The following is a 42,060-nucleotide window of genomic DNA, read 5'->3' on the forward strand; positions in this document are numbered from 1 at the left end:
CTGGAGGACGGATCGCCGCTGGCATCACGCTTGAGCTGGGCAAACATGTTGCCGTTCCAGGCCTGGCCGCTCTGGTTGTCGATCAGGTAGCTGACATTCAGGTCGTACTCACCGCGCTTGAAGCTGAAACGCTTGATGTAGTTGACACCGTTGTCACTGAACTTCAGGTCTACCACCAGTTGTTCCTGGCCATCGGCCAGCTGGTAGCTCTTCTGTTCGGCGGCATACAGGGGACGGCCGCTGGCGCGGGCATCCGGGCCGTCGGTACCGGTCAGACCGCTTTGTGCCAGGTAAACACGCTCACCACCGTTGTCGAACAACTGGAATGGAATGTTCGGGTGGTCTTGACGGCGTGGGTACTTCGGCAGGTTCAGCTGGACGATGTCACCACCGACCGGATCGATAGCCAGTTCCAGAACGTCGGTCTTGACTCGGATCAGGTCCTTGCTGAGTGCGACCGGTGCCAGTTCGGCAGGGCTCGATTCGGCGTTGGCGCTCGGTACATCGGCGCTGGCACCGTTGTTACCGGCCGGCACGCCATCGGGCAAGCCCGGAGCAACAGTGCTGGCAGCAGTATTCTGAGTCGGCAGGGCAGCCTGGCCGTAGTCATCGTTCCACTTCAGGACCATGACGTAGGACACGACTGCCAGCGCGGCGATCAGGATCGTGCGTTTAATATCCATGATTACTCGGCTATCGAAGAAGTTCGGGAGGAAGGAGCGGGTGGAACGGGGTCGTAACCGCCGTCATTCCACGGATGACAACGCCCCAGGCGACGAACGGCCAGCCACCCACCACGCCAGATGCCATGGTTTTCGATGGCTTCATACGCGTAACAGGAGCAACTGGGGAAAAACCGACAGTGATTGGCCATCAGAGGACTAATGGCATAACGGTAAAACTGGATCGGAACGAGTGCCAGTTTACGCATCTTGGCTGTCTACCCCTGCGGAATTGGCGGTGACTGCTGGTGTCGGCCGGCTGCGCGCCAGGCGTTTCCAGAGCTTGCCAAAATGTTGGTGCAATTCCGGGTTTTCTATCTCACCCAATCCCTTGCGCGCGACGATCACGATGTCCAGACCGGCAAGCAATTGCTGGTTCAGACGAAAGGAATCGCGCATCAAGCGCTTGAGGCGGTTGCGTTGAACGGCGAGCTTGACACTCTTCTTGCCGATTACCAAGCCAAGGCGTGGGTGATCGAGGCCGTTCTCGCGAGCAAGGATCAGCAGGTTTTTCCCTGGAACCTTGCCGGTTGGGGAGTCGAAGACCGCTTTGAAATGCCGGGGTGTAAGCAGTCGCTTTTCCCGACTGAAGTCCTGACTCACCACCTGTGCCGAAAAATCAAATGGCCAGACGCTTACGGCCTTTGGCACGACGACGCGACAGAACAGCACGGCCGTTCTTGGTAGCCATACGGGCACGGAAACCGTGGGTGCGGGCGCGCTTGATGGTGCTTGGTTGGAAAGTACGTTTCATGGCGTGTTACCTGGTTTGTCGACGACGGGCCGGGATGGCCCCCTTTTTAAGAGACCGGCGATTCTAGAGAAAGCAAGCCCATAGGTCAATTTCCAACCAGTCTTTCCATATAGAGCATGTGATGGACGGTGCCTGTTGATCAGTGCCCAAGGGGTGCTTGATCGGACACACGGATCGGGGACAACATGAAAAAAAAGAAGAGACATATAAAAAGCTTTTTTGAAGAACTTATAACTCTTAAGTGGATAACCTTCTGTGGATAACCTGCGCTGGCCCATGAATTACGGGGTGTACAGAGTTTTACAACTTTGTTCTGATCCCGTGCTGCGCTTGTTCCAATCGTGAGCGAAAGCTGTGGATGAAAACACCTGTTATCCACAGCGGAGTTATCAACAGGCTAAGGGGTGGGGTTGTGCATAGCCCTCATGGTCGTTTATCCACAGGGCTTATTCACAGAGGCGAAAAGCCGTTTTGGTCGATAAATGGCTGTTTTGTCGTGGTTCCTAACGTGTCCACATGTGGATAACTGAACGCTCGACCGGTACAATGGCGGTTTGTTTTTGCCTCATCCGGCTTTCAAACTCAGGGGATATCCGTGTCAGTGGAACTTTGGCAGCAGTGCGTGGAGCTTCTGCGCGATGAACTGCCTGCCCAGCAATTCAACACCTGGATCCGTCCGCTACAGGTCGAAGCCGAAGGCGACGAGTTGCGCGTCTATGCGCCTAACCGTTTCGTTCTCGATTGGGTCAATGAAAAGTACCTGGGTCGCTTGCTCGAGCTGTTGGGTGAGAACGGTAGCGGCATTGCACCAGCCCTTTCCTTATTAATAGGTAGCCGTCGCAGCTCGGCCCCAAGGGCTGCGCCCAACGCGCCGGTCAGCGCTGCCGTTGCGGCTTCGCTGGCGCAGACTCAGGCACACAAGACGGCCCCGGCAGCAGCGGTTGAACCCGTTGCCGTGGCTGCAGCCGAGCCTGTACTGGTCGAGACGTCTTCGCGTGACAGCTTTGATGCCATGGCCGAGCCCGCTGCGGCGCCGCCCAGTGGTGGTGGCCGGGCTGAACAACGCACCGTGCAGGTTGAAGGTGCGCTCAAGCACACCAGTTACCTGAACCGGACCTTTACCTTTGACACCTTCGTCGAAGGTAAGTCGAACCAGCTCGCCCGCGCGGCTGCCTGGCAGGTTGCGGACAACCCTAAGCATGGCTACAACCCACTGTTCCTTTATGGTGGTGTGGGTTTGGGTAAAACCCACCTTATGCATGCTGTGGGTAACCATCTGCTGAAGAAAAATCCGAACGCCAAGGTGGTGTACCTGCATTCGGAGCGTTTCGTCGCGGACATGGTCAAAGCGCTGCAACTCAATGCCATCAACGAATTCAAGCGCTTCTACCGCTCGGTGGATGCTTTGCTGATCGACGATATCCAGTTCTTCGCTCGCAAAGAGCGCTCGCAAGAAGAGTTTTTCCACACCTTCAACGCCTTGCTCGAGGGTGGCCAGCAGGTAATCCTTACCTCTGACCGCTATCCCAAGGAAATCGAAGGCCTGGAAGAGCGTCTGAAGTCGCGCTTTGGTTGGGGCCTGACGGTGGCTGTCGAGCCACCAGAGCTAGAGACCCGCGTAGCGATCCTGATGAAGAAGGCCGACCAGGCCAAAGTCGAGCTCCCGCATGACGCAGCCTTTTTCATCGCTCAGCGCATCCGGTCCAACGTCCGTGAGCTGGAAGGTGCACTGAAGCGGGTTATCGCTCACTCGCACTTCATGGGGCGTGACATCACCATCGAGCTGATTCGTGAATCGCTCAAGGATCTGTTGGCGCTGCAAGACAAACTGGTCAGTGTGGATAACATTCAGCGTACCGTCGCTGAGTACTACAAGATCAAGATCTCCGATCTGTTGTCCAAGCGTCGTTCGCGTTCTGTCGCGCGCCCGCGTCAGGTAGCCATGGCCCTGTCCAAGGAGTTGACCAACCACAGTCTGCCGGAAATCGGCGACATGTTCGGTGGTCGCGACCATACGACCGTGCTGCACGCCTGCCGCAAAATCAATGAACTGAAGGAATCCGACGCGGACATCCGCGAGGACTACAAGAACCTGCTGCGGACGCTGACGACCTGATGGCCGTCTGCGCAGCTAATTGAAGGCAAGGGACTAGACCATGCATTTCACCATTCAACGCGAAGCCCTGTTGAAACCCCTGCAACTGGTCGCCGGTGTCGTCGAGCGCCGTCAGACCTTGCCGGTCCTGTCCAACGTATTGCTGGTCGTACAAGGCCAGCAACTGTCGTTGACCGGTACCGACCTGGAAGTCGAGCTGGTAGGCCGCGTGCAACTGGAAGAGCCGGCCGAGCCTGGCGAGATCACTGTTCCTGCGCGCAAGCTGATGGACATCTGCAAAAGCCTGCCTAACGACGCCCTGATCGATATCAAGGTCGATGAGCAGAAATTGTTGGTAAAGGCCGGCCGCAGCCGCTTCACCCTGTCGACCCTGCCTGCCAATGACTTCCCGACTGTGGAAGAAGGCCCGGGTTCGCTGACCTGCAACCTGGAGCAGAGCAAGCTGCGCCGCCTGATCGAGCGAACCAGCTTCGCCATGGCCCAGCAGGATGTGCGCTATTACCTCAACGGCATGCTGCTTGAGGTTTCCCGCAACACGTTGCGCGCTGTATCCACCGACGGTCACCGCCTGGCGCTTTGCTCGATGAGCGCGCCGATCGAGCAGGAGGATCGACACCAGGTCATCGTGCCGCGTAAAGGTATCCTGGAGTTGGCGCGCCTGCTGACCGATCCTGAAGGTATGGTCAGCATCGTGCTGGGCCAGCATCACATCCGCGCCACTACTGGTGAGTTCACCTTTACCTCCAAGCTGGTGGACGGCAAATTCCCGGACTACGAGCGCGTACTGCCCAAAGGCGGTGACAAGCTGGTCGTCGGAGACCGCCAGGCGCTGCGTGAAGCCTTCAGCCGTACAGCGATTCTTTCCAACGAAAAGTACCGCGGTATTCGCCTGCAGCTGGCAGCCGGTCAACTGAAGATCCAGGCTAACAACCCCGAGCAGGAAGAAGCCGAAGAAGAAATCAGCGTGGACTACGAAGGTAGCTCGCTGGAGATTGGTTTCAACGTCAGCTACTTGCTGGACGTGCTGGGCGTGATGACTACTGAGCAAGTTCGTCTGATCTTGTCCGATTCAAACAGCAGTGCGCTGCTGCAGGAAGCTGGCAATGACGATTCTTCCTACGTTGTCATGCCGATGCGCCTGTAACCTGTAGCAGGCGAAATGTCCCTTCGACGTATCATGGTCACCGCGGTGCGCAACTTGCACCCGGTGACACTCTTACCCTCCCCCCGCATCAACATCCTTTACGGCGCCAACGGCAGCGGCAAGACCAGCGTGCTTGAAGCCGTGCATTTGCTCGGGCTGGCCCGTTCATTTCGCAGCACCCGCCTGAATCCGGTTATTCAGTACGAACAGGCTGCCTGTACTGTGTTCGGCGAGGTTCAGCTGACGGAGGGTGGTACGAGTAACCTGGGTGTGTCCCGTGAGCGACAAGGGGAGTTTACTATCCGCATCGATGGGCAAAATGCGCGCAGCGCCGCGCAATTGGCTGAGTTACTGCCGCTTCAGCTCATCAACCCAGACAGTTTCCGGCTGCTGGAAGGTGCCCCCAAAATACGCCGCCAGTTTCTGGACTGGGGGGTGTTCCACGTGGAACCTCGTTTTCTGCCAGCCTGGCAACGCCTTCAGAAGGCGCTGCGGCAGCGGAACTCATGGTTGCGTCATGGTACACTTGACCCAGCTTCGCAAGCCGCCTGGGACCGGGAATTGTGCCTGGCTAGCGCGGAAATAGATGAATACCGTCGCAACTACATCAAGGCCTTGAAGCCCGTCTTCGAGCGAACCCTGAGCGAACTGGTCGAGCTGGACGGGTTGACCCTGAGCTACTACCGAGGCTGGGACAAGGACCGGGAACTGCAAGAAGTGCTCGCCTCCTCCCTCCTTCGCGATCAGCAGATGGGCCATACCCAAGCCGGTCCGCAGCGTGCTGATCTGCGTTTGCGGTTGGCTGGCAACAACGCAGCCGACATCCTGTCGCGTGGTCAGCAAAAGTTGGTGGTATGCGCATTGCGCATTGCCCAAGGCCACCTCGTTAGTCAGGCTCGCCGCGGTCACTGTATTTATCTCGTGGATGACTTGCCGTCCGAACTGGATGACCAGCATCGCCGCGCACTGTGCCGCTTGCTTGAAGAATTACGCTGCCAGGTGTTCATCACCTGTGTAGATCACGAATTACTGAGGGAAGGCTGGCAGACGGAAACGCCAGTTGCTTTGTTCCACGTGGAACAAGGCCGTATCACCCAGACCCACGACCATCGGGAGTGAAGGCATGAGCGAAAATCAAACGTACGACTCCTCCAGCATCAAGGTGCTGAAAGGTTTGGATGCCGTACGCAAGCGTCCCGGCATGTACATTGGCGACACCGATGATGGTAGTGGCCTGCACCACATGGTCTTCGAGGTGGTCGACAACTCGATCGACGAAGCCCTCGCCGGTCACTGCGATGACATTACCGTCATCATCCACCCGGACGAATCTATCAGTGTGCGCGACAACGGTCGCGGCATTCCGGTCGATGTGCATAAGGAAGAAGGCGTTTCCGCAGCCGAGGTCATCATGACTGTGCTGCACGCCGGCGGTAAGTTTGACGACAACTCCTACAAAGTATCCGGCGGTCTGCACGGTGTAGGTGTGTCGGTTGTGAACGCCCTGTCCGAGAAGCTGGTTTTGACTGTTCGCCGTAGCGGCAAGATCTGGGAACAGACTTACGTTCACGGTGTTCCACAAGCGCCCATGGCGGTTGTCGGTGACAGTGAAACCACGGGTACCCACATCCACTTCAAGCCATCGGCTGAAACCTTCAAGAACATTCACTTCAGCTGGGACATCCTGGCCAAGCGCATCCGCGAGCTGTCGTTCCTCAACTCGGGCGTTGGCATTCTGCTGAAGGATGAGCGCAGCGGTAAGGAAGAGTTCTTCAAGTACGAAGGCGGTCTGCGTGCGTTCGTCGAGTACTTGAACACCAACAAGACGCCGGTCAACTCCCAGGTGTTCCACTTCAACGTTCAGCGTGACGATGGCGTGGGTGTTGAAGTCGCCCTGCAATGGAACGACAGCTTCAACGAAAACCTGCTGTGCTTTACCAACAATATTCCGCAGCGTGATGGCGGTACCCACCTGGTGGGTTTCCGTTCCTCGCTGACCCGTAGCCTTAACAGCTACATCGAGCAGGAAGGCCTGGCCAAGAAGAACAAGGTGGCAACCACTGGCGACGACGCCCGTGAAGGCCTGACCGCGATCATCTCGGTGAAGGTACCGGACCCGAAGTTCAGCTCGCAGACCAAGGACAAGCTGGTCTCCTCGGAGGTTAAAACCGCCGTGGAACAGGAGATGAACAAGTACTTCGCCGATTTCCTCCTGGAAAACCCGAACGAGGCGAAGGCCGTCGTTGGCAAGATGATCGACGCCGCTCGCGCCCGTGAAGCCGCCCGTAAAGCCCGTGAGATGACCCGCCGTAAAGGTGCGCTGGATATCGCGGGTCTGCCGGGCAAGCTGGCCGACTGCCAAGAGAAGGATCCTGCTCTCTCCGAACTGTACCTGGTGGAGGGTGACTCCGCGGGTGGCTCGGCCAAGCAAGGCCGCAACCGTCGTACCCAGGCGATCTTGCCGCTGAAGGGTAAAATCCTCAACGTCGAGAAAGCGCGCTTCGACAAGATGATTTCGTCCCAGGAAGTGGGCACGCTGATCACTGCGCTGGGCTGTGGCATCGGCCGCGAAGAGTACAACATCGACAAACTGCGTTATCACAACATCATCATCATGACCGATGCTGACGTTGACGGTTCGCACATCCGTACGCTGCTGCTGACCTTCTTCTTCCGTCAGCTGCCGGAGCTGGTCGAGCGTGGCTACATCTATATTGCCCAGCCGCCGCTGTACAAGGTGAAACGAGGCAAGCAGGAGCAGTACATCAAGGACGATGAGGCCATGGAAGAGTACATGACCCAGTCGGCTCTGGAAGATGCCAGCCTGCACCTGGACGAATCGGCGCCAGCAGTTTCCGGCGTGCAGCTGGAAGCGCTGGTGAATGAGTTCCGTAGTGTCATGAAGACTCTCAAGCGCCTGTCGCGCTTGTACCCGGAAGAGCTGACCGAGCACTTCGTCTACCTGCCTGAGGTGACCCTGGAGCAGTTGGGTGACCACGCAGTGATGCAGGCCTGGCTGGCCCAGTTCCAGGCGCGTCTGAACTCCAGCCAGAAGTCTGGCCTGGCTTACAACGCCAGCCTGCGTGAAGACAAAGAGCGCAACGTATGGCTGCCTGAAGTGGAAATTACCTCTCACGGTCTGGCCAGCTACATCACCTTCAACCGCGATTTCTTCGGCAGCAATGACTACCGTACCGTAGTCAACATTGGTGCCAAGCTTTCGAGCCTGTTGGGTGAAGGTGCGTACGTGCAGCGCGGTGAACGCCGCAAGGCAATCGTCGAGTTCAAAGAGGGCCTGGATTGGCTGATGAACGAGACCACCAAGCGCCATACGATTCAGCGATACAAAGGGCTGGGTGAGATGAACCCGGATCAACTGTGGGAAACCACCATGGACCCGACCGTTCGCCGTATGCTCAAGGTCACGATCGAAGATGCTATCGCCGCTGACCAGATCTTCAACACCCTGATGGGTGATGCGGTCGAGCCGCGTCGTGACTTCATCGAAAGTAACGCGCTGTCGGTGTCGAACCTGGACTTCTGATCAGGTGTAATTCGCCAGACACTAAAAAGCCCGCTGCTGCGGGCTTTTTAGTGCCTGCAAACAATCAGTAGCCGGTGAGAATGTTCACGATCACACCGCTGGCAATGGCCACCAGAACATAGTCGCCATTCACATACAGCCAACGATGATCACGAGGTGGCGCATACAGGTGGCGCGCTTTCCAGTCAGTTACCCAGTAACGGTCCCCACGGTAATGAGGATCAACGGCATGACCACGCTGCCACTGCTTATGAGGTATCGGCATGCCTTGTTGTGGGCGGAAGTTTGGATCACGGTAAGCAGGTCCGCGGCCATTGTCATGTCGGCCCTGGTGCTGTGGTTGACCATGTGGCGGGTTGCCTTGGTGCGATGGGCCGCCATCATGCCGATCAGGCGGGCCCGGTTGCGCGAAGCTTGCCAGCGGTGTGCTGAGCATGAGCGCGGCGCAGATCACGGTTAGGGCTTTCTTCATTTTGATGCGGTCCTCTGCCTGTTAATCGCCTGGCAAGTATTGATTGCCAGGTTCGGTTAACTGATCAGACCACGATTTTTCCCTTTCAATGTCAGGGCGCAGGTAAAGGTCCGGTAAAGTCTGGCGTTCTTTCAGTTCAGCCCGAGCGCTTTCAAGCGGCGATACAGCGTGCGTTCACTCATGCCAAGATGACTGGCCAGTTCACTGCGCGAGCCTTTGAACTGCTCCAGCGCCTGCGCCAGCTCACCCAAGTCATTGCGACGGCCGCTTCCTTTAGCCGCGCCAGTCAGCCCGGTGTCTTCCGGTAAATGCTCTGGCCTGATCACACCGTCATCGGCAAACAAACGCGCGCGTTCCAGAATGTTGCGCAGCTCGCGGATATTGCCCGGAAACGGATGCAATGCAAGTTGCTGCAAGGCATCTTCACTCAGCCTGGGCGTCGGCTGGCCGGCCATGCGCTGCAGCAGGCTCTGTGCGAGTAGCGGCAAATCTTCCACCCGTTCGCGCAATGCAGGCAGACGAATCGGGAAGCCGCTGATGCGGTAATACAGGTCTTCACGGAAGGAGCCATCCGCGACCATTTGTTTAAGTGGTTTATGGGTGGCCGATATCAGGCGGAAATCCGAATGGACAGTGCGCAGGCTACCCACAGGACGGAAACTGCCGGACTCTATCAGGCGCAGCAGCTTCACCTGCATCGCCAGCGGCACTTCACCGATTTCGTCGAGGAACAGGGTGCCGCCATGGGCTGCCTCGGCCAAGCCGATCTTGCGCTGATTCGCCCCGGTGAACGCACCCTTCTCATAGCCGAACAGTTCACTCTCGAACAACGACTCGGTCAGGCCGGTGCAGTCGACCACCACCAGTGGGCCGTTGGCCCTGGGGCTGCCCATGTGCACTGCACGGGCGAACAGCTCCTTGCCGGTCCCCGACTCCCCCTGCAGCAACACCGGGATCTGCGCCGGTGCCGCACGCTGCAGGCTGGCCAGCGCGGCCTTGAAGGTTGGCGCGCGGCCGACCAACCCTTGCTCCTGAGGCTGCGCCGAGGCGAGGGTGATGGTGGTGAGGCGTTCGACAAAGGCCACTACCTTGCCCTGCTCATCCAGGATCGGCCGCAACTCCACATCCACATGCTCCGGGCCGCGTGGTGTGTGATGAATGTGCAATACCCGCTCCGGTACCTTGCTGTCCCACGCCTTGCGCATCGGGCAATGTTCGCCAGCCTGGTCGCACGGCACCGCGTAGTGGTGCGAAACCCTGTGGCACTTCTCGCCCAGTGGGGCCTGATCATGCCGGCCAAACTGACGGCGATAGGCCGCATTGGCGGCGAGGATGTTGTAGTCGGTGTCCAACACGATGGTCGGGAGGGCATCGTGCTCGAGGTAGGAAACCAGAGCTAGGATGAGAGGATGGGCTTCAGGCATGTCGGCACCGTATGGATGACCGACGCAGGGTAACAAGGACTGCCAAACACTGCCATTGGCTGTCAGTCGACTGCCACCTGGGCTGCCAGTTTTGCCCGCAGCTGTCTGCAACTGGCCGGTTTTACTGGCCAGTGAGTGGCAAAAAGCCTGGCATGCATCTTGATAAAGCTCCTGTCACTGCCTACGCCTGTACAAGGCGGGGCGGATAAATTGGAGAACGTGATGATCATCGGCAACAACCTTCACGTGGACGCCTTCTACGACGAGGCGACCTCGACCATCAGCTACCTGGTCATGGACCGTGAAACCCGACAATGCGCATTGATCGACAGCGTGCTGGATTATGACCCCAAGTCCGGGCGCACCTGCAGCGCTTCGGCTGATCGCCTGATCGAGCGTGTGAACGAGCTGAATGCCAGTGTGCGGTGGGTGCTGGAAACTCATGTACACGCCGACCACCTTTCAGCCGCTGCCTATTTGAAGGAAAAGCTGGGCGGCCATACCGCAATTGGCGCGCACATTACCCAGGTGCAGAAAGTGTTTGGCGCCTTGTTCAACGCAGAGCCCGGCTTCGCCCGTGATGGCAGCCAGTTCGATGTGCTGCTCGAAGACGAGGAAGGTTTCCGGATTGGCAACCTGCAGGCCCGTGCGTTGCACACGCCTGGGCACACACCCGCGTGCATGAGTTTCATGATCGAAGATGCCGGCGAGATCGCGGTGTTCGTTGGAGACACCTTGTTCATGCCCGACTATGGCACCGCCCGCTGCGACTTCCCCGGGGCCGATGCCCGCACCTTGTACCGCTCAATCCGTCGCCTGCTGGCTTTCCCCGATCAGACGCGGTTGTTCATGTGCCACGACTACCTGCCAGGTGGCCGCGACATGCAGTACGTCACAACTGTCGCCGAGCAGCGCGCCCACAACATTCACATCCATCAGGGTATCGATGAGGACAGCTTCGTTGCTATGCGCGAAGCGCGCGACAAGACGCTCGAAATGCCTGTGCTGATCCTGCCTTCAGTGCAGGTGAACATGCGTAGCGGCCAACTGCCCCCACCGGAGGCGAACGGTGTGAGCTATCTGAAGATCCCGCTGAACAAGCTGTAAGCGCCCTGCCCCCATAATCAGATTTCCAGGATTTACCGCCATGCCTGCCTTGTTGTCCCCTGCCAATACCGACCACCACAAGGTGGTCATCGTCGGTGCCGGTGCCGCCGGAATCGCCACTGCTTCCAGCCTGATCAGCCGCGACCCATCGTTGGACGTCGCCTTGATCGACCCTGCCGAAGTGCACTACTACCAACCCGGCTGGACCATGGTCGGTGCCGGTGTGTTCAAGGCACCAAGCACTGCCCGCACCATGGCGTCGACCATTCCTCGCGGTGTGCGCTGGGTCAAGGCGTGGGTAAAGGGATTCGACCCATTGGCCCAGTTGGTCATCCTCGATGATGGTCGCGCCATCAGCTATGAACAGCTGATCGTCTGCCCCGGCCTCAAGCTGGACTGGGCGGCCATTGATGGGCTCAGCGAGACCCTGGGCCGCAACGGTGTCACCTCCAACTATCGCTACGACCTGGCACCCTATACCTGGGAGCTGGTGCAAAAGCTCAAGCAAGGACGCGCGTTGTTCAGCCAGCCGCCCATGCCGATCAAGTGCGCCGGTGCACCACAGAAGGCGCTGTATCTGTCTTGCGACCACTGGCTGCGCCATGGCCATTTGGGGGCGGTGAAAGCCAGCTTCTACAATGCGGGTGCCGTACTGTTCGGTGTCGCCGACTATGTGCCCGCGCTGATGAAGTACATCGAGAAATACGCCGTCGACCTCAACTTCTCCCACAGGTTGGTAGCAGTAGACGGCCCGGGAAAGCGCGCTACATTCTTGCGTACCCTGCCCGACGGCAGCAGCGAAACGCGCATCGAGGCCTTCGACATGCTGCACGTGGTACCGCCACAGATGGCGCCAGACTTCATTCGCGAAAGCCCCTTGGCTGATAGCGCCGGCTGGGTTGACGTCGATCCGCATACCCTGCGCCATCGCAAATACACCAACGTTCATGCCCTGGGTGACGTGGCTAACACCAGCAATGCCAAGACCGCCGCTGCGGCCCGCAAGCAGGCACCGGTGGTCGCCAATAATGTGCTGGTGGCGCTGGGCAGGCTGGCGACCTTGGCCCAGTACGACGGCTATGGCTCGTGCCCGCTTACCGTCGAGCGCGGCAAGATCGTCCTGGCCGAGTTCACCTATGGCGGCAAGCTGGCCCCGAGCTTCCCCAACTGGTTACTGGATGGCCGCAAGCCGACCCGTCTGGCCTGGCTGCTCAAGGCACAGGCGCTGCCACCGCTGTACTGGCAAGGCATGCTCAAGGGGCGCGAGTGGTTGGCACGCCCGCAGCTGGTAGCCGAGGGTGGGCAGTGATCGAGCATCAACTGTTAGGGGCGGGTCTGGGCGCAATCATCGGCGCGGTGCTGGCGCTGACCGGCGCAGGCGGTGGCATTCTCGCAGTACCCTTGCTGGTGTTCGGCCTGGGGCTATCGATGGTCGAAGCGGCACCGGTGGGCCTGTTGGCTGTAGGTTTGGCATCAGCGGTTGGTGCGGTGCTGGGCTTGCGCCAAGGGCTGGTGCGTTATCGGGCTGCGCTGTTCATCGCGTTGGTTGGTGTTGCAGCAGCGCCGTTCGGGCTGATGCTGGCGCACCGCCTGCCGAATGCACCGTTGCAGGTGGTATTCGCCGGCGTGCTGGTTTATGCCTGCCTGCGCATCTGGCGCAAGGCGGCCAAAGAACTGTGTGGCGAAGCCAATGGCGCTCATCGCTTTATCGAGCCGTGTGTGCTGAACCCGCTGCAGGGTCGTTTGCGCTGGACCCTGCCCTGCGCGCGCGCACTGGCATTCACGGGTGCCTTGTCCGGGTTGTTGTCCGGCTTGCTGGGCGTGGGTGGGGGGTTCGTCATCATCCCTGCCCTGAACCGCTACACCAACCTGCGCATGGCCAGCATCGTCTCCACCTCGCTGGCGGTGATTGCCCTGGTCTCTACCGGCAGTGTGGTCAGCGCCAGCCTTGCGGGCGTCATGCACTGGCAGGTTGGCGCCCCGTTTGCCGTCGGCGCAGTGCTCGGTCTGCTGCTGGCGCGGCCTTTGGCAGCCAGGTTGGCCGGGCCGCGTCTGCAGCAGATGTTTGCCGTGGCAGGTTGGGCCGCTGCCCTGTTGTTGGCCGGCAAGGCTCTACTCGGCTAGCAACTCGCTTTGTTCGGCCGCGCACAACGCCAGCAGGTAGTCCCACACCACCCGCAGGCGCACAGACTTGTGCAGCTCGCGGCGGGTGCAGATCCAGTAGCTGCGCTGGATGGTTTCTCCCGGCAGCACGCGCACCAGTGTCGGGTCGTGGCGGGCCATGTAGTTGGGCAGCACGGCGATGCCCAGCCCGGCGCGGGCGGCGGCTTGCTGGGCGATCACGCTGGTGCTTCGAAACACCACGTTGGGTACTCGGCAGAAACTGTTGAGAAACAGCAGTTCCTGGCTGAACAGCAAATCGTCAACGTAGCCGATCCAGCTGTGCCGGGCCAGGTCTTCGCGGTGGCGCAGTGGCGGCGCGCGGTCCAGGTAGGCCTGGCTGGCGTATAGCGCCAGGCGGTAGTCGGTGAGTTTGCGGGTGATCAGCAGATCGGCGTTGGGCCGCTCCAGATGGATGCTGATTTCTGCCTCGCGGTTGAGGATGCTGACGAAGCGCGGCACCGCTACCAATTCCACCTCCAGGCCGGGGTAGCGCTCGAACAACGCGTTCATGCGTGGGGTGAAGAACATGATGCCGATGCCTTCGGTTACCCCCAGGCGAATCTTGCCCAGCGGGGTGATGGACTGGGTGATTTCCTCCTGTGCCAGCAAGGCGACGTTCTCCATGGCTTCGGCATGCTTGAGCAGGGCTTGGCCCGAGGGGGTCAGCTCGTAGCCCTGGGCATGCTGCACGAACAGCGCGGTCCCCAGGCTCTGCTCGATGCTCTCGATATGCCGGGCCACGGTGCTGTGGGTAGTGTTCAGGCGCTTGGCGGCGGTCAGCAGGCGGCCGCTGCGCTGCAACTCGAGGAAAAACCGCAGATCATTCCAGTCGAACATGCTTGTCCTTTTTGGCAGTTCGTTCCGGCCTATTCGCGGGCATGTCCGCTCCCACAGGTGCGGTGAACACCCTGAAGGTAACGGGATCCCTGAGATGCGGGCGAGCCCGCGAAGAGGTCGGTACAGGCTTGCCACTGTGCTAAAACGCACAGCGGCTGCGCGAAATTTCGTGTTTCATCCACGAAATTACTCACTAAGATGGATCGGGACAAGAATAAAAAACAGGCGCGAGGTTGCACATGCCATCAGCCGATTCTGTCTTCGACTACGTGGTCGTAGGGGCCGGTCCTGCCGGATGCCTGCTGGCCAATCGTTTGTCCGCCGACCCTTCCTGCCGCGTGCTGCTGCTGGAGGCGGGTGGCCGTGACAATTATCCCTGGATCCACATCCCCGTCGGTTACCTCTACTGCATCGGCAATCCGCGCACAGACTGGTGCTTCAAGACCGAGGCACAGCCTGGGCTCGGCGGTCGCGCTTTGGGTTATCCAAGGGGCAAGGTGCTAGGTGGCTGTTCGTCGATCAACGGCATGATCTACATGCGAGGCCAAGCCGCGGACTATGACCATTGGGCCGCGCAAGGCAACGACGGCTGGGCGTGGAAAGATGTGTTACCCCTGTTCAAGGCCAGCGAAAACCACTTTGCCGGCGCCAGCGAGCACCATGGCGCGGACGGCGAATGGCGGGTCGAGCGCCAACGCTACAGCTGGCCGATCCTTGATGCTTTCCGTGATGCCGCCGAGCAGAGTGGTATTGGCAAGGTCGACGAGTTCAACACCGGCGACAACCAAGGTTGTGGATATTTTCAGGTCAACCAGCGCAGCGGGGTGCGCTGGAACGCTTCCAAAGCTTTCCTGCGGCCGATCAAGGATCGCGCCAACCTCACTGTGCTGACCGGCGTGCAGGTTGACCAGGTACTGCTCGACAACACCCGCGCAAGGGCGGTGAAGGCGCTCTGGCAAGGGGCCTGGCATGAGTTTGCGGCGCGCCGCGAGATCATCCTCTGTGCTGGGGCGGTAGGTTCACCGGGCATTCTCCAGCGCTCCGGCATTGGCCCGCGTCAGTTGCTGGAAAGGTTGGGTATTGGTGTTCGACACGATATGCCAGGCGTTGGTGGCAACTTGCAGGACCACCTCCAACTGCGCCTGATCTACCAGATCCGCAACAGCCGTACCTTGAACCAGATGGCCAACAGCCTGTGGGGCAAGATGGGCATGGGCCTGCGTTACCTCTACGACCGTAGCGGGCCGCTGGCCATGGCGCCGAGCCAGTTAGGCGCGTTCGTGCGTTCAAGCCCCGAACAGGCCACCGCCAACCTTCAGTATCACGTGCAGCCGCTGTCACTGGAACGCTTCGGTGAGCCGTTGCATCAGTTCCCGGCCTTTACTGCCTCGGTGTGCAACCTGCGCCCGGCCAGCCGCGGGCGCATCGACATCTGCAGCACCGACATGAACAGCACGCCGCGGATCGACCCCAATTACCTCAGTGCTCCGCAGGACTTGCGGGTTGCTGCCGATGCCATTCGCCTTACCCGGCGCATCGTCCAGGCCCCTGCCCTCGCCGCTTTCGAGCCCAAGGAATATTTGCCGGGCCCGGCGCTGCAAAGCGAGGAAGACCTGTTCGAGGCCGCTGGCAAGATCGGCACCACCATCTTCCACCCGGTCGGTACCTGTCGCATGGGCAACGGTGCCATGGACGTTGTGGATAACCAGTTGCGCGTGCATGGCATCCCCGGTCTTCGCGTGGCTGATGCTTCGATCATGCCGCAGATAACTTCCGGCAATACGTGTTCCCCCACCCTGATGATCGCCGAAAAGGCGGCGCAACTGATCCTCAAAGGAGCTGCTACCCAGACCTACCTGAACCAAGACGCGTTACCGACGCCCTGACCCGGGTGCGTGCAGTACCGGCGGCTTGCGGTCAGAAGTCGCCGACAGTGGAACAACAAGAATAATCACTGTGGCCTAAGGGCCGAGGACAGCAACGATGTCGGATTACATCCAAGAGCAGGGGGCGGCGGCCAGTAGCTCCAGCCGCCGTGAAGAACGCAAGATCATTTTCGCGTCATCCCTCGGGACGGTTTTCGAGTGGTATGACTTTTTTCTCTATGGTGCGCTGGCAGCGGTCATCAGCAAGCAGTTCTTCGCTGGCGTGAACGATACCACCGCTTTCATCTTCGCCCTGATGGCCTTCGCTGCGGGCTTTCTGGTGCGGCCGTTTGGCGCGCTGGTGTTCGGCCGCCTGGGTGACATGATCGGGCGCAAGTACACCTTCCTGGTCACCATCGTGCTGATGGGCCTGTCCACTTTCGCTGTGGGGTTGTTGCCCACCTACGCCAGCATCGGCATCGCCGCACCGATCATCCTGGTGATCCTGCGCATGCTTCAAGGGCTGGCGCTGGGCGGCGAGTATGGCGGTGCAGCCACTTACGTGGCCGAGCATGCGCCGCCTGGCAAGCGTGGCTTGCACACTGGTTTCATCCAGTCCACCGCAACGCTGGGCCTGTTGTTGTCGCTCTTGGTGGTGCTGGGTAGCCGGTATATCAGTGGCGACCAGTTCGAAACCTGGGGCTGGCGCTTGCCGTTCCTGCTGTCGATCGTGCTGCTGGCGATCTCCACCTGGATTCGCATGAGCATGCACGAGTCGCCGGCCTTTGTGAAAATGAAGGCTCAGGGCAAGGTCAGCAAGTCGCCCATCCGTGAGTCATTCACCTCCTGGCCAAACCTGAAAGTGGTGCTTACCGCCCTGTTCAGCATCAACGCGGGGCAGGCTGTGACCTTCTACACGGCGCAGTTCTACGTTCTGTTCTTCATGACCCAGATGCTGAAAATGGACTCGGCTCAGGCCAACACCCTGCTCATCATCAGCGTTGTGATTGGCGCGCCGTTCTTCGTGTTCTTCGGCTGGTTGTCCGACCGTATCGGCCGCAAGCCGATCCTGATGCTCGGCCTGTTGCTGGCCACGGTACTGTACTTCCCACTGTTCAAGGCGCTGAGCCACTACGCCAACCCGCAGATCGACGCTGCCAGCCGTCAGGCGCCGATCGTGGTCACCGCCGACCCGCAAGGCTGCACATTCCAGTTCGACCCAGTGGGCAAGGCTCGTTTTGACAGCCCGTGCGACAAGGTCAAGACCTTCCTGGTCAAGCAGGGCCTGCCGTACAGCTCGGTTAGCGTGGCCGGCAGTGAAGTGGTGGTCAACATCGGTGACAAGACCATCAACGGCTTTGACGAAACCGCCATGCGTGCTGCAATCGAGCAGGCTGGTTACCCGGCCAAGGCCGACCCTGCGCAGGTCAACCAGGTAATGGTGGTGGTACTGATCGTGGCGATGATCCTGATCGCGACCATGACCTATGGCCCGTTGGCGGCGGTGATGGTCGAGCTGTTCCCGACCCGCATCCGCTACACCTCGATGTCGCTGCCCTATCACATTGGTAATGGCTGGTTTGGTGGTTTCCTGCCTACCGTATCGTTTGCGCTGGTGGTCTATACCGGGGATATCTTCTACGGGCTGTGGTACCCGGTGCTGGTGACCGGGATCAGCCTGGTGGTTGGGATCTTCTGTCTGAGAGAAACCAAGGATGTAGATATCGACAAAGTCTGATGTCCACATGCCATAAAAAAACCGGCTGTAAAAGCCGGTTTTCTTATGCCTCAAAAAAACTTATGCACGATTTTCAGAAAAAATTCATACAAAGAAATAACTATAAAATTCATACACTTAGGTATCAATTCAAGCATTTAATCCAAAAACTGCACACAAGTTATCCACAGAAGGTCAAGCCATCTGCTCCTGAGGTTTTTCCGCAGCTGGCGGCAGCGATCCCATGGCCCGCTGGGTCGCTTCGTTCCAAGCTGCAGCGCGGTCGTTGAGTTCGGCAATGGCACGTGGCCCCGTGCCGTTGGCGTACATCGGCTCACCAATTACCACTTCGATTGTACCGGCACGCTTGCCCCAACCGGTCTTGGGCCAGAACTTGCCGGCGTTGTGGGCAATCGGCAGCACCGGCAGCCCGGCATTCACGGCCAGGGCGGTACCGCCGCGCGAGAACTTGCCGATGGTGCCGAACGGTACACGGGTGCCTTCTGGGAAAATCAGCACCCACGTCTTCTGCTTGAGCAGTTCGTCACCCTTGCTCGCTACCTGCCGTAGCGCTTCCTTTGGGTTGTCGCGGTTGATCGCGATGGGCCGCAGCATGGCCATGGCCCAGCCGAAGAACGGTACATACAGCAGCTCGCGCTTGAGCACCTGGCTAAGCGGCGAGAAGTACTGGGACAGGAAGAAGGTTTCCCAGGTGCTCTGGTGATTGGACAAAATCACGCAAGGCTCAGCTGGCACGTTCTCGGCGCCAGTGATCTTGTAGTCGATGCCCAGGATGGTGCGCACCAGAAACAGCGCGCAGCGGCACCAGTACACGTTGATGAACTTGTAGCGCTTGGGGAACGACAGGAACGGCGCGACGAAGAAGCTCAGCGAGCACCACAGCAGCGAACTGGTGCCCAGCAGCAGGTAAAAAAGAAAGATTCTGATCGCCTGCAGGATCGACATAGTGGCTTGTACCATTGCGGGGCATGCCCGCCTGAGAAAAATGCGCCAGAAGGCGCACTGTTTAAATTAGTTCTCTGGCGATAGCTGCCAGATCGTCGAAAATCAGTGTAGTTTCCGGGACGCCTTTTTCCAGGGTCCGCTCGCCCTTGCCGGTTTTCACCAGCACGGGTTGTGCACCGACGGCCAGGGCGGCCTCCAAGTCACCTTTGCTGTCGCCGACGAACCAGACGCCTTCAAGGCCGATCTGGTAATGCTCGGCGATCGCCCGCAGCATGCCGGGCTTGGGCTTGCGGCAATCGCACCCTTCGTCCGGCCCATGCGGGCAATACACGATATGGCCCACCTCACCGCCCTGCTCGGCCACCAGCGCGCGCAGGCGCGCGTGCATGGCCTCAAGGGTTGCCAGCGGGTAGTAGCCACGGGCAATGCCGGACTGGTTGGTGGCCACGGCCACCGTCCAGCCCGCCTTGCTCAACTGCGCGATCGCATCGACCGAACCGGGGATCGGCACCCATTCTTCCAGCGTCTTGATGTACGCATCGGAGTCGTAGTTGATCACCCCGTCACGGTCGAGAATCAGCAGTTTCAAGGCTTACCCCAGCAGCGAAATGTCAGCCACGCCCAGGAACAGGCCGCGCAGACGGCTGAGCAGGGCATAACGGTTGGCACGTACCTTGGCGTCTTCGGCGTTGACCATGACCGCCTCGAAGAAGGCATCGACCGGGTCACGCAGGGCCGCCAGGCGGGCCAGCGATTCGCTGTACTGACGTGCCGCAGCCATCGGTTGCACGGCCTGGTCGGCCTGCTGGATGGCCGAGTACAGGGAGAACTCGTTGGCATTGTCGAAGTACTTCGGCTCGACCTGCTCGGCGATGGCACCTTCGGCCTTGCTCAGCAGGTTCGACACGCGCTTGTTCACCGCGGCCAGGGCCTCGGCTTCCGGCAGTTTGCGGAACGCCTGCACGGCTTGTACGCGCTGGTCGAAGTCCAGGGCGGAGCCTGGCTGCAGTGCGCGTACCGACAGGTACGTGGCCACGTCGATGCCTTCGTCTTCGTAACGCGCGCGCAGGCGGTCGAAAATGAACTCCAGTACTTGATCGGCCAGGCCGGGGGCCTTGACCTTGGCGCCGAACTGCTTGACTGCAAACTCAACCGCACCGGTCAGGTCCAGGTCCAGTTGCTTCTCGATCAGGATACGCAGCACGCCCAGAGCAGCACGGCGCAGGGCGTACGGGTCCTTGCTGCCGGTAGGCAGCATGCCGATGCCAAAGATACCCACCAGGGTGTCGAGCTTGTCGGCGATGGCCACGGCAGCACCGGTGAGGGTCTGCGGCAGCTCGGCGCCTGCACCGCGCGGCATGTACTGCTCGTTCAGGGCCAGGGCTACGTCTTCCGGCTCACCGTCGTTGAGCGCGTAGTAGTAACCGGCAACACCCTGCATTTCAGGGAATTCGCCGACCATCTCGGTGGCCAGGTCGCACTTCGACAGCAGGCCGGCACGGCCAGCGCGCTGGGCGTCGCCGCCGATCAGCGGAGCAATGAAGGCGGCCAGCCTGGAAACACGTTCGGCCTTGTCGTACACGGTGCCGAGCTGAGCCTGGAACACCACGTTCTTGAGGCGCTCGTTGAAGGTTTCCAGTGGTTGCTTCTTGTCCTGCTTGAAGAAGAACTCGGCGTCGGTCAGGCGCGGGCGCACGACTTTTTCGTTGCCTTGCACGATCTGCTTCGGGTCGCGGCTTTCGACGTTGGCCACGGTAATGAAGCGCGGCAGCAGCTTGCCTTCGCTGTCCAGCAGGCAGAAGTACTTCTGGTTGTCCTGCATGGTGGTGATCAGGGCTTCTTGCGGCACCTCGAGGAAACGCTCCTCGAACGAGCACACCAGCGGCACCGGCCACTCGACCAGTGCGGTCACTTCGTCCAGCAGCGCCGGTGGCACGATGGCCGTGCCTTCCTGCTGCATGGCCAGCTCTGCGGTACGCTTGCTGATCAGCTCGCGGCGCTCGGCGAAGTCGGCCAGGACGTAGGCCTTGCGCAGGTCTTCGACGTAGTTGGCCGGGGTGGTGATGAGCACGTTTTCCGGATGGTGGAAGCGGTGGCCACGGGATTCACGCCCGGCCTTCTGCGACAGGATGGTGCAATCGACCACCTGATCGCCCAGCAGCATCACCAGCCATTGGGTCGGGCGCACGAACTCTTCACGGCTGGCCGCCCAGCGCATGCGCTTGGGAATCGGCAGGTCGTTCAGCGAATCTTCGACGATGGTCGGCAGCAGCCCAACGGTAGCCTTGCCCGGGATGTGCTGGGAGAAGCGCAGCTTGGGGCCGCTCTGGTCGATCTCGGCCAGTTCCACACCGCACTTCTTGGCGAAGCCCAGCGCAGCCTGGGTCGGCTCGCCTTCGGCGTTGAAGGCAGCCTGCAGGGGCGGGCCGTCGATGTTGATGCTGCGGTCAGGTTGCTGCACGTCCAGCTGGCGAATCAGCACGGCCAGACGACGCGGCGCGGCGTACACCTGCTTGCCGGTGTAGTTCAGGCCAGCAGCCTGCAGGCCTTTTTCGATACCGGCCAGGAAGGCGTCGCCAAGGCTGGCGAGGGCCTTGGGTGGCAGCTCTTCGGTGCCCAGTTCTACCAGGAAATCTTGAGCACTCATTGTGCAGCCTCCAGCTTAGCCAACACTTCGTCACGCAGTTCAGGGGTGGCCATCGGGAAGCCCAGGCGTGCGCGGGCTTGCAGATAGCTTTGCGCCACGTCCCGGGCCAGGGTACGTACACGCAGGATGTAACGCTGGCGCTCGGTTACCGAGATGGCGCGGCGGGCGTCCAGCAGGTTGAAGGTATGCGATGCCTTCAGGACCATTTCATAGGTCGGCAGCGGCAGCTCCAGCTTGATCAGGCGGTTGGCTTCGCTTTCGTAGAAATCGAACAGTTCGAACAGTTTGTCGACGTTTGCATGTTCAAAGTTGTAGGTCGACTGCTCCACCTCGTTCTGGTGGAACACGTCGCCATAGGTGACCTTGCCGAACGGGCCGTCGGCCCACACCAGGTCGTACACCGAATCGACGCCCTGGATGTACATGGCCAGGCGCTCCAGGCCGTAGGTGATTTCACCGGTGACCGGGTAGCACTCGATGCCGCCAACCTGCTGGAAGTAGGTGAACTGGGTGACTTCCATGCCGTTGAGCCAGATTTCCCAGCCCAGACCCCAGGCGCCGAGGGTCGGCGATTCCCAGTTGTCTTCGACGAAACGAATGTCGTGCACCAGCGGATCCAGGCCGATGGCTTTCAGCGAGCCGAGGTACAGCTCCTGGAAGTTGGCCGGGTTCGGTTTGAGCACCACCTGGAACTGGTAGTAGTGCTGCAGGCGGTTGGGGTTTTCGCCATACCGCCCGTCGGCAGGACGACGGCTAGGCTGCACATAGGCGGCGTTCCAGGTTTCTGGACCCACGGCGCGCAGGAATGTAGCGGTGTGGAAAGTGCCGGCGCCTACTTCCATATCGTAGGGCTGAAGTACCACACAACCTTGAGCTGCCCAGTAGTTCTGCAGGGCGAGGATCAGGTCTTGGAAGGTACGCACGGCTGGCGTAGGCTGGCTCACGAAATTCACCTGTATCTGGGGATGCGGATGTAAAGAGCGGGAGTATAACCTGATTCGCCTCGCCCTCTACTCATTGGAGCCTTATGCCACGCTGCTTTTGGTGTACCGACGATCCGTTGTACCAGGCCTACCACGACCAGGAATGGGGAATGCCACAGCGCGACCCGGCGTTGCTCTTCGAGATGCTTTTGCTCGAAGGGTTCCAGGCGGGGCTTTCGTGGATTACCGTTTTGCGCAAACGCGAGCGTTATCGCCAGGTGATGTACGGCTTCGACCCCGTAAAGCTGGCGGCCATGAGCGACGAACGCATCGAAGAATTGATGCAGGATGCAGGCATCATCCGCAATCGCCTCAAGCTCAAGGCCGCAAGGCGCAACGCCCAGGCCTGGCTGGCTGTGGATAACCCTGCCGAATGGCTGTGGTCGTTCGTCGGCGGCTCACCGAAGATCAACCACTTCAAGCAGCGCAGCGACGTGCCGGCGGTCACCGATGAAGCCAAGGCAATGAGCAAGGCCATGCAGAAAGCTGGCTTCACGTTCGTCGGTCCGACCATCTGCTACGCCTTCATGCAGGCCACCGGCATGGTCATGGACCACACCACCGACTGCGATCGCTACGCCGCCTTGTTGCGCTGAGGGGTTACAATGCGCGCCTTGCTGAAATAAGGAATTCGCCTGTGGAAAAGTTCAAGGGCGCCCTGATGGTCGGGGTGCTGCGCCTGTTTGCCAAGCTGCCCTGGGGCGCTGTGCAGCGTGTCGGCGCCGGTATTGGCTGGCTGATGTGGAAAATCCCCAACAGTTCGCGCAACGTGGTACGGATCAACCTGGCCAAGTGCTTCCCGGAGATGGACCCGGTTGCCCGTGAGCAACTGGTGGGCCAGGCGCTGCGGGATATCGGTAAATCCTTTGTCGAAAGTGCCTGTGCCTGGATCTGGCCGCCACAACGCTCGCTGGAGCTGGTCAAGGAAGTGCATGGCCTGGAAGTGCTGGAGCAGGCTTTGGCCTCAGGTAAAGGGGTGGTCGGCATCACCAGCCACCTGGGCAACTGGGAAGTGTTGAACCACTTCTACTGCAACCAGTGCAAACCGATCATCTTCTACCGCCCGCCGAAGTTGAAGGCGGTGGATGACCTGCTGCGCGAGCAGCGCGTGCAGATGGGCAATCGCGTGGCGCCGTCGACCAAGGAAGGCATCCTCAGCGTGATCAAGGAAGTGCGCCGTGGTGGCCAGGTGGGTATTCCTGCCGACCCGGAGCCGGCGGAATCGGCGGGCGTGTTCGTACCGTTCCTCGGCACCCAGGCGCTGACCAGCAAGTTCGTGCCGAACATGCTGGCCGGTGGCAAGGCGGTAGGTGTATTCCTGCATGCGCTGCGGTTGCCGGATGGCTCGGGCTTCAAGGTGTTCCTGGAGGCGGCGCCAGAGGAGATGTACAGCACCGACGTGAATGTGTCGGCGGCGGCGATGAGCAAGGTGGTCGAGCGCTATGTGCGCGAGTACCCCAGCCAGTACATGTGGAGCATGAAGCGCTTCAAGAAGCGCCCGGCTGGCGAGCCGCGCTGGTATTAAGCCATTCACCGTCCTCTGTAGGAACGGGTTTACCCGCGAATGCGGTGTTGGTTTTTCCGACGCATTCGCGGGTAAACCCGCTCCTACAGGGGCCGCGTCAACCCGCTGCTCTGTTGAGCTTCTTCAGGAATACGGTCATTTCTTTTTCGGCCTGCTTGTCACCATGGGCCTGCGCCGCCACGATCCCGTCTTCCCACGCCTTGCGCGCCGCCGCCAGGTCGCCCTGCAACTGATAGGCCTTGCCCAGCAGCTTCCACGCTGCCGAGTATTTCGGATCCTGCTCTACACAGCGCGCCAGGTGCACCGCTGCTTCAGCGCCGTTGCCTTCATCCAGCCAGGCCTTGCCCAGGCCAAACCTCAACAGCGGGTTATCCACACCTTTGGCCAGCATCTTCTCCAGCGATTCGCGCATGCTCTTTTCTCCTAGAAGAAACTCAAGCCGACGTGGAACAGCTTCTCCACATCGCGAATATGCTTTTTATCCACAACGAAGAGGATCACATGGTCCCCTGATTCGATCATGGTGTCGTCATGGGCAATCATCACTTCTTCGTCACGGATGATCGCACCAATAGTGGTGCCCGGTGGCAGCGTGATGTCCTCGATTGCCTTGCCGACCACCTTGCTCGACTTCGAGTCCCCGTGTGCCACCGCCTCGATAGCCTCGGCTGCACCACGGCGCAGCGAGTGCACACTGACGATGTCGCCACGACGGACGTGCGCCAGCAGTGTGCCGATGGTGGCGAGCTGCGGGCTGATGGCAATGTCGATATCGCCACCCTGTACCAGGTCGACATAAGCCGGGTTGTTGATGATGGTCATCACCTTGCCTGCGCCCAGGCGCTTGGCCAGCAAGGACGACATGATGTTGGCTTCGTCATCGTTGGTCAGGGCCAGGAAAATATCGGCGTCGGCGATGTTCTCTTCGAGCATCAGGTCTTTGTCCGAGGCGCTGCCCTGCAGCACCACAGTGCTTTCCAGGGTATCGGAGAGGTGCCGGCAACGCGCCGGGCTCATCTCGATGATCTTCACCTGATATCGGCTTTCGATGGCTTCCGCCAGGCGCTCGCCGATCTGCCCGCCGCCCGCGATGACAATGCGTTTATTGGTCTCGTCGATGCGGCGCAGTTCGCCCATCACCGCACGGATATCCTTCTTCGCGGCAATGAAGAACACCTCGTCGTCGGCTTCGATCACCGTGTCGCCACGCGGGGTGATCGGCCGGTCGCGACGGAAGATGGCTGCCACGCGGGTGTCGACGTTGGGCATATGCGCACGGATCTGGCGCAATTGCTGGCCGACCAGCGGGCCGCCATAGTAGGCCTTCACTGCCACGAGCTGGGCCTTGCCCTCGGCGAAGTCAATCACCTGCAGCGAGCCTGGGTGTTCGATCAGGCGCTTGATGTAATTGGTCACCACCTGCTCGGGGCTGATCAGAACGTCGACCGGGATATGGTCGTTGTCGAACAGCTCTTCGCGGGTCAGGTAGGACGATTCGCGCACCCGTGCAATCTTGGTCGGGGTATGGAACAGCGAATAGGCCACCTGGCAGGCAACCATGTTGGTCTCGTCACTGTTGGTTACCGCCACCAGCATGTCGGCGTCGTCGGCACCGGCCTGACGCAGCACCGTCGGCAGTGAGCCGCGGCCCTGGACGGTGCGGATGTCCAGGCGGTCGCCGAGGTCGCGCAGGCGGTCGCCGTCGGTGTCGACCACGGTAATGTCGTTGGCTTCGCTGGCCAGGTGTTCAGCCAGCGTACCGCCTACCTGCCCTGCGCCGAGGATGATGATCTTCATGCGCTACTCCCTATCCTTTGTTCTTATCCGCGCGAGGCGGCGATCTTGATCAGCTTGGCATAGTAGAAACCGTCGTGACCGCCTTCCTGGGCCAGCAGCTGACGGCCGTGGGGCTGGCGCAGGCCGGCTTCGGTCGCCAGGTCCAGCTCACGGGCGCCCGGGGTGCGGGCGAGGAAGGCTTTGATCACTTCAGTGTTTTCGGTCGGCAAGCTGGAGCAGGTGGCGTATAGCAGCATGCCGCCCACTTCCAAGGTCGGCCACAGGGCATCGAGCAGCTCGCCTTGCAGCGTGGCCAAAGCCGGGATGTCGTCGGCTTGGCGGGTCAGCTTGATGTCCGGGTGGCGGCGAATCACGCCGGTGGCCGAGCACGGCGCGTCGAGCAGAATGCGCTGGAATGGCTTGCCGTCCCACCAACTGGCAGTGTCGCGGGCATCGCAGGCGATCAGCTCGGCGTCCAGCTGCAGGCGGTCGAGGTTTTCTCGCACGCGGGTCAGCCGCTTGGCTTCGAGATCGATGGCCACCATGTGCGCCAGGCCAGCCTCGGCCTCCAGCAGGTGGCAGGTTTTGCCGCCCGGTGCGCAGCAAGCATCGAGCACGCGTTGACCGGGGGCCAGTTCCAGCAGGTCGGCAGATAGCTGCGCAGCTTCGTCCTGCACGCTCACCCAGCCTTCGGCGAAGCCTGGCAGGCCGCGCACGTCGCAGGCTTCGGCCAGCACGATGCCATCCCGGCTGTACTGGCATGCGCTGGCGCCGATGCCGGCTTCGGCCAGCAGTGCCAGGTAGGCATCGCGGCTATGGTGACGGCGGTTGACCCGCAGAATCATCGGAGGGTGGGCATTGTTGGCGGCGCAGATGGCCTCCCACTGCTCTGGCCAGAAGGCTTTCAGCGCCTTCTGCAGCCAGCGCGGGTGCGCGGTACGCACCACCGGGTCGCGCTCCATGCCGGCGAGCAGCTCCTCGCCTTCGCGCTGGGCACGGCGCAGCACGGCATTGAGCAGGCCCTTGGCCCACGGCTTCTTCAGTTTGTCGGCACAGCCCACGGTCTCGCCGATGGCGGCATGGGCCGGAATGCGCGTGTAGAACAGCTGGTACAGGCCGACCAGCAGCAGCGCCTGAACATCGGCATCGGCTGCCTTGAAGGGCTTTTGCAGCAGCTGTGCGGCCAGCAGGTCGAGGCGTGGCTGCCAGCGTGCGGTACCGAACGCCAGGTCCTGGGTCAGGCCGCGGTCGCGTTCATCTACCTTGTCCAGTTGCGCCGGCAGCGAGCTGTTCAGCGAAGCCTTGCCGCTGAGCACAGCGGCCAGCGCACGGGCGGCGGCGAGGCGTGGGTTCATTGGCCCAGCACCTTGCCGGCGGCGAACTTCTCGCGGCGGCTGTTGAACAGGTCACTGAAGCTCAATGCCTTGCCGCCAGGCAGTTGCAGGCGGGTCAGGCTCAGGGCTTGGTCACCGCACGCAACTACGAGGCCGTCCTTGCTGGCGGAAAGTATCTCGCCTGGGGCGCCTTGGCCTGTGGACAGGTTGGCGGCCAGCACCTTGACGCTTTCACCATCCAGAGTGCTGTGACACACCGGCCATGGGTTGAAGGCGCGGATCAGGCGTTCCAGCTCGACAGCCGGGCGGGTCCAGTCGATACGCGCTTCGTCCTTGTTCAGTTTGTGCGCGTAGGTGGCCAGGGCATCGTCCTGTATTTCGCCTTGCAGCGAACCGTCAGCCAGGCCGGCGATGGCCTGAACCACTGCGGGCGGGCCCATTTCGGCCAGGCGATCGTGCAAGGTGCCGCCGGTGTCCTCGGCGCTGATCGGGGTGACTACCTTGAGCAGCATCGGGCCGGTGTCCAGGCCGGCCTCCATGCGCATCACGGTCACGCCGCTTTCGGCGTCGCCAGCTTCCACGGCACGCTGGATCGGCGCGGCACCGCGCCAGCGTGGCAGCAGGGAAGCGTGGCTGTTGATGCAACCCAGGCGCGGGATATCCAGCACCACCTGCGGCAGGATCAGGCCGTAGGCGACCACTACCATCAGGTCTGGTTTCAGCGCGGCCAGTTCGGCCTGCGCATCGGCATTGCGCAGGGTCTGCGGCTGGAACACCGGGATGTCATGGGCCACGGCCAGTGCCTTGACCGCACTTGGCATCAGCTTCTGGCCACGGCCGGCCGGGCGGTCGGGCTGGGTGTAGACGGCCACGATCTCGTAGGGGCTGTCGAGCAGGGCCTTGAGGTGTTCGGCGGCAAACTCTGGAGTGCCTGCAAAGACGATGCGCATGGAGTTCTCGCTTCAAAAAAGAAAAAGGCTTGCCGGAGCAAGCCTTCAGGAAGGTGGGGATCAGGCTTGCTGGCGATGCTGCTTTTCCAGCTTCTTCTTGATCCGGTCGCGCTTGAGCTGCGACAGGTAGTCGACGAACAGCTTGCCGTTGAGGTGATCGAATTCGTGCTGTACGCACACCGCCAGCAGGCCTTCGCATTCCAGTTCGAAAGGCTTGCCGTCGCGGTCCTGGGCCTTGACCCGGACACGCAGCGGACGGTCGACGTTCTCGTAGAAGCCCGGTACCGAAAGGCAGCCCTCCTGGTACTGGCCCATGTCATGGGTGAGCTCTTCGACCGACGGGTTGATGAAGACGCGCGGTTCGCTGCGGTCTTCGCTGAGGTCCATGACCACAACCTGCTTGTGCACGTTCACCTGGGTAGCGGCCAGGCCGATGCCAGGGGCTTCGTACATGGTTTCAAACATGTCGTCGATCAGCTGACGCAGGGCGTCGTCGAACTCCGTCACCGGTTTGGCGAGGGTGCGCAGGCGCGGGTCCGGGAATTCGAGAATGTTCAAGATGGCCATAAGGTCAGGCAGTCACTGTGCGTTCGGTTGAAAACTGAGCACACATAATAAAGGGAAACGGGGATTTCGGCACCTGGCAAGCTCGTCTAGGGTGACTATGGGCTTGATAGCCCCCAATCAATGGACAGCTTTTCAAAGTGTTACTCACAGAGTTATCCACAGGTTGTGCCACGTAGATGGCCCTGTTTCGATCAAGGACGATCCCCATGCCCAGTTACCATTCGTCGCTCTGCCCGCCTGCTGAACTGGAGGCCCGATTACGCCTGCATCGCTTGCCCGAGACAGGATTGCGACGTTTTCGCACCTTGCTGGATGCGTTCGGCAGCGCCTCTAGTGCGCTTAGCGCTCCCGGTTCGGCCTGGCGAGCGTTGGGCATCCCCCAAGCCACCATCGATGCCCGGCGCAATGCCGAGGTACGCGAGGGCGCGCTCGCCGCAATGGCCTGGTTAGAGCGCCCTGGCCAGCATTTGCTGATGTGGGACGGTCCAGGCTACCCAGCTTTGCTGGCAGAAATCGACGATGCCCCGCCGCTGCTTTTCGTCGCTGGCGAACCAGCCTTGCTCGATCGTCCTCAGCTGGCCATCGTGGGCAGCAGACGTGCCACACCCCCGGCGCTCGACACCGCCCGGGCATTTTCCCGCTACCTCGCGCAGGCTGGTTTCACCATTACCAGCGGGCTGGCGGTAGGTGTCGACGGTGCCGCTCATCGGGCCGCGTTGCAGGCTGGCGGCGGCACGATTGCCGTGCTCGGTACGGGCTTGCAAAAACTTTATCCACAGCGCCATCGGGACCTTGCGCAGGCGATGATCGACAACGGCAGTGCGCTGGTTTCCGAGTATCCCCTGGATGCCGGGCCGCTGCCTGGCAACTTCCCCCGGCGCAACCGCATCATCAGTGGGCTGTCGCTCGGTGTGCTGGTGGTCGAGGCAAGCCTCGCCAGCGGCTCGCTGATCACGGCGCGTCTGGCGGCGGAACAAGGCCGTGAGGTGTACGCCATTCCGGGCTCCATTCATCACCCGGGGGCCAAGGGCTGCCACCAGCTGATTCGTGATGGGGCGCTGCTGGTGGAAACTGTGGAGCAGATCCTGGAAAGCTTGCAGGGCTGGCAGAACCTGCCGCCTGCGGTTGTGGACAGGTTCGACCACCCCCTGCTCGCCCTGCTGCATGCCGCACCCCAGACCAGTGAAAGCCTGGCCCACTGCAGCGAGCAGCCGCTGGCCGACGTGCTGGCGCAGTTGACCGAGCTGGAGCTGGAAGGCCGTGTCAGCAATGAAGCCGGGCGTTGGTTTGCCCGCGCGGGCTAAGTACACTGCTCACATGCAAGGTATATAGGCGGAGAAACAGCAATGGTGAGCAGTTTTCGTGTGCAACAAGCCGCACGTGAGATCCGGGCAGGCGCAGTGATCGCCTACCCGACGGAAGCGGTCTGGGGCCTGGGCTGCGACCCATGGAACGAGGACGCGGTGTATCGCCTGCTGGCGCTGAAGTCGCGTCCTGTGGATAAAGGGCTGATTCTGATCGCTGACAACATCCGCCAGTTCGACTTCCTGTTCGAGGACTTCCCCGAGGACTGGATCGACCGCATGAGCAGCACCTGGCCGGGGCCGAACACCTGGCTGGTGCCGCATCAGGACCTGTTGCCCGAGTGGGTGACCGGGCAGCATGACACGGTGGCGCTGCGGGTCAGTGATCACCCGGTGGTGCGTGAACTGTGCGCACTGGTGGGGCCGCTGATTTCCACCTCGTGCAACCCCGGCGGGCGCCCGGCGGCGAAGACCCGCTTGCGGGTTGAGCAGTACTTCCATGGCCAGTTGGACCTGGTGCTTGGCGGGGCGCTGGGCGGGCGGAAGAACCCGAGTGTGATTCGCGACCTGGCAACCGGCGAAGTCGTTCGCCCGGGTTGATACCAATCCACAGGCCTGGCTCGGGACTCGGGCCCCTGTGGGAGCGGGCGCGCCCGCGAAGAATACAACTCGGTGCCTGGCACGGGCTTCGCCCGTGTTCGCGGGCATGCCCGCTCCCACGAGGTTAGGGCCAATTCACCGCAGATTTTTCTGATTATGTCTCGAATGGCTGTCCGGTACTGAGTTTGGGAAATTTCTTATTCCCTGCGTCCCCAGTCTTCACCTTCCCTGCATAAACCCCAGCCTCTAGCTTGCTAGCCATGCGTCGCACGTGCGGCGCTCGATCTTTGACGCTAGCAAGAACCGTCGCCAATCGGCGGGAGTACTGGGGAACATGCCGCTATTCGAAAATGCCGAGTACCTGATAAGGGCGAATCTTGAGCAGCTTGCGTCCAACCACCGGGTCAGGGCGGTGGAAATTGGTAGGTTCACCGCTGATCAGTTTGACGCGATCAATAGGCAGAAGGACGGGCAGGATTTGCCACAGCTTGAGGACCCAGGCATCGTTTTCATCGGTAGCCATGCCTACAGAAGCCGGGTAGTACGAGATGGTTACACCATCGATGACATGATTCTGCAGATCAAGGCAGCACTGGCTGCGACGTCGATCTGGAAGAGTGCCACGCACATGACTGCCCTTCGCAGCACGTTTGGTCGCGATGATGGCTATGGTAACGAGGTCTTCGATGAGGCGATTTTTGAGCTGACGGCCCGCAAGCCCAAGGCAGAGCTCTATTCCATCATCCCGAAAGGGGATAGAAACAAGCCAAAAAATAAAGGCCGCTTAAGCGGCCTAAATGGCGGGGATGCACTCGCCCGGATAACTTGAAACTCAACCGGCGCACCAGCACATCCTCAAGCAGAAAGGCTACGCTTCCGAATCTGTACGGTCAAGCCGGGATCTTTTTCTGGCGTGCTATACATCGGCCTCCTGTGGCTTTCTGCGTGATCAGGGTTTTCTGATTTTTGCCAAAATGTCTGTCCAGCTGGGCACTTCGGAAATATCCTACGACCCGCGTCTCCTTCCATCACCTTCTAAGTGGGAACCTCTGCCTCTAGGCTCTATCCGTCGCCGAATAACTTGGCGATCGGGTGTGGTAGCCCGGATGCATTTTTTCCATGACAGTCTATGGTGGCTGTGCGTGGGAGGCTTTCGAGCCTGCCTGGATTGGAAAATGCCCGGGTCTACCACCTCGCGTACAGTCGCCACCCATTCACGTGGTAGTGAGGGTTCGCGGCCTTGAGGAGCATTTTCCAATGATGAAGAAAATAGTCCCCGATCCACCTCTCCCATGCACCTCCACCCGCCCCTTCGGCCGCTGCGATGCCGGCCACGATCCACTCTTCACCGTCAACCCAAACATTTCTGCCGAGGACGCTCTGGTCCACGTAGCCCTATACCTGCGCAGCGCTTACGAAACCGGCTACAAAGCTTTGGACTACATGCGTGAAGAAGGCCGTGGCATGTTCTGGTCGAACCTGCATGCGATTGAGATGGCAGAGGGTGTGATCGAGGCGATACTCGATGGCATCGAGTCGACGCCATCGCCGTCACGCCCAGCCTCCAAGGCATAGCGCTGCTATCGAGGCCGACTCAGTACCTGTGGGAGCGGGCGTGCCCGCGAACACCGGCAAAGCCGGTGCCATCCATCGCGGTGGCTTCTTCGCGGGTAAACCCGCTCCTACAGGGAATGTGTGTGGCTCAGGGAATCAGTACGGTCGACCCCACAGTCCTGCGCGCCGACAACTCCGCCTGCGCCTTGGCCGCCTCACTCAGCGGATACCGCTGCTGGATATCCACAGCCAGCTTGCCACTGGCAATCATCGCAAACAGGTCATCGGCCATGGCCTGGGTGTTCTCGGCATTGTTGGCATAGGTGGCCAAGGTCGGCCGGGTGACATACAGCGAGCCCTTCTGCGCCAGAATCCCCAGGTTCACCCCGCTCACCGCACCGGAAGCGTTGCCAAAGCTCACCATCAACCCGCGTGGCTGCAGGCAGTCCAGCGAGGTCAGCCAGGTGTCGGCACCGACGCCGTCATACACCACCGGGCATTTCTTGCCGTCGGTCAGCTCCAGTACGCGCTTGGCCACATCTTCACGGCTGTAGTCGATGGTCGCCCAAGCCCCCAGCGCCTTGGCCCGTTCGGCCTTCTCGGCAGAGCTCACGGTGCCGATCAGCTTGGCGCCCAGGGCCTTGGCCCATTGGCAGGCCAGCGACCCTACACCACCGGCTGCGGCATGGAACAGGATCACATCACCCGCCTTCACCTCATAGGTCTGCTTCAGCAGGTACTGTACGGTCATACCCTTGAGCATCACCGCTGCCGCCTGCTCGAAGCTGATGTTGTCGGGCAGCTTGACCAGGTTGGCTTCCGGTAGCGTATGCACCTCGCTGTAGGCGCCCAGCGGGCCGCCGGCATGTGCCACACGGTCTCCTACCTTCAGCCGGGACACGCCTTCGCCCACGGCCTCTACTACACCTGCCGCTTCGGTACCCAGGCCAGAAGGCAGGGACGGCGGCGCATACAGCCCGCTTCGGAAGTAGGTATCGATGAAGTTCAGGCCGATCGCATGGTTACGCACACGCACCTGCTGTGGCCCGGGCGGGGTGGGTTCGAATTCCACAAACTGCAGCACTTCCGGGCCGCCATGCTGGCTGAACTGGATACGCTTGGCCATCTCGCACTCCTGTAGTCGGGATCGGGAAAGGCCTTCTATCGGACGCCTTTGCTTGGTCGTCGTCAACTGCGGCGCGCGCGCTGGCGGTGGTATGCTACGCGGCGAATTCTTCCCTGCCCGTTCCTGGTGACCCGATGACTAGCCGCACCGAGGCCGTGAAAGCCTACCTGCTCGACCTGCAAGACCGCATTTGCTCTGCCCTCGAAACAGAAGACGGCGGTGCCCGCTTCGTCGAGGACGCCTGGGTGCGCGAAGCCGGTGGCGGGGGCCGCACGCGGGTTATCGGTGATGGCAACGTGATCGAAAAAGGCGGGGTCAACTTCTCCCATGTGTTTGGTAGCGGCCTGCCGCCGTCGGCCAGTGCCCACCGCCCCGAACTGGCAGGCCGTGGCTTCGAAGCCTTGGGCGTGTCGCTGGTGATACACCCGCACAACCCGCATGTGCCCACTTCCCACGCCAACGTTCGCTTCTTCATCGCCGAAAAGGAAGGTGAAGAGGCTGTATGGTGGTTCGGCGGCGGCTTTGACCTGACGCCATACTATGGCAACGAAGAAGACTGCGTTCACTGGCACCGAGTGGCCGAGCAGGCCTGCGCGCCGTTTGGCGCCGATGTGTACCCACGCTACAAGGCCTGGTGCGACCGCTACTTCCACCTCAAGCACCGTGGTGAGCCACGTGGTATCGGCGGCTTGTTCTTCGATGACCTGAACGAGTGGGACTTCGACACGTGCTTCGCCTTCATCCGCGCCATCGGCGATGCCTACATCAACGCCTACCTGCCGATCGTCCAGCGCCGCAAAGACACGCCCTACACCCCGCAACAGCGCGAGTTCCAGGAATACCGCCGCGGCCGCTACGTGGAGTTCAATCTGGTCTACGACCGTGGCACCCTGTTCGGCCTGCAATCCGGTGGCCGTACCGAGTCCATCCTCATGTCGCTGCCGCCTCAGGTGCGCTGGGGCTACGACTGGAAGGCTGCACCCGGCAGCGAAGAAGCGCGCCTGACCGAGTATTTCCTGCAGGACCGCGACTGGCTCGGCCAGTAAGCCTGTGGATAACCAAGGAGCCGTCATGGACCAGTACGTCGTTTTTGGTAACCCCATCGGCCACAGCAAGTCGCCGCTGATCCACCGCCTGTTCGCCGAGCAGACCGGTCAGGACCTGGAATATGCCACGCTGCTGGCGCCACTGGACGAGTTCAGCGACTGCGCGCGCGGCTTCTTCAAGCAAGGCAGTGGCGGTAATGTCACCGTGCCGTTCAAGGAAGAGGCCTACCGCCTGTGCGACAGCCTGACCCCGCGTGCCCAGCGCGCTGGCGCAGTGAACACGCTGAGCAAGCTGGCTGATGGCACCCTGCAGGGCGACAACACCGACGGCGCTGGCCTGGTGCGCGACCTGACGGTGAATGCCGGGGTCGAGCTGGCTGGCAAGCGCATTCTCATCCTCGGTGCCGGTGGCGCTGTGCGCGGCGTGCTGGAGCCTATTCTGGCGCACAAGCCGCAGTCGCTGGTGATTGCCAACCGTACCGTGGAAAAGGCCGAGCAGCTGGCGCGCGAGTTCGATGAACTGGGGCCGGTGGTGGCCAGCGGGTTTGCCTGGTTGCAGGAGCCTGTGGATGTAATCATCAACGCCACCTCGGCGAGCCTGGCCGGGGAGTTGCCACCGATTGCCGACAGCCTGGTCGAGGCGGGTCGTACGGTTTGCTACGACATGATGTATGGCAAGGAGCCGACGCCGTTTTGCCAGTGGGCTACCAAGCTGGGGGCTGCCAAGGTACTGGATGGGTTGGGGATGCTGGCTGAGCAGGCAGCTGAAGCCTTCTTTATCTGGCGTGGCGTGAGGCCGGATACGGCGCCGGTGTTGGCTGAACTGCGCCGGCAACTCGCTCGGGGCTGAGCTGGCCGGGGCCGCTTGGCGGCCCTATCGCGACGCAAGGCCGTTCCCACAAAGTACGTCGTACGCCGATCCTCTGTGGGAGCGGCCTTGCGTCGCGATGGGCTGCAAAGCAGCCCCAGAATCCCAACCTCATTCCTCAAACCGGATCGGGCACAACTCCACCCCTTCCAGCTTCTGCAACTCCTCGATCACCTGCGGCCTGGCCCGGTGCAAGGTCAAACTCCCCCCCAATCGCCGCAACCGCCGCGCCTCGCGGTGCAACATGTCCACACCCGAGTAATCGATGAAATTCACCTGCCGGGCATCGATCACTACATGCGGCCCTTGGCAGCGCTGCAAGCGCACTTGTAGGTAATGCGCCGCACCAAAGAAAATCGACCCACCTACCCGCAATACATCCGCGTCCCCTTCACGGCTTTGTTGGATCCGTGGTCGTGAGGTGCGCTTCAAATAGAAGAACAGCGAAGCCAGCACGCCGGCATAGATGGCCGTCTGCAGCTCCAGCAGCAATGTCGCTGCAGCCGTCAGCGCCATCACCAGAAACTCCGAGCGGCTGACCCGGAACAATGCACGGATCCCTCGGTGGTCCACCAACCCCCAGCAGATCAGCAGAATGCTGCCGGCCATGGCCGGTATCGGCAAGTGCGCGATCAGGCCGGCGCCGGTCACGGCGAACAACGCCACCCACAGCGCTGAAAACACCCCGGCCATCGGTGAACGGGCGCCCGCCTCGTAGCTCAGGCCCGAGCGGGTGAAGGAACCGGCAGACAGGTAACCAGAGAAAAATGCACCGGCAATATTCGACAGGCCCTGTGCGCGTATTTCCTGGTCCGGGTCGATCAGTTGTTCTGAACGTGCCGATAGCGAGCGGGCAATCGACAGGCTGGTGACCAACCCCAGCATGCCTACCGCAACGGCGCTGGGCAGCAGACGCAACATGAGCTCCACGTCCAGCAAAGGCAGCGGGCTGAAAGGCGGGAGTTGCCCGGTGAACGCTGCCACCCGCGGTACATGGCCAAAGAAGCCCGGCAGCAGCCAGGCCAGCAAGCTGACCAGGATCAGGCTTATCAACAGGCTCGGCCAGCGTGGGCGCCAGAGTTTGAAGGCCACACCGATCACGACGGTGGCCAGGCCCAGCAGCAAGGAAGGTAGGTCGACCTCGCCTGCGTGGCTGGCCAGGTCCTGCACGGTCATCAGCGCGGTGGCCTGGCTGGGCAGGGCCATGCCCAGCAGGTTGGGTAGCTGGCCCAAGGCAATGACGATGGCGGCACCCAGCGTGAAGCCGAGCACCACGGAATGGGAGACGAAGTTGACCAGCGCGCCGAAGCGCAATAGCCCGAGCAGCAGCTGGAAAATGCCGCCGAGGAAGGTCAGCAGCAACACCAGCGTGATGTAGTCAGCGCTGCCGGCCACGGCCAGCGGGCTGATGCTGGCGTAGAGCACGATGGAAATGGCAGCGGTCGGGCCGCAGATCAGGTACCAGGAAGAACCCCACAGGCAGGCGATCAGTACCGGCACGATGGCGGCGTAAAGCCCGTATTCGGCGGGCAGGCCGGCGATCAGGGCGTAGGCGATGGATTGCGGCAGGGCGAGGATGGCGCCGCTCAGGCCTACCAGCAGGTCCTGGCGCAGGCTGCGGCCCGATTGGCGGGGAAGCCAGGTGAGGAAGGGCAGCAGTAAAGAGAGGCGATGCATGGGTTATCCACAATCCTTAAGGGGTCGCCAAGCCCTGTGGGAGCGGGCATGCCCGCGAAAAAGCCAACGCGTTGCTTGGCACCGGCTTTGCCGGTGTTCGCGGGCGCGCCCGCTCCCACAGGGTTGGTGTGTTGCTTTGTGAGATTACAGTTTGGCTTTGACGGCCTCCAGGGCATCCCCATCGGCCTTGGTGGTAACTCCGGCCAACCACCCATCCAACCGTTCAGGATGCGCTTTCACCCAGGCCTTGGCCGCTTCATCGAAGCTGATCTTCTTGTCTACCACCTCGGCCATGATGCTGTTTTCCATGTCCAGTGTGAACTTGAGGTTACCCAGCAGCTTCGCGGCATTCGGGCAGGCTTGTGGATAACCCTTGCGCGTCAGCGTGTATACCTCGCCCTTGCTGCCGAACCACTTTTCCCCGCCGGTCAGGTAATGCATTTTCAGCTTCACGTTCATCGGGTGCGGGGTCCAGCCAAGGAAGGTGATGAATTGCTGCTTCTTCACCGCCCGGTCGACCTGGGCCAGCATCGCCTGCTCGCTGGACTCCACCAGCTTCCACTGGCCGAGGTTGAATTCATTCTTGTCGATGATTGCCTTGAGCGACAGGTTAGCCGGGGCGCCGGAGCCGATTCCGTACAGTTTTTTGTCGAACTGCCCGGCGTGTTTTTGCAGGTCAGCGAAGTCCTTCACCCCGGCATTCCACACATAGTCGGGCACTGCGAGGGTGAACTCGGTTCCCTCCAGGTTGCGCGACAGCTGCTGCACATCGCCATTGGCGATGAACTTGTCATGGAAGCCTTGCTGCGCCGGCATCCAGTTTCCGAGGAAGGCGTCGACCTGGCCGTCCTTGAGGCCGCCGTAGATGATCGGTACGGCCAGGCTGTCGATCTTCACCTGGTAACCCAGGCTTTCCAGTAACAGGCGTGCCACGGCATTGGTCGAGGCAATATCACTCCAGCCGGGGTCGGCCATTTTCACGGTACTGCATTGCGCATCGCTGTCTGCGGCGTGGGCCGTGGTGGCACTCAGGGCCAGGGCGAACACGGCGGCGGAGAACTTGTGCATGGCGGCCTCTCTTCTCAATCCAGGGGGGCGGGCTGTGGATAACGTGCCTTGCGTTCGAGGTCATCGAGATCGATGTGGTTGCGCATGTACTGTTGGCTGGCGTCCACCAGTGGTTGGTGATCCCAGCTTTTCAGCTTGCCGATGGCCAGCGCTTCAGCCACCAGGCGGCGGCGGCGCTGGCTGGCCAGCACCTGCTGGCGCAGGCTGGGGATGTCCCAGCGCTGTTGCGCTTCATCGACAAATGCCTGCAGCAGCACCTGGTGGTCCGGGCTGCCGGTGAGGTTCTCCCGCTCGTGCGGGTCGCGGCTCAGGTCATAGAGTAGGCATGGGTCGTCTTCGCTGTACACGAACTTGTAGGGCCCGCGGCGGATCATCATCAGCGGGCCGACGGTGCCTTCGGCCATATACTCGCCGATCACCTCGTCGTGACCGCCCTGCCCTTGCAGATGGCCCAGAAGTGAGCGGCCGTCCAGCTGCAGGTCTTTATCCACAGCGCCGCCAGCCAGTTCGACCAAGGTTGGCAACAGGTCGCAGGTCGACACCGAGGCAGTGACCCGGCCCGCCGCGAAGCGCTTCGGCGCGTGGATCAGCAGCGGCACCCGCGCCGACATTTCGAACCAGTGCATTTTGTACCAGAGGCCACGCTCGCCAAGCATGTCGCCGTGGTCGCCGGAAAACACGATCAGTGTGTCATCGGCCAGGTTGCATTCCTCCAGGGTCTGCAGCAATTGGCCGATGTTGTCATCGATATAGCTGCACGCGCCGAAGTAGGCGCGGCGGGCATCGCGAACCTTGTCCACAGGCAGTGGCTTGTTCCAAAGGTCGTAGACCTTCAGCAGGCGCTGTGAATGCGGGTCGAGTTCTGCCTGGCTGAACTCGGCACGGGGCATGGGGATATCCACACCTTCGTAGCGGTCCCAGTAGCGTTTGGCAATGGTGTAGGGGTCATGCGGGTGGGTCATCGAAACGGTCAGGCAAAATGGCCGGCCATCGTTTTCGCGCACATGGTCGTACAGGTACTGGCGCGCCTTGAACACCACCTCCTCGTCGAAATCCAGCTGATTGGTGCGCACGCACGGACCGGCCTGCAGCACCGAGGACATGTTGTGGTACCAGCTTGGACGCACATCGGGTTCGTCCCAGTTCACCGCCCAACCGTAGTCGGCCGGGTAGATGTCGCTGGTCAGGCGTTCTTCATAGCCGTGCAACTGGTCCGGGCCGCAGAAGTGCATCTTGCCCGACAGCGCGGTGCGGTAGCCCAGGCGACGCAGGTAATGGGCGTAGGTCGGCACATCGGCAGGGAAGTCGGCCGCGTTGTCGTAGGCGCCAATGCGGCTGGGCAACTGACCGCTGACCAGGGTGAAGCGTGATGGCGCGCACAGTGGGCTGTTGCAGTAGGCCGAGTCGAACACCACGGCTTGCTCGGCCAGACGGCCGAGGTGCGGCATCTTGATGGGCGAAGGGCCGTAGATCGGCAGCAAGGGCGCGGCCATCTGGTCGGCCATGATGAACAGGATATTCGGACGCGTCATGGTGGCTTCCATCGTTGAGGGTTATGCGAACCGCTTGCCTACCAAGATGCGACTGTGGATAACATGGGTAAAGCCCATGGCGGGCAATGACTGGGATTAGCCAAGCTTATGTTTGAGCACCTTGCCGGGTTGTCGCTGGATACCTTGCGCGTATTCGAGGCTGCTGCGCGCCTGCGTGGCTTTACCGCTGCGGCGCTGGAGTTGGGTACCACGCAGCCGGCAGTGAGCCAGCAGGTGAAGCGCCTGGAGGCACAGTTGGGCACGCGCCTGTTTGACCGCATTTACCGGGGCATCGAGCTGACCGAGGCTGGCCAGTTGCTGTTCGAACAGGTGCATCAGGGGCTGCAGTCCATGGATGACGGTATTGCCCAGGCCGGCGGGCGCGGCCAGCGCGAAGTGCTGCAGGTCGCCACCGACTTTGCCTTTGCGGCGTTCTGGCTGATGCCAAGGCTGCAGCGCTTTCATGAGGCTTATCCACAGGTGGATGTGAGCCTGGTGACGGGTGAGCGCAGCCAGGGCATGTTGCGCCCGGACATTGATGTGGCGGTGCTGTTTGGCGATGGACGCTTTCACCAAGGAGAAAGCCGCTGGCTATTCGATGAGGAAGTGTTCCCGGTGTGCAGCCCCCATCTGATTCATGGCAAAGCCTTGTCAGCTGTGGCTTTGCAACGATTGCCGCTGCTGCATTTGAAGGGCGAGCAGGCCAGCCGCTGGTTTGACTGGGCGGGGGTATTTCGTGGGTTTGGTGTGGAAAGCTCACCGCCGGCGGGGCAGCTGCGGTTTGATAACTATACCTTGCTGATTCAGGCAGCGATTGCCGGGCAAGGGGTGGCGATTGGCTGGGCGCACCTGGTGGACGGGTTGGTGGAGCAAGGGTTGCTGTGCCGGCCGCTGGAGGGGAGTTTGCGCTCGGAACGCGGCTATTACGCAGTTTTGCCACCGCGCAAGCGGCGGGGAGCGTTGATCGAGCGGTTCGTGGATTGGTTGGAGCAGGAGCGCAGCCTTTGAGATTTTGGGGCCGCTTTGCGGCCCATCGCGACACAAGGCCGCTCCCACAGTGGCACTGCGCACGCCGGCCCATGGGGGAGCGGCCTTGCGTCGCGATGGGCTGCGCAGCAGCCCCCGGCAATCTAGACCACGAAGTTCAGGTGCTCGCCCCGGTGCAAGTCCAGCTCCAGCATGTCCACCATCCCCGCTGCGATCCTGGACAAGCGCCGCAACGGCTCAGCCAGCCCAGGCTCCAGCGTGCCTTCGGTACTGCGAAAATGCTCCATGCCTAACCCGGCCAGTTCCTGCGGTGCATTGATCAGCGTCCAGTGCAAGGCACTGCGCTGCAACCCATCAACCACCTGGGCCACGCATTCCCGCTCCACCTCGCTGTACTTGCCCGGTTCATCCAGCACATCGAAATCGCCCACAAGCAGCAGCCGGCGTATAGTCGTACGCGCAAGCCCCGCCACCAGCGCCTCGCTCAAGCGTGCCTGCCCCGGCAGGTCACCCGGCGCCAGCGATGGTAACAGGGCGATCACCGCCGAGCCGCCCGCTGCGCCCTGCTCCGCCTGGTGGGCATCACCCAGCCCCCCTATCTTGAAGTGCAGGCCCGGGCGCGGCGAATGGCGGTTGAGGTCGTCGACCACGGCGATGACTTCGTGCTGGCGCGACAGCAGCTCGACCATCAGGGCATTGCCCAGGCTGCTTTCAGGCCCGAACAGGACCAGTTTGAACACTGGGGTTTCGGCGTTTTTCACTGCATCACTCCCGTTGCAGGTGGTGATGGTTGGACCGCAATCAGGAGTTATCGTGCAGAGGATCAAGGGTTACCACGCCCACGTTTATTACGACGCAGCCACCATGGAGCAGGCCCGCGAACTGTGCGAGGAGGCGGCGCGGCTGTTCCCCGTGACCATGGGGCGCATGCACCAGAAACCGGTTGGGCCGCATCCAGACTGGAGTTGCCAGCTGGCGTTCGGGCCGGAAGTGGTGGGGGTGGTTTTGCCTTGGTTGGCGCTGTACCGCAAGGGCCTGGTGGTATTCATGCATCCGGAAACCGGGGATGAACTGGCGGATCACCGGGATCATGCGATCTGGATGGGGGCCGTGCGGCCATTGAATCTATCGGTTTTTGGGGGCTAGGCGGGGGTTGCCTGTGCTGGCCTCTTCGCGGGTGAACCCGCTCTCATCAAACAAAATGCAACCCATTGTTTTCTAAGCACTCAGGCGGCCACCAGCTGATACCCCAGTTTCCGGGCTTTGCGAAGCAAAGCCCGGACCTGCCGGTCTTGGCTTCTGGTTTCGAACTCCTCAAGACCTTGTTCAACATAAGCCTGCTTCTTGGTTAACAGGTTGTACACCAGACGTGCCAACTGATGCGCAGTGGCCTTGATGGCGCAGCTGGTATCCATTCGAGTCAGTCTGGCTCGGTGTGATGCACCAATGAAACCCTTGTCGTTACGGGCATTGGATGCAGCCTGCTTGAGTGCTTGAGCTGCTCGATTGACTATTTTGGGCCCACCACCTGCCAGTCGATGACCGCCGGAAATTCGGGTAGGGGGAGCCAGTCCCAACCAAGAGCAGAAGTGCTGTGAGGACGGGAAGCGTGATAGATCTGTACCGATCTCCCCTGCCAGCACTAATGCAGTGTCCACCCCAATGGTTGGAATTGCGGTTAGGTC

General features: G+C 61.1%; 41 protein-coding genes (1 of these 41 only partly in view). 19 read left to right on the forward strand and 22 right to left on the reverse strand.

The features are described from left to right. The 4 genes in view from yidC to rpmH are tightly spaced (at most 13 nt apart) and all read right to left on the reverse strand, a layout consistent with a single transcriptional unit that may run on beyond the window. Positions 1-683, reverse strand: partial view of a membrane protein insertase YidC gene (gene yidC / locus ACF8O8_RS14445; protein ID WP_010951425.1) — the 5' portion only. 1,000 nt of this gene lie to the left of the window's left edge; the window shows 683 of its 1,683 coding nt (coding positions 1-683); its start codon is at positions 681-683; its stop codon lies off the left edge, out of view. A gap of 2 nt (positions 684-685) precedes the next feature. Then, positions 686-931: a membrane protein insertion efficiency factor YidD gene (yidD, locus tag ACF8O8_RS14450; RefSeq protein WP_010951426.1), complete on the reverse strand. Its 246-nt coding sequence runs from the start codon at positions 929-931 to the stop codon at positions 686-688. Continuing rightward, positions 924-1,328: a ribonuclease P protein component gene (gene rnpA / locus ACF8O8_RS14455; protein WP_003253166.1), complete on the reverse strand. Its 405-nt coding sequence runs from the start codon at positions 1,326-1,328 to the stop codon at positions 924-926. The genes yidD and rnpA overlap by 8 nt, the downstream gene beginning before the upstream one ends. 13 nt (positions 1,329-1,341) lie before the next feature. Continuing rightward, positions 1,342-1,476, reverse strand: a complete 135-nt coding sequence (gene rpmH, locus ACF8O8_RS14460) for a 50S ribosomal protein L34 (RefSeq protein WP_003253163.1) — start codon at positions 1,474-1,476, stop codon at positions 1,342-1,344. A gap of 595 nt (positions 1,477-2,071) precedes the next feature. Here rpmH and dnaA point away from each other — a divergent pair. From dnaA to gyrB, 4 genes are read left to right on the forward strand one after another with little or no spacing between them, the layout of a single operon-like run. Continuing rightward, positions 2,072-3,592 (forward strand): chromosomal replication initiator protein DnaA, encoded by a 1,521-nt coding sequence (gene dnaA / locus ACF8O8_RS14465; RefSeq protein WP_010951427.1) that lies wholly within the window; start codon positions 2,072-2,074, stop codon positions 3,590-3,592. Positions 3,593-3,632: 40 nt separating this feature from the next. Continuing rightward, positions 3,633-4,736 carry a DNA polymerase III subunit beta gene (dnaN, locus tag ACF8O8_RS14470; RefSeq protein ID WP_003253156.1) on the forward strand — a complete coding sequence of 368 codons (1,104 nt, stop codon included), beginning with the start codon at positions 3,633-3,635 and terminating at the stop codon, positions 4,734-4,736. A 15-nt stretch (positions 4,737-4,751) separates the two neighbouring features. Continuing rightward, positions 4,752-5,855, forward strand: coding sequence for a DNA replication/repair protein RecF (gene recF / locus ACF8O8_RS14475; protein ID WP_003253154.1), 1,104 nt, complete (start codon positions 4,752-4,754; stop codon positions 5,853-5,855). Positions 5,856-5,859: 4 nt separating this feature from the next. Continuing rightward, positions 5,860-8,280 (forward strand): DNA topoisomerase (ATP-hydrolyzing) subunit B, encoded by a 2,421-nt coding sequence (gyrB, locus tag ACF8O8_RS14480; protein WP_003253152.1) that lies wholly within the window; start codon positions 5,860-5,862, stop codon positions 8,278-8,280. A gap of 64 nt (positions 8,281-8,344) precedes the next feature. Here the strand turns inward: gyrB and ACF8O8_RS14485 are convergent, their stop codons facing one another. After that, positions 8,345-8,752 carry an RcnB family protein gene (locus ACF8O8_RS14485; RefSeq protein WP_010951459.1) on the reverse strand — a complete coding sequence of 136 codons (408 nt, stop codon included), beginning with the start codon at positions 8,750-8,752 and terminating at the stop codon, positions 8,345-8,347. A gap of 131 nt (positions 8,753-8,883) precedes the next feature. Beyond that, complete coding sequence (locus tag ACF8O8_RS14490; RefSeq protein WP_003253147.1) at positions 8,884-10,176, reverse strand: sigma-54-dependent Fis family transcriptional regulator; 1,293 nt, start codon at positions 10,174-10,176, stop codon at positions 8,884-8,886. A 222-nt stretch (positions 10,177-10,398) separates the two neighbouring features. Here ACF8O8_RS14490 and ACF8O8_RS14495 point away from each other — a divergent pair, with 222 nt between their 5' ends. Genes ACF8O8_RS14495 through ACF8O8_RS14505 form a run of 3 tightly spaced genes read left to right on the forward strand, consistent with a single transcriptional unit; the run spans position 10,399 to position 13,407 of the window. Continuing rightward, on the forward strand, positions 10,399-11,283 hold the full coding sequence (locus ACF8O8_RS14495; protein WP_010951461.1) for an MBL fold metallo-hydrolase: 885 nt from the start codon (positions 10,399-10,401) through the stop codon (positions 11,281-11,283). Positions 11,284-11,323: 40 nt separating this feature from the next. Further along, complete coding sequence (locus ACF8O8_RS14500) at positions 11,324-12,592, forward strand: FAD/NAD(P)-binding oxidoreductase (protein ID WP_392509887.1); 1,269 nt, start codon at positions 11,324-11,326, stop codon at positions 12,590-12,592. Further along, entirely contained in the window at positions 12,589-13,407 is an 819-nt protein-coding gene (locus ACF8O8_RS14505; protein WP_049588437.1) for a sulfite exporter TauE/SafE family protein, read from the forward strand. Before ACF8O8_RS14500 ends, ACF8O8_RS14505 begins: the two co-directional genes overlap by 4 nt. On the opposite strand, the gene ACF8O8_RS14510 is transcribed toward ACF8O8_RS14505, so the two are convergent. Continuing rightward, complete coding sequence (locus ACF8O8_RS14510; RefSeq protein WP_392509888.1) at positions 13,396-14,283, reverse strand: LysR family transcriptional regulator; 888 nt, start codon at positions 14,281-14,283, stop codon at positions 13,396-13,398. The genes ACF8O8_RS14505 and ACF8O8_RS14510 overlap by 12 nt on opposite strands. A gap of 239 nt (positions 14,284-14,522) precedes the next feature. Between ACF8O8_RS14510 and ACF8O8_RS14515 the strand changes: the two genes are divergently transcribed. Together ACF8O8_RS14515 and ACF8O8_RS14520 are read left to right on the forward strand one after the other, a co-directional pair. Beyond that, positions 14,523-16,169 carry a GMC family oxidoreductase gene (locus tag ACF8O8_RS14515; RefSeq protein ID WP_392509889.1) on the forward strand — a complete coding sequence of 549 codons (1,647 nt, stop codon included), beginning with the start codon at positions 14,523-14,525 and terminating at the stop codon, positions 16,167-16,169. A 97-nt stretch (positions 16,170-16,266) separates the two neighbouring features. Continuing rightward, on the forward strand, positions 16,267-17,886 hold the full coding sequence (locus ACF8O8_RS14520) for an MFS transporter (RefSeq protein WP_010951466.1): 1,620 nt from the start codon (positions 16,267-16,269) through the stop codon (positions 17,884-17,886). Positions 17,887-18,060: 174 nt separating this feature from the next. Here ACF8O8_RS14520 and ACF8O8_RS14525 read toward each other — a convergent pair whose 3' ends face one another. Genes ACF8O8_RS14525 through glyQ form a run of 4 tightly spaced genes read right to left on the reverse strand, consistent with a single transcriptional unit; the run spans position 18,061 to position 22,422 of the window. Further along, complete coding sequence (locus ACF8O8_RS14525) at positions 18,061-18,846, reverse strand: 1-acyl-sn-glycerol-3-phosphate acyltransferase (RefSeq protein ID WP_010951467.1); 786 nt, start codon at positions 18,844-18,846, stop codon at positions 18,061-18,063. A gap of 46 nt (positions 18,847-18,892) precedes the next feature. After that, positions 18,893-19,420, reverse strand: a complete 528-nt coding sequence (gene gmhB / locus ACF8O8_RS14530) for a D-glycero-beta-D-manno-heptose 1,7-bisphosphate 7-phosphatase (RefSeq protein ID WP_003253129.1) — start codon at positions 19,418-19,420, stop codon at positions 18,893-18,895. A 3-nt stretch (positions 19,421-19,423) separates the two neighbouring features. Further along, complete coding sequence (gene glyS, locus ACF8O8_RS14535) at positions 19,424-21,478, reverse strand: glycine--tRNA ligase subunit beta (RefSeq protein ID WP_392509890.1); 2,055 nt, start codon at positions 21,476-21,478, stop codon at positions 19,424-19,426. Beyond that, on the reverse strand, positions 21,475-22,422 hold the full coding sequence (glyQ, locus tag ACF8O8_RS14540; RefSeq protein WP_003253126.1) for a glycine--tRNA ligase subunit alpha: 948 nt from the start codon (positions 22,420-22,422) through the stop codon (positions 21,475-21,477). Before glyQ ends, glyS begins: the two co-directional genes overlap by 4 nt. 83 nt (positions 22,423-22,505) lie before the next feature. Between glyQ and ACF8O8_RS14545 the strand changes: the two genes are divergently transcribed. Together ACF8O8_RS14545 and ACF8O8_RS14550 are read left to right on the forward strand one after the other, a co-directional pair. Beyond that, the gene (locus tag ACF8O8_RS14545) at positions 22,506-23,057 is read left to right on the forward strand and encodes a DNA-3-methyladenine glycosylase I (protein WP_392509891.1); all 552 of its coding nucleotides are present in this window, start codon (positions 22,506-22,508) and stop codon (positions 23,055-23,057) included. Positions 23,058-23,098: 41 nt separating this feature from the next. Next, entirely contained in the window at positions 23,099-23,986 is an 888-nt protein-coding gene (locus ACF8O8_RS14550; protein ID WP_003253121.1) for a lysophospholipid acyltransferase, read from the forward strand. Between the two features lie 97 nt (positions 23,987-24,083). Here the strand turns inward: ACF8O8_RS14550 and ACF8O8_RS14555 are convergent, their stop codons facing one another. The 5 genes from ACF8O8_RS14555 to def are packed head-to-tail and all read right to left on the reverse strand — an operon-like array spanning position 24,084 to position 28,613. Next, a complete protein-coding gene (locus ACF8O8_RS14555) occupies positions 24,084-24,398 on the reverse strand; it encodes a tetratricopeptide repeat protein (RefSeq protein ID WP_003253119.1) in 315 nt (104 codons plus the stop codon). An 11-nt stretch (positions 24,399-24,409) separates the two neighbouring features. Beyond that, on the reverse strand, positions 24,410-25,783 hold the full coding sequence (gene trkA / locus ACF8O8_RS14560) for a Trk system potassium transporter TrkA (RefSeq protein WP_010951472.1): 1,374 nt from the start codon (positions 25,781-25,783) through the stop codon (positions 24,410-24,412). A gap of 23 nt (positions 25,784-25,806) precedes the next feature. Beyond that, positions 25,807-27,117 (reverse strand): 16S rRNA (cytosine(967)-C(5))-methyltransferase RsmB, encoded by a 1,311-nt coding sequence (gene rsmB, locus ACF8O8_RS14565; protein WP_003253115.1) that lies wholly within the window; start codon positions 27,115-27,117, stop codon positions 25,807-25,809. After that, positions 27,114-28,046 (reverse strand): methionyl-tRNA formyltransferase, encoded by a 933-nt coding sequence (fmt, locus tag ACF8O8_RS14570; RefSeq protein ID WP_064492538.1) that lies wholly within the window; start codon positions 28,044-28,046, stop codon positions 27,114-27,116. Before fmt ends, rsmB begins: the two co-directional genes overlap by 4 nt. Positions 28,047-28,106: 60 nt before the next feature. Continuing rightward, on the reverse strand, positions 28,107-28,613 hold the full coding sequence (gene def, locus ACF8O8_RS14575) for a peptide deformylase (RefSeq protein ID WP_003253111.1): 507 nt from the start codon (positions 28,611-28,613) through the stop codon (positions 28,107-28,109). A 206-nt stretch (positions 28,614-28,819) separates the two neighbouring features. Here def and dprA point away from each other — a divergent pair, with 206 nt between their 5' ends. From dprA to ACF8O8_RS14595, 4 genes are all read left to right on the forward strand, one after another. Then, a complete protein-coding gene (gene dprA, locus ACF8O8_RS14580) occupies positions 28,820-29,917 on the forward strand; it encodes a DNA-processing protein DprA (RefSeq protein WP_392509892.1) in 1,098 nt (365 codons plus the stop codon). 42 nt (positions 29,918-29,959) lie between these two features. Beyond that, entirely contained in the window at positions 29,960-30,517 is a 558-nt protein-coding gene (locus ACF8O8_RS14585) for an L-threonylcarbamoyladenylate synthase (RefSeq protein WP_010951476.1), read from the forward strand. 334 nt (positions 30,518-30,851) lie between these two features. After that, positions 30,852-31,346, forward strand: a complete 495-nt coding sequence (locus ACF8O8_RS14590) for a hypothetical protein (RefSeq protein WP_064492537.1) — start codon at positions 30,852-30,854, stop codon at positions 31,344-31,346. A gap of 428 nt (positions 31,347-31,774) precedes the next feature. After that, entirely contained in the window at positions 31,775-32,092 is a 318-nt protein-coding gene (locus ACF8O8_RS14595) for a hypothetical protein (RefSeq protein ID WP_049588432.1), read from the forward strand. Positions 32,093-32,219: 127 nt separating this feature from the next. Here the strand turns inward: ACF8O8_RS14595 and ACF8O8_RS14600 are convergent, their stop codons facing one another. Next, complete coding sequence (locus tag ACF8O8_RS14600) at positions 32,220-33,197, reverse strand: NADPH:quinone reductase (RefSeq protein WP_392509893.1); 978 nt, start codon at positions 33,195-33,197, stop codon at positions 32,220-32,222. A 134-nt stretch (positions 33,198-33,331) separates the two neighbouring features. Between ACF8O8_RS14600 and hemF the strand changes: the two genes are divergently transcribed. Continuing rightward, on the forward strand, positions 33,332-34,243 hold the full coding sequence (gene hemF, locus ACF8O8_RS14605; protein WP_161773599.1) for an oxygen-dependent coproporphyrinogen oxidase: 912 nt from the start codon (positions 33,332-33,334) through the stop codon (positions 34,241-34,243). Positions 34,244-34,268: 25 nt separating this feature from the next. Then, on the forward strand, positions 34,269-35,093 hold the full coding sequence (gene aroE, locus ACF8O8_RS14610) for a shikimate dehydrogenase (RefSeq protein WP_274081530.1): 825 nt from the start codon (positions 34,269-34,271) through the stop codon (positions 35,091-35,093). A gap of 129 nt (positions 35,094-35,222) precedes the next feature. Here the strand turns inward: aroE and ACF8O8_RS14615 are convergent, their stop codons facing one another. The 3 genes from ACF8O8_RS14615 to betC all read right to left on the reverse strand — a co-directional run bounded on the left by ACF8O8_RS14615 (position 35,223) and on the right by betC (position 39,388). Next, a complete protein-coding gene (locus ACF8O8_RS14615; protein WP_020192351.1) occupies positions 35,223-36,788 on the reverse strand; it encodes a SulP family inorganic anion transporter in 1,566 nt (521 codons plus the stop codon). Between the two features lie 144 nt (positions 36,789-36,932). Next, on the reverse strand, positions 36,933-37,856 hold the full coding sequence (gene choX / locus ACF8O8_RS14620) for a choline ABC transporter substrate-binding protein (protein ID WP_049588430.1): 924 nt from the start codon (positions 37,854-37,856) through the stop codon (positions 36,933-36,935). Positions 37,857-37,870: 14 nt separating this feature from the next. Beyond that, positions 37,871-39,388 (reverse strand): choline-sulfatase, encoded by a 1,518-nt coding sequence (betC, locus tag ACF8O8_RS14625; RefSeq protein WP_129931864.1) that lies wholly within the window; start codon positions 39,386-39,388, stop codon positions 37,871-37,873. A 108-nt stretch (positions 39,389-39,496) separates the two neighbouring features. On the opposite strand from betC, the gene ACF8O8_RS14630 reads away from it, so the two are divergent. Beyond that, positions 39,497-40,396: a choline sulfate utilization transcriptional regulator gene (locus tag ACF8O8_RS14630; RefSeq protein WP_392509894.1), complete on the forward strand. Its 900-nt coding sequence runs from the start codon at positions 39,497-39,499 to the stop codon at positions 40,394-40,396. Between the two features lie 122 nt (positions 40,397-40,518). Here the strand turns inward: ACF8O8_RS14630 and ACF8O8_RS14635 are convergent, their stop codons facing one another. After that, positions 40,519-41,136, reverse strand: a complete 618-nt coding sequence (locus ACF8O8_RS14635; RefSeq protein WP_392509895.1) for an NAD(P)-dependent oxidoreductase — start codon at positions 41,134-41,136, stop codon at positions 40,519-40,521. Between the two features lie 52 nt (positions 41,137-41,188). Between ACF8O8_RS14635 and ACF8O8_RS14640 the strand changes: the two genes are divergently transcribed. Further along, positions 41,189-41,521, forward strand: a complete 333-nt coding sequence (locus tag ACF8O8_RS14640) for a DOPA 4,5-dioxygenase family protein (protein WP_020189868.1) — start codon at positions 41,189-41,191, stop codon at positions 41,519-41,521. 80 nt (positions 41,522-41,601) lie between these two features. Here the strand turns inward: ACF8O8_RS14640 and ACF8O8_RS14645 are convergent. Beyond that, positions 41,602-42,060, reverse strand: a 459-nt coding sequence (locus ACF8O8_RS14645) for a transposase (protein ID WP_392509896.1), incomplete at its 5' end; no start/stop codon positions are given.

It is taken from the genome of Pseudomonas sp. TYF_14 (assembly GCF_043105275.1).
Taxonomy (GTDB): Bacteria; Pseudomonadota; Gammaproteobacteria; order Pseudomonadales; family Pseudomonadaceae; genus Aquipseudomonas; species Aquipseudomonas alloputida.

Coding starts and splice junctions, on each gene's coding strand:
- ACF8O8_RS14485 (WP_010951459.1), bottom strand. CDS start 8,752: ATGAAGAAAGCCCTAACCGTGATCTGCGCCGCGCTCATGCTCAGCACA.
- ACF8O8_RS14510 (WP_392509888.1), bottom strand. CDS start 14,283: ATGTTCGACTGGAATGATCTGCGGTTTTTCCTCGAGTTGCAGCGCAGC.
- gyrB (WP_003253152.1), top strand. CDS start 5,860: ATGAGCGAAAATCAAACGTACGACTCCTCCAGCATCAAGGTGCTGAAA.
- ACF8O8_RS14585 (WP_010951476.1), top strand. CDS start 29,960: ATGGTGAGCAGTTTTCGTGTGCAACAAGCCGCACGTGAGATCCGGGCA.
- ACF8O8_RS14500 (WP_392509887.1), top strand. CDS start 11,324: ATGCCTGCCTTGTTGTCCCCTGCCAATACCGACCACCACAAGGTGGTC.
- ACF8O8_RS14595 (WP_049588432.1), top strand. CDS start 31,775: ATGATGAAGAAAATAGTCCCCGATCCACCTCTCCCATGCACCTCCACC.
- fmt (WP_064492538.1), bottom strand. CDS start 28,046: ATGCGCATCGTCTTTGCAGGCACTCCAGAGTTTGCCGCCGAACACCTC.
- yidD (WP_010951426.1), bottom strand. CDS start 931: ATGCGTAAACTGGCACTCGTTCCGATCCAGTTTTACCGTTATGCCATT.
- dprA (WP_392509892.1), top strand. CDS start 28,820: ATGCCCAGTTACCATTCGTCGCTCTGCCCGCCTGCTGAACTGGAGGCC.
- ACF8O8_RS14615 (WP_020192351.1), bottom strand. CDS start 36,788: ATGCATCGCCTCTCTTTACTGCTGCCCTTCCTCACCTGGCTTCCCCGC.
- betC (WP_129931864.1), bottom strand. CDS start 39,388: ATGACGCGTCCGAATATCCTGTTCATCATGGCCGACCAGATGGCCGCG.
- glyS (WP_392509890.1), bottom strand. CDS start 21,478: ATGAGTGCTCAAGATTTCCTGGTAGAACTGGGCACCGAAGAGCTGCCA.
- def (WP_003253111.1), bottom strand. CDS start 28,613: ATGGCCATCTTGAACATTCTCGAATTCCCGGACCCGCGCCTGCGCACC.
- ACF8O8_RS14630 (WP_392509894.1), top strand. CDS start 39,497: ATGTTTGAGCACCTTGCCGGGTTGTCGCTGGATACCTTGCGCGTATTC.
- ACF8O8_RS14555 (WP_003253119.1), bottom strand. CDS start 24,398: ATGCGCGAATCGCTGGAGAAGATGCTGGCCAAAGGTGTGGATAACCCG.
- ACF8O8_RS14600 (WP_392509893.1), bottom strand. CDS start 33,197: ATGGCCAAGCGTATCCAGTTCAGCCAGCATGGCGGCCCGGAAGTGCTG.
- ACF8O8_RS14545 (WP_392509891.1), top strand. CDS start 22,506: ATGCCACGCTGCTTTTGGTGTACCGACGATCCGTTGTACCAGGCCTAC.
- rsmB (WP_003253115.1), bottom strand. CDS start 27,117: ATGAACCCACGCCTCGCCGCCGCCCGTGCGCTGGCCGCTGTGCTCAGC.
- ACF8O8_RS14490 (WP_003253147.1), bottom strand. CDS start 10,176: ATGCCTGAAGCCCATCCTCTCATCCTAGCTCTGGTTTCCTACCTCGAG.
- ACF8O8_RS14520 (WP_010951466.1), top strand. CDS start 16,267: ATGTCGGATTACATCCAAGAGCAGGGGGCGGCGGCCAGTAGCTCCAGC.
- ACF8O8_RS14495 (WP_010951461.1), top strand. CDS start 10,399: ATGATCATCGGCAACAACCTTCACGTGGACGCCTTCTACGACGAGGCG.
- rpmH (WP_003253163.1), bottom strand. CDS start 1,476: ATGAAACGTACTTTCCAACCAAGCACCATCAAGCGCGCCCGCACCCAC.
- aroE (WP_274081530.1), top strand. CDS start 34,269: ATGGACCAGTACGTCGTTTTTGGTAACCCCATCGGCCACAGCAAGTCG.
- ACF8O8_RS14525 (WP_010951467.1), bottom strand. CDS start 18,846: ATGGTACAAGCCACTATGTCGATCCTGCAGGCGATCAGAATCTTTCTT.
- ACF8O8_RS14515 (WP_392509889.1), top strand. CDS start 14,523: ATGCCATCAGCCGATTCTGTCTTCGACTACGTGGTCGTAGGGGCCGGT.
- choX (WP_049588430.1), bottom strand. CDS start 37,856: ATGCACAAGTTCTCCGCCGCCGTGTTCGCCCTGGCCCTGAGTGCCACC.
- hemF (WP_161773599.1), top strand. CDS start 33,332: ATGACTAGCCGCACCGAGGCCGTGAAAGCCTACCTGCTCGACCTGCAA.
- trkA (WP_010951472.1), bottom strand. CDS start 25,783: ATGAAGATCATCATCCTCGGCGCAGGGCAGGTAGGCGGTACGCTGGCT.
- ACF8O8_RS14590 (WP_064492537.1), top strand. CDS start 30,852: ATGCCGCTATTCGAAAATGCCGAGTACCTGATAAGGGCGAATCTTGAG.
- recF (WP_003253154.1), top strand. CDS start 4,752: ATGTCCCTTCGACGTATCATGGTCACCGCGGTGCGCAACTTGCACCCG.
- dnaN (WP_003253156.1), top strand. CDS start 3,633: ATGCATTTCACCATTCAACGCGAAGCCCTGTTGAAACCCCTGCAACTG.